This is a genomic window from Aquisalimonas lutea (assembly GCF_030409225.1).
Classification (GTDB): Bacteria; Pseudomonadota; Gammaproteobacteria; order Nitrococcales; family Aquisalimonadaceae; genus Aquisalimonas; species Aquisalimonas lutea.
This window is the reverse complement of record NZ_JAUFPK010000001.1, coordinates 2,251,005-2,306,398: the sequence shown is the minus strand read 5'-3', so window position 1 is coordinate 2,306,398 and position 55,394 is coordinate 2,251,005. Positions and strand designations below refer to the sequence as shown.

Genomic DNA, 55,394 nt, shown 5'->3' with positions numbered 1-55,394 from the left:
GCGCCATGAGTCATGCACTGAGGAGATTGCGCGAGTATTTCAACGACCCCCTGTTCGTGAAGGTTGGCGACGCCATGAAGCCGACACCTAAAGCGGAGCATCTGTCGGCTACGGTTCTCCAGGTCGTGGCGCTGATTCGGGATGATGTCGTATCACAGGCAGCTTTCGATGCCGCCAAGGCCAAGCGGCGATTCAGGCTGAGCATGACTGACATGGGGGAACTGGTCTTCCTCCCGAAGATTATCGATCACCTGAGGCAATCAGCACCCAACTGCTCCGTACGTACGATTCAACCTCCTACAGAGCAGGTTGCATGGATTCTCGAGTCCGGTGAGGCGGATCTTGCTCTGGGATCACTACACTCAGTTCCTGAAGGCCTATATCAGCAAAAACTGTTCTTACATCCATTCGTAACAATCGTGAGCGCGCAAAATACGGAAATAGGCGACCGTATATCTTTGGAAAAGTTTTGCCAAATGCAACACATCGTCGTAACGCTTTCTGGTAAAACTGACCCTTACGACCGTGTATACGAGGATAACGGCATACAGCGTGACATCTACTTAGTGACTCCTCATTTTCTCACTGTACCTCATATCCTAGAGCAAAACCCTAATATGGTGGCAACGGTACCGTTCGAATTAGGCAGGGTTTTCCAGAAAAATAACGTAATAAGAATGATTCATCCTCCAATCGAGCTTCCGCCGATCCCTATTCGGCAATACTGGCATCCCCGTTACCACCACGATGAAGCAAATGTTTGGCTACGTAAGTTCATCAAATCTTCTTTCGACGACTACGAGAAATTTACCCCCGCATATCTTTCACGGCTTAATACCCTCGGCGAAGAAAACTGACCCCCTACAACTCGCTAATCTTGGCCTGGAGATTCTCTGGCGCGAGTTCTCGCCGCAAGCTTTGGTGGTTCATGATCCGCGTACCGGGAACGTGGACTTGAGCCGGCGTTGTGACTACCGTGCGGTTACCGCGTGCGTGCGTGTTTTGCACCGCCGCTTGCGGGCGAGAATAGACCCGTTTGCGGTTCTAGGGAGACGCTGAACAATTCCCGCGCGCTTCCGGCCGAGCATCGCAGCCGCAGACAAGGCGCGTTGCGCAGCGCTGTACTGGTGGTACAGTCAGGCAACGCAACGCCGGCTGCAGCTCGCGCTGCTCGGCCCCGAAGGGCGCCCCACAGCGGCGTTGTGGGGCGCAGAGGCACGCGGGAGTTTTTCAGCGTTTCCTTAACCTGACGGCAAGGCGTATCGCGGGCATGCCGACAGGGAGGCCGCGCGCCCCGGGCGCCCCACGCGAACGGGAGGCCGACCGATGGGTGATCCCAGCAGCAGTGCCCCGGGTAACCACGACTCCCTGCTCTTCCGGGCCATCCGCGTGCAGCAGGGCGAGCTGCCCGGGCTCGTCGGCGGGTTCCTGTACTACTTCTTCCTGCTGTGCAGCTACTACATCCTGCGCCCGGTGCGCGACGAGATGGGCGTGCGCGGCGGCGTCGAGAACATGCAGTGGCTGTTCACCGCCACGTTCGTGGCCATGCTGGTGGCGGCGCCGCTGTTCGCCGCGCTGGCGACGCGCTTCCGCCGCACCCGGCTCATCCCCACGGCCTACGGCATCTTCATCCTCTGCATCCTCGGCTTCTGGCTGTGGCTGCGCAGCGACGTGGCCATGGCCTGGGGCGCGCGCACGTTCTTCGTCTGGCTGTCGGTGTTCAACCTGTTCGTCGTCTCGGTATTCTGGAGCTTCATGGCCGATCTCTTCGACGACGCCCAGGCGGCGCGGCTGTTCGGCGCCATCGCCGCCGGCGGCAGCGCGGGCGCCATTCTCGGCCCGGGCCTCACCGGGGTGCTGGCGCAGCAGCTCGCCCCGGAGACGCTGCTGCCGCTGGCCGCCGGCATTCTCGCCCTGACCCTGCCGTGCATGGGGCTGCTCAACCGCTGGTCCTACCGGCGGGCCGACGGCGGCAGGCAGGCGCGGGGCGAAGAGGGACCCCTGGGCGGGACCGTCCTCGAGGGGATTCAGGCCATCGCCACGTCGCGCTACCTGCTGGGCATCTGCGCGTTCATCTGGCTGTACACCACGCTGGCCACCTTCCTGTACTTCACCCAGGCCGATATCGTGGAGCAGGCCTTCGCCGACAGCGGCGACCGCACGTCGGTGTTCGCCGCCATCGACTTCACCACGAACGCCCTGACCGTCGGCCTGCAGCTGTTCGTCACGGCGCGGCTGGTGCAGCGGCTGGGGCTGGGGCGGGCGCTGGCGCTGGTGCCCCTGCTGGTGGCGGCCGGCTTCCTGATGCTGGCGATGCTGCCGGGCCTACTGGTGCTGGCCGCGTTCCAGGTGATCCGGCGGGCCGGGAACTACGCGATCGCCCGCCCGGGGCGCGAAATGCTGTTCACGGTGGTGCCGCGGATGCAGAAGTACAAGAGCAAGAACGCCATCGACACCGTGGTCTACCGCGGCGGCGATGCCATTGCCGGCTGGGTCTACGCCGGCCTGGCCGCGATGGGGCTCGGGATCACGGGGATCTCGCTGGTGGCGGTACCCCTCGCCCTGGTATGGGCGGCCATCGGCTACGGACTCGGTCTTTCCCGCAATGCGCGGGCACAGCAGCGGCGTGAGGAGGTGGACCATGAGCAGGCGGCCTACGCGCACCCCCCGTAGCATGACCCGGCGGACGTTCCTCCAGGCCTCCGCGGCCGCGGGCGCTGCCGGGGTGTTCGGCACCCCCGGACTGCGGGCCATGGCGGACGACCTGAACCGGCGCGCCATCCCGGCATCCGGCGAGCGGATCCCGGTCATCGGCCTGGGCACCGCCCGGACCTTCAACACCAACCCCAACGACGCCGCCGCCATGGAGTCCCTGCGCGGCGTGCTGGACGCCTTCTACCAGGGCGGCGGGCGCGTGGTGGACTCGTCCCCCATGTACGGCCACGCGGAGACCGTGGTCGGGCGGCTGGCGGACGAGCTGGGCATCGCCGACGAGCTGTTCATGGCGACCAAGGTCTGGACCCGCGGACGCGACGACGGCATCGCCCAGATGGAGCGCTCCCGGGAGCGCATGGGGGGCGGCCGGCTGGATCTCATCCAGGTCCACAACCTGGTGGACCTGCAAACGCACCTGGCGACGCTGCGCGCGTGGCGCGACGAGGGGCGGGTCCGCTACATCGGCGTCACCCACTCGCGGACCTCGCAGCACGACGAGCTGACGCGCATCGTCCAGCGCGAGCCCATCGACTTCGTCCAGCTCAACTACAACATCGCCGCGCGCAACGCCGAGGCACGGCTCCTGCCCGCGGCCGCCGACAACGGCGTGGCGGTGCTGGTGAACGAGCCGTTCGAGCGCGGTACGCTGTTCCGGCGGGTCGGCGACCGTGCCCTGCCCGGCTGGGCCGGCGACATCGGCGCGGCCACCTGGGCGCAGTTCTTCCTCAAGTTCATCACCGGACACCCGGCGGTGACCTGCGCCATACCGGCCACCAGCGACCCGGAGCACTCCGCGGACAACATCGGCGCCTGCCGCGGCCCCCTGCCCGACGACAACCAGCGGGAGCGCATGGCACGGTATTTCGACCAGCTGTAAGAGGCGATCATCATGAACGTATGTGACGGGTTCGCGGACGCGGTGGGCAATACGCCGCTGATCCGCCTCCAGGCCGTCTCCCGGGAGACCGGCTGCGACATCCTCGGCAAGGCCGAGTTCATGAACCCCGGCGGCTCGGTGAAGGACCGCGCGGCGCTCTACATCATCCGCGACGCCGAGCAGCGCGGGGCGCTGCGTGCCGGCGGCACGGTGGTCGAGGGCACCGCGGGCAACACCGGCATCGGCCTCGCCCACATCTGCAACGCCCGCGGCTATCGCTGCGTGATCGTGATCCCGGAAACCCAGACGCAGGAGAAGATAGACCTCCTGCGCACCCTGGGCGCCGAGGTGCACACGGTGCCGGCGAAGCCCTACCGGGACCCCAACAACTACCAGAAGGTGGCCGGGCGCATGGCCGAGGAGATGGACAACGCCATCTGGGCCAACCAGTTCGACAACACCGCCAACCGCGTGGGCCACTACGAGACCACGGGCCCGGAGCTCTGGCGGCAGACCGACGGCCGGCTGGACGCCTTCGTCGCCGCCACCGGCACCGGCGGCACCCTGGCCGGGGTCGCGCGCTACCTCAAGGAGCAGTCACCCGCGGTGCGCAGCGTGCTCGCCGACCCGAAGGGCAGCGCCCTGTACCGCTACGTCAAGACCGGCAGTCCCGAGGTCGAGGGCGAAGGCTCCATCACCGAGGGCATCGGCAGCACGCGCGTGACGGCCAACCTGGAGGGCACGCCCATCGACGATGCCTACTCCATCCCCGACCAGGAGGCGGTCACCCTGGTCTACCGCATGCTCCACGAGGAGGGGCTGTTCCTGGGCAGCTCATCGGGGATCAACGTCGCGGCGGCCGTGCGCCTGGCCCGGGACCTGGGCCCCGGGCACACCATCGCGACCCTGCTGTGCGACGGCGGCGCCCGCTACTACTCGCGGCTGTTCAACCCGGAATGGCTGCGGGACAAGGGCCTCGATCCGGACCTTCGCTGACCGCCCCGCCGGAGGCGCGCCGTCGCGGCCCCGGCATCCGGCTACCAGAGCCAGGCGACCAGCACCGCGCCCAGGACCAGGCGGTAGATGACGAAGGGCATCATGCCCCACTGGTTGATCCACTTCAGGAAGTAGTGGATGCAGACGAAGGCGACGCCGGCGGACAGCACGCCGCCGAGGAGAAAGTTGCCCCAGGGGACGGCGGCCCCGGCCCGGGCGAGGTCCAGCAGGGTCAGGCCGGCCGCCAGCACGGTCACCGGGATCGCCAGCAGGAACGAGAACCGGGCCGCGGCATCCCGGCGCAGCCCGAGCATCCGGCCGGCGGTCATGGTGATGCCCGAGCGCGACGTCCCCGGGATGAGCGCGATGGCCTGGGCGCAGCCGACGAACAGTGCATCGCGGATGCGGATGGTGCCGTCGCCCCGCCGCTGGGGTGCGAACCAGTCGGCCGCGCCGAGCAGCACGCCGAAGCCGATGGTGGTGGCGGTAATGGTCATGACCGCCACCCGGGGCTCGCGCAGCGCGGTCTCGATGAGCTCCTTGAACGCCAGGCCGGCGAGGCCCACCGGGATGGTGCCGATGAGTACCGCCCAGGCCAGCCGGCTGTCCCCGCGCGGCGCCCGCGCCACCAGCGAGGCCAGCCAGTCCCGGGCGAGGCGGACCAGGTCGCGGCGGAAATAGGCGACCACCGCGGCGAGCGTGCCCAGGTGCACGGCCAGATCGAAGCCCAGGCCCTGGTCCTCCCAGCTGGTTACCTGGGGCAGGAGCAGGAGATGCCCGGAGCTGGAGATGGGCAGGAACTCGGTAATCCCCTGGAGCACGGCCAGGAGCACCACGTGGAGCAACGTCATGTACGCGATCCCGTCCTGTCGCGGCGGCCCGGAAGGCGCAACCATACCCGCTCGGCCCGGTCCCGCGCCAGTGCCCGCGCCTGCGGCCAACGGCCCGGGCTGATACCATGACCGTCCCCAACCGGACGCCCACGACCTCGCCGCCGACCATGCGTACGCCCGACAGGAAACCGCAACCGCCCGATCCCCTCGCCTGCTGCCAGGGCAACTGCGTGCCCTGCGTGTTCGATGTCTACGAGCGGGCGCTGGAGCGCTGGGAGAAGGCCTGCATGGACGACGGCACCGCCGGCGCGGGCCGAGAGCGATCCCCCCTCGCCGTGCTCCGGGCGCGCATGGCCGACGACGGCGAATAGGCGCATGCGGCCCGGGGGATCACCTCAGGGCGTGAGATTCATGTGGCGGTTGACGTCCTTGTACAGGAGGTAGCGGAACGGCCCCGGCCCGCCGGCATAGCACGCCTGCGGGCAGAATGCGCGCAGCCACATGAAATCGCCGGCCTGGACTTCCACCCAGTCCTGGTTCAGGTGGTAGACGCCCTTGCCCTCCAGCACGTACAGGCCGTGCTCCATGACGTGCATCTCGTCGAAGGGGATTACGCCCCCCGGCTGGAACGTGACGATGGTCACGTGCATGTCGTGGCGCATGTCCGCAGGGTCGACGAACCGCGTCGTGGCCCAGCGGCCGTCGGTATCCGGCATGGGCTCCGGCGTGATGCGGCGCTCATTGGTCACGAAGCCCTCGGGCTCGTCCAGGCCGTCGACGTACTCGTAGGCCTTGCGGATCCAGTGGAACCGGGCTATATCCGGCCCCGGGTTGTGTACCCGCCAGGCGGCATCCGGCGGCAGGAACGCGTAGCCGCCCGGCTCCATGGTGTGCGTCTCGCCCTCCAGATCCAGCTCCAGCTGCCCTTCCATGAGGAACAGCACCGCCTCGATGCCGCCCTCCAGCTCCGGCCGGTCACTGCCGCCGCCGGGCTGCACCTCCATGACGTACTGGGAGAACGTCTCGGCGAACCCCGACATCGGCCGGGCCAGGACCCATAGCCGGGTCTTGTCCCAGAACGGCAGGTAGCTGGCCACGATGTCCCGCAGCACCCCCCGCGGGATCACGGCGTAGGACTCCGTGAACACGGCGCGGTCCGTCAGCATCTGGGTCTGCGGGGGCAGCCCGCCCCGCGGGGCGTGGTAGCTCGGCTCGGACATGGCAGGTCTCCTGACTGTATCGCTTACATGGTGCTTGGGCGCTCATTGTATACACAAGCCCCGGAAGCGATGCCCCCCACGGAGCGCGTCACCGGCGATCAGGTGCGGAACCGCTGCATGAGCCCGTCCAGCTCCTCGGCGAGCTGGCGCATGCGCTCGCACTCCTGCCGCGACTGATCGCTCACGCTCCGGGTCTCCTGGCCCAGCTCGTTGATCTGGGTGATCGTCCGGTTGATCTCCTCCGCGGCGGTGCTCTGCTCTTCGGTGGCCGAGGCGACCTGGTGCGTCATGTCGGTAATGCTGCGCACCCAGTCGCCGATCACCCGCAGGGCCTCGCCGGCGCTCTGGCTCTGGGTCACGCACTCCTCGGTGACCGTGCGCCCCTCGTCCATGGTCCGCGACACCTGGCCGGCGCTGGTCTCCAGGCGCTCCACCGTGGCGCGGATCTCCTGGGTGGACTCCTGGGTACGGGCGGCCAGCGTGCGGACCTCCTCGGCCACCACGGAGAAGCCGCGTCCCTGCTCGCCGGCCCGCGCCGCCTCGATGGCGGCGTTCAGGGCCAGCAGGTTGGTGCGCTCGGAGATCTCGTTGATGGTGTCCAGCACCCCGGTGACCTGGCGGACCTCCCCGGAGAGCTGGTCCATGGCCTCGCCGGCGTGCTCCATGGTGGTATTCAGCCGCTGGATGGAGTCGGCATTGGCCTGCACCGTCTCGCGGCCCGCCTCCGCCTGCTGTGACGCCTCGTTGGCCTTGTCGGCGACCTCGCTGGTGTTGCGCGCGATCTCCTGGACGGTGCTGCCCATCTCGTTGACCGCCGTGGCCACCTCGCCGGTACGCTCGGCCTGCTCGCCCGCCCGCCGGGAGGCGTCCTGGACCTGCCCGGTGACCGTGGCCACCGCCTCGCGCAGAGTCTCGCTCCGCCGGGCCACCTCGTCCACCAGCTGCTGGATCTCGCCGACGAAGGCGTTGAAGCCGCGGCCCAGGGCGCCGATCTCGTCGCCGCGGCTGTCGTCCAGGCGCTGCGACAGATCGCCGCCGCCCCCGCCGAGGGCTTCCAGGCGCCGCGCCAGGCGTTGCAGCGGCAGCACGATGCGCCGGGCCAGAAAGGCCATGACCAGCAGGCCCGCCGCGCTGATGCCCACCGCCACGGCGATCACCCAGGACACCGCCTGGTTGAGCGCGCCGTACAGCTCGGCGGTGGGAATGCGCGCCACGGCCAGCCAGTCCAGGCCGGCCAGGGGCTGCGCCGCGACGATGGACTCCTCGCCGGCGGCGTCGGTGACGCGGACCCAGCGGAACCCGTCCCCCCGGATCAGCTCCTCCGCGGATGCGGCGTCCATGCCGCCCAGCTCCTCCAGGGAGGAACCGCTCATCTGCTTGCCGCCCGGGTGCACCGTCACCACGCCGGAACCGTCCACCAGGAACGCTTCACCGGACTCGCCCACCGGCGTCTCGGCGATGATCTCGGCCATGGCGTCCAGCCGGTAGCCGATGGCCACGGAGCCCACGGGCTCGCCGTCCACCCGGATCTGCTGGTTGGCGTACAGCGTGTGCACGCCGGTGTTGAGATCGGTATCGATGCTCAGGCGCGCCCGCTGGTCCTGGCCCATGTAATCGTAGAACCAGGCGTCGTCGGGATCATCCGGCTCCAGCTCGCGGGTAATGCCGGCGGGCTCGTAGTAGTGCCCGGTCTCCCGCGATGCCAGGTTGACCGTGGTCGCGCCCAGCCGCTCCTCCAGGCGGCCGAGATACTGCGTCACGGCCGCCTGCCGCTCCTCGGGCTCGCCGGCGGCCAGCCAGTCGCGCAGGTAGGTGTTCTCGGCCATGCCGTAGGCGAGGTTCAGCGGCCGGTCCATCTGCCGGCCCACCTCGTTGCTGACCCCGTCCAGGATGGCCGGGAGCTCCGTATCCGTCACCCGCTCCTCGATAATGCTGCCGAACAGGCGGTACTGCAGCGTCATTGCAACAGCGACGGTGGTAATGACGACGACACCAGTCGCCACCAGGACTTTCCAGGTCAGGGACCAGTCGCTAACACGCATCAACACGGTCTCGCTCCTAGTGGAATGCCAAGCATTGTACTTTTCGTTGTATACAATATCGGCACACGATGCCGGGAGCTTGAGCCCGCTGGTGTGATCCAGTTATCAGCGCCGGCATCGCGCTGCCCGGCGCAAGGACCCGGGAAAACGCATCGGCAGTCGCGGGAGCCGTTGGCGGTAGTCGCGGCGGGAAAGCGGGAAAAAGGTCCCGGAGCCGCCGGTAGTACGGCGGCTCCGGGGCAGACAAGGAGAAGAAGCTCCATGCGGCCGCTTCAGCGACCCGGGCAATCATGCCAGGAAACCGGGGCGCCGGCTTCCGGGCGGGCGGAAATACAGTTGTTCCGGCTGCGACAGGCAGGAAAGCCCGCCGCACGCATCGCCGGCGCCCACGGTTCAGTACTCCAGGCAGATCTTGCCAAAGTGCTGCCCGGAGGCCTCGTGGCGGAACGCATCGGCGATACCGTCCAGCGGAAAGCTCCGGTCGATAACGGGGCGCAGGGTGCCGCCATCCAGCGCGCGCACCATGTCCAGCTGATGCTGGCGGCTACCCACGATGAGCCCCTGGAGCCGGGCCTGCTTGGCCATGAGCTTGGCCGTGGGGATCTCCCCGGCGCGGCCCGTGAGCACGCCGATCAGGGTGATCCGCCCGCCCAGGCGCACCGCCTCGATGGACTGCGGCAGCGTGCCGGGGCCGCCGACCTCGACCACGTGGTCCACGCCCGCACCCCCGGTCAGCTCGCGGACGCGGCTTCCCCACTCCGGCTCGTCGCGGTAATTGATGGTGTGCTCCGCGCCCAGGGCCCGCAGACGCTCCAGCTTGTCCGCGGACGATGACGTCGCGATGACCCGGGCGCCCATGTGCCGTGCCAGCTGTACGGAGAAGATGGACACGCCCCCGGTACCCAGGGTAAGCACGGTATCCCCGGGCTTCAGCCCGCCCTCCACCACCAGCGCCCGCCAGGCGGTGAGTCCCGCCGTGGTCAGCGTGGCCGCCTCCGCGTGGCTGTACCCGGCCGGGGCCCGGGTGAACCAGCCCGCCGGGCGCACCACGGCCTCGCGGGCGTAGCCGTCGACGCCGTCCCCCGGCGTCGTGCAGAAATCCCCCACGGGAGGCGGCCCGCAGTGCCAGGTGGGGAAGAAGCAGGAAACCACGGCATCCCCGGTGCTGAACGCCTCGACGCCGGCGCCCACCGCCTCCACCGTGCCGGCACCATCGGCCATGGGAACCAGGCCGTCGGCCACCGGCTTCATGCCGGCGACGACGCTGTAGTCGTGGAAGTTCAGGGAGCTGGCCCGGATGCGCACGCGCACCGCACCGGGGCCGGGCTCGCCGGGGTCGTCCGCGTCGCCGATCACCAACCGGTCCAGGCCGCCGGGCTGCTGCAGGGATACCTGTCTCATATCAACTCCCGTGTCGTCTCCGGTGTCGTTCGTCTGTCGGCCGCGTTCACGCGGGCCGGCCACGTTCCGCCGGCCGCGGCCCGAAATAGTCGCCAAGCATCCACGGCAGTGCAAGAACGATCTCCAGCGGTCCGCGCCGGAAGAGCCAACGCCATGCCGTCGCGATCGCCATGCCCCCGAGCGCGAAGACCAGCACCACGGGAACGGCCTCCTCCGGCGACGCCGCGCCCCGCAGCTCCGGCCGCCACGCCAGGATCAGCAGATGGCCGACGTAGAACGTCAGGGCCAGCTGCCCCATGGCTACCGGGGGCCACAGCCATCGCCCCGCAAGGTCCGCGGCGAGCAGGCACAGGCCGGTCACGGCCACGGCGGTCCCGGTCGCACTCCACAACCACAGGGGCATCTGGCTGTGCGGCGCGGCGAGGAGCAGATGATCCCAGGCCACGAGGTAGCCCGGCTCACCGAGCCCTGCCTGCAATGCGGCCGCCAGGCCCAGCGCAGCACCGGCGACGCCGGCGCCCCCGAGCACGCACCACCAGCGCAGCGCAGTGCGGCGGAGGTCGCGGCGCCCGAGCCAGACCCCGAACAGGAACGGCGCCGCCCAGGTAATCAGGGGGTAGGGCCCTTCCAGGGCCAGGCCCAGCAGGATCTCACCCGCGGGATCGCCCAGCACCAGCCGCCGCCCGCCGACGATGGCCGGTGTGTGCATCTCCAGGGCCAGGGCGGTGAACGGTCCCATGACCGCCAGTACCAGGGCGAGCCCCAGCAACGGCCGGTCCGGAAGGCGCACGACGGCGATTGCGGCAAGGAACAGCGCCGCGTAGACGGGCAGGATCACCAGGGCGCTGATCCCCAGGGTCTGCAGCCACAGCCCGAGCGGCAGCAGCCAGGCGCTGCGCCAGGCGAGCCGGGCCGGCGCGCCGTTCAGCCAGCCGCTGCGGGCGCCGGCCAGCAGCGAGACCCCGATACCAGCGAGGAGCATGAACAAAATGGCGGCGCGCCCGTGCGGCAGCGCGTACAGCCATCCGCCGAGGTCGTCTTCATGGGTCGGGCCGACATGCACCATGAGCATGCCGATGATGGCCAGCGCCCGCGCGAGGTCGATTCCCGCGAGCCTCGCCATCGTGCCTGGGTAGGACGCCATGCTGGCCCGCTCCGATTCGCCGCCAAGGGAATGGTTTGGACCATAGCATCACGAGAATGACTTCACGGCACCGCCGTCACGGCAGCGGGCGACCTCACGCAGGGGCAACCGGTCAGGAGCCCCCGGCCTCGCCTTCCAGCGCGTTCAGCAGCCGCTGCCAGGCCGCCTTCTCGGCACGGGAGGCGCCTTCCGGCTCGGCAACGCTGAGAACCGTCTCGCCCGCTGCATCGCGGCAGTCCAGGGACCGATCGAACCCGGTCCGCGCGGGTCGATGGACCATTTCCACGGCGCGGATGGCCGATGGCGTGACCGTCAGGGCGAAGCCGGCATCGTGGACGCGGTAGGCATTGTCATTGAGGCGCAGCCACCGCACCAGGCCGGTGAAGCGCTGCGCCACGCCGGCGTTGCCGGCGAGCACGCTGACGGGAAGCTCGGCATCCGCAAGCGACTGCAGCAACCGCTCCAGGGCATCCGGTGCCAGGGGCCGGACCTGCTGGCCCGGCCGATACAGCATGGTGCCGAGGCGGCCGCCGTCCGCGTGCAGGCGCCGCCGCGACCAATCGAGCACGGCGGCCGGCTCGGCCGCGGCAGAAAAATCCGGGTCCGTGACGCCGCCGAACGGTCGCCTCGCCACATCCAGGAACGGCCGCTGCTCGTCCGCGGCGTAGCGGACCACCAGCTCGTACCAGGCATCCATGTTCGTCTCCGGGGTCGGATAGACCGCGTGCAGAAAGCGGCCGTGCTCGTCGAAGAAGCGCAGGCTGCATTCCGATACCGGCTCGACAACGGCGCAGCCGTGCGCCCAGGCATTGAAGAACATGCGCAGATCGAGGGCGCCGCTGCATGCGCCGGTCTGCGACTGGGCCTGGAACCGCAGCGCCCCGGCCGCCCCGCGGATGCGGTGCATGGCCACCGGGTTGGTGGTCAGGGTCTCCACGGGCCCCACTCCGGCCAGATGCGCGTACAGGGCGGGAAACTCCGGGACCAGCCGCCGCACTCGGGACGGCGGCTCGGCAAGCAGGGCCGTGAGCTCGCAGGTCGCCTCCGGCTGCCGACGCGCCTCCCGCGTCGCCGCCGGCCCGTGCACCAGGATCTGTCGCCAGGCGCGGTGCATGCCCCGCGCCGTCTCCTGTGTCAATCGTAACGATCTGCCCATGACGGCCCTCCGCTGGTCGTGCCGAACACCGATCCCGCTTTCGCGTGCCGTGACTCAACGAGCCAGCGAAGAGCCATCTGCACACTAATGCGAATCATTCTCATTTTTAGACGAGAACAGGACGGATTGCAAGAGCGGCCCCGGATTCAAGCCGCCGCGCGGGACGAGGGGTAGAAAATTCGGTCTGTCGGCACCACGTCCCTCATCGGTCCCATCAACACGCCATCAGCAACGGGAGGCAGCCAATGAAGGTGGTTCACGCTAACGGGGCGGACATTCCCGCCATCGGCTTCGGCACGTTCCAGCTGGAGCCGGACACGGCCCGGGCTCGCGTGCACGACGCTCTCGCAGCGGGCTACCGGCACATCGACACCGCGCAGATGTACAACAACGAGGAGGCCGTCGGCGCCGGCATCCGCGACAGCGGTCTGGCACGCGACGAGATCTTCGTTACCACCAAGGTCTGGGTGGACCGCTTCCGCGACGGCGATCTCCAGCGCTCGGCGGAGGAGAGCCTGCAGCGGCTCGGCCTGGACGCCGTCGACCTGCTGCTGCTCCACTGGCCCAACCCGGAGGTGCCGCTGGAGGAGACCATCGGCGCGCTCAACGACGTCCGGCAGCGCGGCATGGCACGGCATATCGGGGTGAGCAACTTCACCGTGGCGCTGACCCGGGAAGCGATCGCGGCCTCCGACGCACCCCTGGTCACCAACCAGGTGGAATACCACCCCTATCTGTCCCAGGATCCGGTGCGCCGGGAGCTGGCCCGCCAGGGCATGGCGCTCACCGCGTACTGCCCGCTGGGCCAGGGGCGTGTCCTCCAGGACCCGGTCATCGCCCGGATCGCCTCGGACCACGGCAAGGACCCGGGCCAGGTCATTCTCCGCTGGCACTATCAGCAGCCGGACGTGGTGGCCATTCCCCGCAGCTCCCGGGAGGAGCGGGTGCGCTCGAACCTGGAGATCTTCGATTTCGAGCTCAGCGAGGCGGAGATGAACGCGATCTCGGGCCTCGCCCGCGAGGACGGCCGAATCATCAGCCCGGCCAGCCTGGCGCCCGCCTGGGACAACGCCGGCTAGTGCCGCAGGTCAGCAACGGCGCTCCCGGACGGCCCCTGCCCGTCCGGGCGCATCCCCTCGCCCCCGACGACCGGGTCGTTGCGGCGGGCGTCGCGGCGATGCAGCGGGCACAACCGCAGCCGGGTGCCTGCCGGCGCGGCGACGGCGTCATCCCGCACCCCGCAGACCTGGCAGGTCCGGCGGGCCGCTTGCCGGTACTCCTGCAGCGTGCGGCAGAGCATGGCCCGGCGCGCCGGGGACACCCCGCTCATGTCGCAGCGGATGCGCAGGCCGCCGCGCTCCTCGCGGACCACCACCCGCAGACCCGATAGTTGCGCGACCAGCCGTTGCGCCAGGGCGACCCATCCGGGGCTGTGCACCTGCACGGGGTCGAAGGCGATTTCCTGCACCATGGCTGCACCTGCCGATAACTGTATTTTTATACAGTATCAACAAGCAGCCGGCCAGAAAAGCACCCGCTCCCGAGAACGGATCACCGTGCCGGGGCCGGACCTACCGGTCCGCGTGCCCCAGGGACTTCTCCGGCGCCACCACGTCGCGCACCAGGCGCTTGAGCTGCGTGATCTCGGGAAAGCCGCCCTGCTCCTTGCGGGACCACAGGAGCTCGCCATTGGCGTGCACCTCGAAGACCCCGCCGGTGCCCGGGCGCAGCACCAGCTCCCTGATCTCACCGTCGAAGGTGGTCAGCAGCTCCTGGGCCATCCAGCTCGCCCGCAGCAGCCAGCCGCACCGGGTGCAATAGTGGAGCTCGACGACGTTGCCCTTCCGCGCCGTGTCCTGCATCGCTCGATTGTCCTCCACATCCGCCGTGAACCAATCCCGTCCCTGATACGATAGCGGGTTTTCCGCCAGGGAAACGCTGAACCATGCCCGCGCCGACCGAACCGCGATCCCATCCGCCCCTGCGCCTGGCCTGGTGCATCTGGGGTCTCGGAGCCGCCCTGTATCTCGTGGGATTCTTCCACCGGGTGGCCCCGGCGGTCATCACCGACGAGCTGATGCGGGACTTCCAGCTGGGCAGCGCCGCCCTCGGCCACCTGTCGGCGTTCTACTTCTATACCTACGTGGCCATGCAGGTCCCCACCGGGATTCTCGCGGACCGCCTGGGGCCCCGCCCCCTGCTCGCCTGGGGGACGTTCATCGCGGCCCTGGGGGCGTTCCTGTTCGCCTTCGCGCCCGGCTTCGCCGTGGCCGCCGTCGGCCGCGCCCTGATCGGCGGCTCCGTCGCCGTGGCGTTCGTGTGCATGCTCAAGCTCGCCGCGCACTGGATGGACGCGCGGCGCTTCGCCCTGGCCAGCGGGCTGGGGCTGTGCGTGGGCATGGTCGGCGCCGTCTCCGCCGGCGTCCCCCTGCGGCTGGGCATCGATGCCTTCGGCTGGCGCCCGGTGATGGCGGTCATCGGCGCCGTCACCCTGGTGCTCGCCGGGCTCATCGCCTGGCTGGTCCGCGACGACCCGCAGGGCTACGGCTACCGCAGCCACGCCCACCCGGACGCCGCACCCGCCCAGCGCCAGGGCATCCTGGCCGGGCTCGGGGAGGTGCTCAGCCATCGCAACGGCTGGCTGCTGGTACTCATCCCCGGCGGCGTGGTCGGGCCGCTGCTGACCTTCGCCGGGCTCTGGGGCGTGCCCTACCTCAGCACCCACTACGGCCTGTCCACCAGCGAGGCGGCGACCTACACCTCGGCCCTGCTGCTGGCCTGGGCGGTGGGCGGTCCCGCCTTCGGCGCCCTGTCGGATCGACTGCACCGGCGCAAGGCGCCCTATCTCGCGGGCGTGGTCACGGTGCTCGCCGGCTGGCTGCTGGTCATCCTGGTGCCGGGGCTCCCCCACGGGGCCCTGCTGGCGGCACTCATCGCCATCGGCCTGGCCTCCGGGGCCATGATCCTGTCGTTTCCGCTGGGCAAGGAGTCGGTACCGCCCCACCTGGCGGCCACGGTGGCCGGCCTGATCAACATGGGCGTCATGATCGGCCCCATGGCCCTGCAGCCGGCGGTGGGCTGGCTGCTGGAGCGCTTCTGGGACGGCACCACCCAGGGCGGCACCCCGGTGTACCAGCTGGCCACGTACCAGTGGGCGTTCTCCGGCATGCTGGTGTGGACGGCCGCCGCGGCGGCGCTGCTGTGCTTCACCCGGGAGACCGCGGGCCGGCAGCAGCAGCGCCGGGCGGACTAGGTGTGGAGCCTCACGAGCCGCGCCCGGCGAACGCGTCCGCCAGCCCGGACGCCCTCCGCGTCCGGCGGCCGAGGCCGGCGGCCAGCACCTCGTCCCGCGGCACCGCCAGGGTGAACCGCTGGCTGGCCCGGGTCACCGCCGTGTACAGCAGCTCCCGGGTGAGCACCGGGGCGTCCGCCTCCGGCAGCACCAGGGCTGCGTGGGCGAACTCGGAGCCCTGGGACTTGTGTACGGTCATGGCGTAGGCCGTGTCGACATCGGCCAGCCGGCTCGGCAGCACGAAGCGGATGCCGCCGTCGGGGGCCGGGAACGCCACGCGCAGCTGCTGCTCGCCCTGCCCCTCGCCCGTGGCCAGGGTCATGCCCACGTCGCCGTTCATGAGACCGAGCTGGTAGTCGTTGCGGGTGACGATCACCGGGCGGCCCGGGTACCAGCCCTCGTCCCGGGGGATCAGCCCCTGCCGGTACAGCGCCCGCGCGATCCGCCGGTTGAGGCCGGCCACCCCGGCGGGGCCGTCGCGCAGGGCGCACAGGAGCTGGAATTCCCCGAACGCCTCCAGCGCGGCGCGGGCCCGCGCCTCGAGACCGCCGGGCGGCTCCGCCCCCGCGAGCACGTCCAGGTAGCCCCGGTAGCCATCCGCGCACAGGGTCTCCAGCCGGCCGTCCTGCACGTCCGCCAGCGGCAGCCGCGCGATATCATCGTAGCCCTGCTGCCAGACCCTGCCGAAGCCCTCGGCATCGCCGTCGTTGATGACCCGGGCCAGTGCGCCGATGCCGCTGTCGGCGCCGAAACGATGACTGGTGCGCAGCATGACGGTGCAGTCGGCCAGCGCCGCGCCGCTGCCCGCCCAGGGGCTGATGTCCTCGCCGCAGGCCGTGCCCACCCAGTCCACCGTGGCCGCGCTGTAGTCGCCGGCCTCCGCACCGCGGCACAGATCCCCCAGGACGGCGCCCGCCTCCACCGAGGCGAGCTGGTTCTTGTCCCCCAGCAGGACCAGCCGCGTGTGGGGCGCAAGCGCCTCCAGCAGCCCGGCCATCATCTCCAGATCGATCATGGAGGCCTCGTCCACCACCACCACATCCGCGTGCACCGGATTGCGGCGGTCGTGGCGGAAATGGCGGCTGCCGGGGCGCCGGCCCAGCAGGCGGTGCAGCGTGGTGACCTCCGTGGGCACACGGGCCCGCGTGGCCGCCGACACCGGCAGCTCCGCCACGCGCGGGCCGATGGACTCGGTGAGCCGCGCGGCGGCCTTGCCGGTGGGCGCGGCCAGCCGGATGCGCAACGGCCGCTCACCCTCGTCGACCAGCGACTGCAGCAGGCCGAGCAGGCGCACCACGGTGGTGGTCTTGCCGGTGCCCGGCCCCCCGGTCAGCACGGTGAGCTGACCCCGGGCGGCCAGGGCGCCGGCGATCTTCTGCCAGTCGGGCCCCGCGTCCGTCGCCGGGCCGAAGACCGCGTCCAGCCGCCCGCCCAGGTCGTCCGGCACCGGATGGCGCCCGCGGGCCAGACGACGGACCTCGGCCGCCACGGTCTGCTCGTACTGCCAGTAGCGGCGCAGGTACAGGCGTCCCCGGTCCACCACCAGCGGCGCGCTTCCGGGACCGGTATCCACCACCGGCGAGCGCTGCAGGCGATCCACCAGCTCCGCCACGGTGGTGTCCGCGCCCAGCCCGTCGGGGGCGCGCGGGACATCGGTGCCGTCCGGCAGGGCGTCCGCCGGCGCCAGCACGTCCGGGCGGCGCAGCGCGTCGTCCAGGTCCAGGCAGATGTGCCCCTGCCCCAGCTGCTGGCTGGCGAGCGCGGCCAGCAGGAGCACGGTCTCGTCGGTTTCGCCCCCCGGATCCCGGAGGAACGCCGCCAGGGCGGCGTCGATGGCGCGCAGCCAGCCGCCGGCGCGCCAGGCCTGTACCGTGGTCTGCCGATCATGCGACATGGCTTGCCCGCCCCGCGAACAGCGCATCCAGTCCTTCCACCAGTTCCGGGTCCGCGCCCTGGAAGTGAACCCCGCGGCCGTCCGCGCCGATGCCGCGCAGGAACAGCAGCGCCGCGCCGCCCAGGTGCGCGTCGATGCGGTAGTCCGCCCGCCGCCGGGCCCGCAGGAGACGGTGCAGGGCCAGCAGATAGAGGCTGTACTGCACGTCCTGGCGCTTGTCCAGCACCGTCGCCGCCATGGCCTCCGGCGAATAGGCCGCGTCGCGGTCGCCCAGCCAGTTGGACTTGTAGTCGATCACGTAGTACCGGCCCCGCCAGGCGAACACCAGGTCCACGAAGCCCTTGAGCATGCCGTTGAGCTGGTCGCGGCGCAGGGCCGGCCGGGCCTGCCCCGGCAGCACGTGCCGGTGCACCAGCCGGTCCAGGGCCTCCGTGGTCACGCCGTCGGCCTGGAGCATGAACTCCATCTCCGCCCGGCAGTCCCCGGCGGTCAGCGCGGCGAGACGGACCTCCGCTGCGCCCAGGGGCAGGTCCGCGGTAAGCACATCCGCCAGCCAGCCCGTCAGCACCGGCGCCCAGCCATCCCATCCGCGCACGCGGCAGCGCTCGGCCACCGTCTCCCGCAGCCAGCGCCCGCCGTCCGCCAGCACCCGGTCGAACCCGGTGCCGGCGGCCTCTTCCAGCACGCCGTGGAGAAACGTCCCCGCCAGCGGGCCGCGCAGGAAACCGTGCGCCCCGGCCTGCGGCGAGGGCCGGAACGTGGCCGGGGCCGGGCTTTCCAGCTCCTCGGCGGTGATTTCCTCGCCGGCATCCCGCGGATCCTCCCCGGCATCCGGCCCGGCCTCGGGCCGCAGGGCGCTGTAGCTCGCAATCCACCAGCGTTCCGGGACCGGCCCGCGGTAGACCCGGGCACCCGCCAGGGCCGCGGGTTCCCGCCCGGTGCGCGGCGCGCTCCGGTGGTGAACCTCCGGCGCGCCGGCCAGCCGGATATCCCCGCCCGCGGCTAGCGCCCGCAGGTATTCCCCCAGGGAATCGGGGGCGATGGCCTCGCCCCCGGCCAGCAGGTAGCCCAGGGCGGTGCGGTGCAGGTCCGTGCGCTGGCCGCTGCCGCCGGAGCGCATGGGCGCCGCCCCCAGCCAGCAGGCATGCCGGGCACGGGTGACCGCGACGTACAGCAGCCGCAGGTCCTCCGCCAGCCGCTCCCGGTCCATGCGGGCGACCACCTCGTCCCGGGCCTCCAGGGTTACCTGCAGGCGGCCGTCATCGTCGTGGTAGCGCAGCGGCGGGCGCGTGCCGTCCGCCGCCCGGAAGGTGCAGATGAACGGCAGGAACACCAGCGGGTATTCCAGGCCCTTGGACTTGTGGATGGTGACCACCCGGATGAGCCCGGCATCGCTCTCCAGGCGCAGGATGCTCTCGTCTCCGGCGGCGTCGCCGCTGTCCACCTGCTCCTGCAGCCAGCGCACCAGGGCCGTCTCGCCGTCGCGCTGCGTCGCGGCGGTCTGCAGCAGCTCCGCCAGGTGCAGCAGGTTGGTCAGGCGCCGCTCGTCGTCCCTGGCCAGCAGGCGCTGGGGCAGCCCGTAGTCGTGCAGGAGCCGGCGCAGCATCGGCAGCACGCCCCGGCGGCGCCACAGCCGGTGGTAGCCGAGAAACTGCTGCACGGTGGCCTCCCAGCGCTGCTCGTCGGCGCCCAGGGCGTCCAGCTCCTGCCATGACAGGTCCAGGGTGCCGGTGGCCAGGGCGGCGCGCACGGCGCTCTCCGAGCCCGGCTCCGCACAGGCCTTCAGCCAGCGCAGCACGTCCGCCGCCTCGTCGGTGCGGAACACGCTCTCCTTGTCGGAGAGATAGACGCTGTTCAGCCCGCGGCGGCGCAGGGCGCCGCGGATGGCGTCGGCCTCGGTGCGGTCCCGCACCAGGATGGCCATGTCGGACGGCTGCAGCGGCCGCCAGGCGTCGCCGTCGGCGAAGCCCGCCGCGCCCGCGTCGGCGCGCTGCAGCAGGTCGACGATGGCGCTGGCGGTGCGCGCGGCCATCTCGGCGACGTACTCGCCCTTGGCGAAGCTGGGATCCCCACCGTCCGCGCCGCGTTCCAGGTGCCACACGGTCATGCCCGGCTGCACCGCGCCGTCCACCTGCAGGGCCTGCTCCCGCCCCCGGGCCTCGACGCGCTCGAACGGAATGCGGGCGTCCAGCAGGAAGGCATCCCCCGGGGCCTGCTCGCGCATGCCGAACAGGCGGTTGACCGCCTGCACCAGGCCGCCGGCGGAGCGGTAGTTGGTGGCCAGGGTGTAGGTGCCGCCGGCGGCCCGGCTCTTGGCCGTGAGGTAGGTGTAGATGTCCGCGCCCCGGAAGGCGTAGATGGCCTGCTTGGGGTCGCCGATCATGAACCAGCCGGTCTCCGGCCGGTCGCGGTAGATCGCCTCGAAAATGGCGTACTGGACGGGATCGGTATCCTGGAACTCGTCGATCAGGGCCACCGGGTACTGGCGGCGGATGGTCGCCGTCAGGCGGTCGCCGTTGGCGCCGGACAGGGCCTCGTCCAGGCGGGTGAGCATGTCCTGGAACCCGATCACGCCCTGGCCGCGCTTGGCGCCGTCCAGCCGCGCCGCGATCCAGCACGCGGCATGGTGCAGCACCGGCGGCCGCTCGTCCGGCAGCGCGGGGGCCCGGACCTCCGGCAGTGCCGCGAGCGCCGGGTGATCCGCCAGGGCGTCGACGTCGGTGCCGCCGGCGCGGATGGCCGCCGGCGTCAGCCGCTGGAACGCCGTATCGGTCAGCCCGGAAGCGACGGCTTCCGGGTCCGCCGCCCAGGCCTCGATGCGGTCCAGCCAGCCCAGCACCGTTTTCGATGCGCTCGGCCTGCTCCGGGGCAGGCGCCCGTCCCCCCAGGCCGCCTCGAAGGCGGCTCGCAGCTGCGGCACCCAGTCCCGCCAGGGCCGCTTGCAGGCCTCCAGCGCCGCCGTGCGCGCTTCGGCGAGTTCGCGCAGCAACGGCGCGAGCGCCTCGTGCCCCGGGGCGCCCAGGCGACCGGCATCGGCGAGCACCGGCCGGACCGCGGACAGCAGGTCGTCCGGGGTCGGGGCGACACGGCTGCCGTCCGGTGCCAGGGCGCGGCGCAGCACCTCGGCCTCGGCGGGCCCCAGGTGGTAGCAGAAGGTCCGCCAGTAGTCGCGCGCGGCCTCCTCCAGCAGCAGCGCCTCGTCGCGCATGAGTTCCAGGTCGAACAGGCTGCCGGAATCGAAGGCGTGCTGGCGCAGCATGCGGTTGGCGAAACCGTGGATGGTGTACACGGCCGCCTCGTCCATCCACTGGGCGGCGGCATCCAGGCGATCCGCCTGGGCCGGCCGCTCAGCTTCCGGGTAGGCCGCCAGCAGCTGTTGCAGGAAGGCATCGCCGCCGTCCGGGGCCGCACGCCCGGCGAAGCACCGCGCCGCCTCCGCCAGGCGGTTGCGGATGCGCTCGCGCAGCTCCCGGGTCGCCGCCTCGGTGAAGGTCACCACCAGGATCTCCGGGGGCAGCAGGGGGCGCTCGAACGCGGCCTCGTCGCCGTGGCCCAGAACCAGGCGCACGTACAGCGCGGTGAGCGTGTACGTCTTGCCGGTGCCGGCGCTGGCCTCGATCAGGCGCGTGCCGTGCAGCGGGAAGCGCAGCGTGTCCATGGCCGTGGTGCTCACGGGTGCTCCTCCTCGATCAGGTGCGCCACCAGCGGGCCGTACACGCGCTCGGCCCAGTCCGCGAAGCCGGGCTCGTCGCCGGGCGGCGGCGCCTGCAGGTGATCGAAGTCCGGATACACGCGCCGCAGGGCGGCATTGCCCGCGTAGTCCACCTCCCCGGTACGGCGGTACGCGCTCTCGTAGGCGCGCCGGGCGCGGCCCAGCGCCTGGTCGGCATCCTTGCCCCGGTCCCGATCCTGGACGTAGGCCATGCCGGCACGCAGGGCCAGCGGCAGCGGCCGGCACAGGCCCTCCATCCAGGCGTCCAGCAGGACCTCCAGCCGCTCCCGGGCCTCCTCCGGCGGCAGTGGTGCCAAGCGGTGCCAGCGGTCGCTGCCGATCAGGCGGCTTTCCAGGCTCTGCCCGCCGGCGCAGGCCAGCAGGTGATCCAGCCACAGCGCCAGGCTCTTGTCCGGGCGCCCCTGGATCGTACCCGGGGTGACCCGCAGGCGCAGCCGGGCGCCCTGGCCATCGGCATGGACGGCGTCCAGCCAGTCCTCCAGGCGCACCGCCTGGCCGCGAACGACACCGGACCAGCCCGCCTCGACCAGCGGCTGCGCCTCCGGGAAGCCGGCGCGGGCGGCCCGCCACGCGGCCACGGCCTGCCCCGCCGCCTGAGCCACGGGCTCCAGCCAGCGATCGCCCAGCTCCCCGGGCGGCAGGGCCCCGGACCGCCGCAAGGCGGCGACGCTGCGCTCCAGGGCCGCCGGCTCGTCCTCCGGGGCGCTCTCGCTCAGGGCCGTCACCAGCTCGGTACCGATGCGGTGATCCTCCAGCCCGCCCAGCGCGAACGGCTCGCTGTCCGCCTCGGCGCCCTCGGGCTCGTCCAGCCGGACCTTGAGGCGGTCGCGGAAGAAATGGCCCACCGGATCGCGGAGGAACCGGGCCACCTCGCCGGGGGCCATGACGCGCTCCGCTTCCGCCGGCGGCATGGGCAGCGGCAGCTCCGCCGCCCCGTCGCCGGCGTCGCGGTGGTGGGCTTGCCGCCACTCCCGCGCGTAGGTGAACAGGCCCGCCCCGGCCTCCTGCTCCGGCAGGAAGTACGCGGGGCTGAACGGCTGCAGCGGATGCACCCGGGTCAACGCCTCTGCCAGGGAGGCGCCCTCGGGGGTCTGCCAGGCGGCGTCCAGGTAGTCGCGCAGCTGGGCCACCAGCACCGAGGGCGGCCGCGAGTCGTTGTCCCGGATGTCCCGCCCCACCCAGCTGATGTAGAGCTGTTCCCGCGCCGCCAGCAGGGCTTCCAGGAAGAGATAGCGGTCATCGTCCCGGCGCGAGCGGTCGCCGGGCCGGTACTGGCCCGGGCGCGCCATGAGATCGAAGTCGTGGGGCGCCTGGGTGCGCGGGTAGTCGCCGTCGTTCATGCCCAGCAGGCAGACCCGGCGGAACGGGATGCTGCGCATGGGCATGAGCGTGCAGAAGTTCACCCGCCCGGCCAGGAAGCGCTGGGACAGGCCGGAGTCGTCCAGGGCGCCGAGCCAGACCTCCCGCGCCACCGCCAGCGGCAGCGCCTCGTCGAACCCGGCGGCGTCGCAGGCCTCCTGCCAGGCGTCCAGGGCCTGGATGAGCCGCGTATAGAGGCCGAAGTCCTCCTCCGTGGCCGGGGCGAAGAAGTCCTCGCCGAGGGTGCGCAGCCGTTCCACCCAGGCCCGGGGCGGGGCCGGCGTGCGCAGGATGCGCCAGTGGCGCTCCAGGGTGTCGATGAGCTCGATCAGGCGACCGGCCAGCGCCCCCTGGAGGCCGCCCACCTCGTCATAGGGCTCGATGTCGCACCAGGCGCCGCCATCACCCGCCGCGTAGCCCAGCAGCATGCGCCGGAGGCCGAAGTACCAGCTGTTCTGCTCGAAGCCCGCGGGCAGCTCCAGCGCGGCCCGCTGGCCGGCGTGCAGGCCCCAGCGGATGCCCGCGCCCTCGATCCAGGTGCGCAGCTCCGGCAGATCCGCCTCGGCGATGCCGAAGCGCTCGCGCAGCGCCGGCGTCTCCAGCAGCCCCAGGAGCTCGCCGGGGGTGAACCGCAGGTTGGGCAGGTCCAGGAGCTGCTCCAGGGCGGCGGCCAGGGGCTCGCTGTGGCGCTGGCTGCGGTCCGAGATGGTATAGGGGATCGCCCGCGGGTCGCCGTCGTCGAAGTTGCCGAACACGGCCTCGATGTGGGGCGTGTACGCCTCGATGTCCGGCACCATGACCAGCACGTCCCGCGGGCGCAGCGGCGCGCCCTCGACGGCGCTGGCCTCGAAGGCGGCGAGCAGCTGGTCGTGGAGGATCTCCACCTCGCGCTGGGGGCCGTGGCTGACGTGAAAGACCACCGAGGCGTCCGGCGCGCGCGGCTCGGGCTCGGGCTGCGGCGGCTCCAGCTCCAGGATGGCGTGCTGGATGGCCGGCAGCAGCGCATCCGGCGCCCGCTGGCGCTCGCCCGGCGGCGTGAACAGGTCGATCTCCCGGAACCACTGCTGATAGGCCTCGGGCACGTCGAAATCGTACAGCATGCCGATGTAGTCGCGCCCCTGCTTGCCCCAGGCGGCCAGCAGCGGGTTGGCGTGGCGGTGCTGCTCCTCCTCGGGGACATCGGCCAGCTTGTGCCCGTGACGCCACTGCTGCCGCCGCAGCAGCTCGCGGTCCTCGATGATGTCCGCCCAGTAGTGGCGGCAGGGGTTCTGCACCATCATCAGGATCTGGCAGTGCGGCGCCAGGGCGGACAGCGCCTCCAGCATCTGCCGCGGCAGGGAGCTGAGGCCGAAGACGACCACCCGGGCCGGCAGCGCGCCGGCCGGCACCTCCCCGGCCTCCAGCGTCTGCAGGAACCGGCGGTGGATGCGCGCGCGGCTGCGCTCCCGGTCCGCCGCCGGCATGGCGCCGACCAGGGCCCGCCACAGCAAGGCCTGCCAGCGATTGTCGGCCAACGCCTCGCCGGCATCCGCCGTGGTGCGGAAGATGCGGTCGTCGCCCGCCTCCCAGGCCGCCAGCCATTCCGCGCGGTAGACCTGATACTGGTCGTACAGGTCCGCCAGGCGCTCGGCGAGCTGGTAGCGCTTGCGCTGATCGGCGTCGTCCCGGAGAAACCGGTGCAGCGGCGCGAACGCCTCGTCCTGCAGGAGATCCGGCAGCAGCCGCATGATGCGCCAGACCAGGCGGGATTTCTCGAACGGCGAGGTGGCGGGCACCGCGTCCTCGCCCAGCACGTCCCGGTAGGCCTGCCACAGGAACCGCGCCGGCATCTGGAACTGCTGGGCCGCACTGATCCCGCAGGCGTCATCGGCGGCCAGGGCCAGCTTGAGCCACTGGGCCATGCCGTTGGACTGCACCAGGACGATCTCGTCCTCCAGCGGCGACAGCGGGTTGTCCCGCACCCACTCCACCAGCACCTCGGTGAGGTCCTCCAGCTGGTTGCCGTGGAGCACGCAGAAGCCGGGCTGCAGCGGTGTGCGAAAAGGCGCGTTCACTTGGGCCGTCCTGCCTGAACCGGGTTGCGCGACCTATGGTGACAGCCGCTCAGCCGGACGCAAGCGGCGGACGTGCACGCCGTTGCAGCCGCCCCGGAAGTCGCGCATCATTCCGGGCCCGAGGGCGGACGCAACGTACAAGACGAAAGGGGAACGACCATGCACCGGTTCCTGCCGCCACCCGTGGTGATGCTCGTGACGGCCGCCCTGATGTGGCTGGTGGCTTACGTGACGCCGGGTCTGTCCGTTCGCTTGCCCGGGCAAGGATGGCTGGGCCTGGCCGTCGCCGCGGGCGGACTCGCGCTCCTGCTGCTCGCCGCCGTCGAGCTGCGACGGCACCGCACCACCATCAACCCCATGCACCCGGAATCCAGCGAAACGCTGGTGGCCAGCGGCATCTACCGGCTCAGCCGCAATCCCATCTATCTCGCGGATGCTCTCATGCTCACCGGGTGGCTGATCTACCTGGGCAACGTGCCGGCGGCGCTTCTTCTGCCGGCGTTCATGCTCGTCATCCAGCGCTTCCAGATCCTGCCGGAAGAGCGCGCGCTCACGGCCCGCTTCGGTGACGCGTTCCGCACCTACATGCAGCAGGTGCGGCGCTGGATCTGATCGAGTGTGCTGCGGGGGTCAAGAAAGGTGCGGGGAGCGGCACAAGCACCGCTCCCCGCCAATCGAGAGGAGAAACAAACCGGCTTCTCAGTAAGCGTAGTCCCGGCCCTCGGACTTGGCGCGCTCGCGGGAGCTCATGTTCACCGACGGCCGGAACGGCATCTGCACCACCTCGGCGTGCTCGGGATGACCGGGGTAGTTCAGGTACTCCTCCGGCAGCCAGGCCTGCAGCCGGGTGCCCAGCTCGGATTTCTCCACCGGCACGTAGGCCATGGCGATGTTGGTCTCCAGCTCCGGCGAATACCACGGCGAGGTGATCCAGCCGATGGGCTCGTCGCTGCTCTCGTCGCTGACCAGCCAGAAGTCGGGGGCATAGTCCTCGATGGGCTTGCCGCCGATCTTCAGCCCCACCAGGGTATGCCGGAACGGGTGCTTGCCCGCGTTGACCAGCTCCCGCGTCTGCTCCAGCGCCTGCTTGCCGATGTAGTCCGCCTCCTTGGACTTGGGCACCATGTGCCCCAGGTAGCACTGGAACGGGTTGGTCTCGTGGTCCAGGTCCTGGCCGTAGGACAGGATGCCGGCGGCGATGCGGCGATGATGGGCCGGCGCGATCACCATCAGGTTGTGCTTCTCGCCCACCTCGCGGATGGTGTTCCAGACCTTCTCGGCGTTCAGCGTCGAGTCGTAGGCGTAGACCTCGTAGCCCTTCTCGCCGGTGAAGCCCGTCTGCGACACCAGGCAGTCGACGCCGTCGATCTGCGCGTGCATCAGGCCGTAGTACGGCACCTCGCGGACTTCCTCGCCCACCAGGTCGACCATCAGCGCCTCGGACTTCGGTCCCTGGATCTGCAGCGGGCAGACGTCGATCTCCTCGATGGTGACGTCGTACTTCGCCATGACGTTGACGCCCTGGAACCACAGCATGAGATCGGAGTCGCTGATGGTGAACCAGAACTCGTCGTCGGCCAGGCGCAGCATGACCGGGTCGTTGAGCACCTTGCCCTGCTCGTTGCAGAGGATCACGTAGCGCCCCTTCATGGGCGGCACGCGGGTCATGTCCCGGGTGCAGACGAAGTTGCAGAACGCCTCGGCGTCCGGGCCCTTGACGCGGATGGGCCGCTCCACGGCGACGTTCCACAGGGTGACGTCGTTGACCAGGGCGCGGTACTCCACCATGGCGCCGCCGTCCTCGGGGCGCACGTACCCGCGCGGGTGATACATGCGGTTGTACACCGTCGCCCGCCAGCAGCCCGCCTCGCAGGACAGGTGCCAGTAGGCGGACTTGCGCACGCGGTTGGAGATGAGGAGCTGGATCCCCGGATCGCCCGTCTGGCGTAGATTGAACGGCACCTTGCGGTCGCTCTGATCCACCGTGTCCTGATAGTTCAAGTTGCTGCTGGCCATCACTGAAACCTCTCGCCGTGACTCGTTGTACCCGTTGTTGCCCATGGGCTCGGCTGCCGTGACTGCGGCCCTCGACGCCGTCACTGGGAGAGATGCTATGCGCGCTGACGGGGCGCCGGGCGCTCATGTGCGACGCGCCCTTTGGTGCCCGCGACAGATTCCGGAAGGGCCGTTTCGGCGGCGCGTGCGCCTGTTCCGCGAGCGCCGCTGACTTGTCCGTGGACGCACATCCGTCGCGGCCGGACGCGCGGCGGTGGCGGTCGCTACGGCCGCCCAGGGGGGCTACCATGGGAGGCGCAACGGGAGGCGGACATGAAGATCGGCATCATCGGCACGGGCCGGGTGGGATCGGCGCTGGCCTATACTCTGGTCCACCGCGGCATCGGCGACGAGCTGGTGCTCTACAACCGCCAGCAGGCGGTGGCCGAGGGCGAGGCCCTGGACCTGGAGCACGCCCTGGCGTTCACCCAGCGGCGCATGGAGGTCACCGCCGGCCCGCCGGAGGCGTTCGCCGGCGCTGACGTGATCGCCCTCTGCGCCTCACGCCCGCTGCCGCCGGGGGAGTCCGACCGGCGGCTGCTGGGGCCGGAGAACGTCGACCTGTGCCGCGAGCTGCTGCCGCGCTTCGCCCGGGCGGCACCGCATGCCTGCCTGGTGATTCTCTCCAACCCGGTGGACGTGCTGAGCTACTACGCGGTGGAGCAAACCGGCTTTCCGCCGGAGCGGGTGCTGGGCTGCGGCACGCTGGTGGATTCCGCGCGTTTCCGCGCCATGCTGTCGCGGGAGGTGGGCATCAACCCGTTCGACCTGCGCGCCTACGTCATGGGCGAGCACGGCCCGGCGCAGTTCCCGGTGATGAGCTCGGCCCAGGCCGGCGGCGAGCACCTGGAGAACACGCCGGCGCGCCAGGCGATGTTCCGGGAGGTGGTCCACGCCGGCTACGCCATCCTGCGGAACAAGGGCTATACCAGCCACGCCGTGGCCATGGCCGGCTCGCTGCTCATCGAGGCCATGGCCTTCGACACCCGCCAGACCTTCCCGGTGAGCCAGCGCCTGGACGGCTACCTGGGCGAGCGCGACGTGGCCCTGAGCGTGCCCGCCGTGGTGGGGCGCGGCGGCGTGCGCAAGCTCCTGCAGCCGGGGATGAACGACACCGAGCGCCGGCTGTTCCGCGAGGCCGCGGAGTCCGTGCGCGATGCCATCCGCCTGGCCGCGGGCGGCCCCGCCTGAGACCGCCCGCCGGAGTCAGCCCTGTTGCAGCCCGGAGAAGAACTGCCGGGTATTCTCGGTGAGGCTCTCCAGGTGGTAGCCGCCCTCCTGCACCACCAGCAAGGGACCCGGCACTGCACCCACTGCCCGGCCGAGACGGTTGAATCCCTCATGGGAGACGGCGACCTTCGCCTGCGGGTCGTTCTCGTAGATATCGAAGCCCAGGGTCACCACCAGGGCATCCGGCTCGAACACCTTGATGGCGTGCAGCGCCGTCTCCAGGCGGTCGAAGAAGGTCTCTTCCGGGGAACCGTGCGCAATGGGCAGGTTGATGGTGTGCCCGTAGCCGGCGCCGGTACCGCGCTCGTCCTCGTGGCCGCTGACCACCGGGTAGAAGTTGGTGGTATCGCCATGGATGGAGATGTAGAGCACGTCGTCGCGGTCGTAGAAGATCTCCTGGATGCCCTGGCCGTGGTGCATGTCCGGGTCCAGGATGGCGATGCGCGGGAAGCGCTCCTTCAGCGCCTCGGTGGCGATGGCGGCGTTGTTCAGGTAGCAGAAACCGCCGGCGGCATCCTTGCGCGCGTGGTGGCCCGGCGGCCGGCAGACAGCGTAGGCGGACTGGGCACCGGCGAGCAGCTCGTCGGCCGCGCTCAGCGCCGTCTGGGCGGACCAGTAGGCGGCCTCCCAGGTCTTCTCGCCGATGGGGCAGCTGCCGTCGGCCTGGTAGCAGGCCGACTCCGCCAGGATCCCCCGCAGCGGGTTCGGCGAGCGCACGAAGACGTTGGACATGACCTCGTCGCCCCAGTCATCGGGTCCGGCCGTCCAGCGGCGATGGGCGTTCTCCAGGAAGCGCAGGTAGCCCAGGTCGTGCACGCGGTTGATGCCCCGCATGCCGTGATCCGCGGGCTGCTCCACGGGGATACCGACGCTTTCCAGGCCCTGGAGGATATACCCGGTGCGCTCGGGGATCTCCAGCGGCGTGCGCATCTGGCCGCGGGACAGGTAGCTGCGCGGGATATGGCCGTCCTGCTTCGAGTCGAAAAACGCTTTCACTTCGCTACTCCCCCAGGTGGTCTGCGTTCGAAAGGCCCTCAATACCACACCCGGGCGCACCAAAGGAACCACTGCCGTTGACTTCGCGCGTCCAGCCTCTATCCTGCCCGCCTTCACCGCCGCTGGAGCCGCCCCGTGAGCGTCCGCGACCTGCTTCTCAACCACCCTCGCCTGCTCGCCTTCGGCGTTGTGCTCACCGGTCTGTCCAGCTTCGGGCAGACGTTTCTCATCTCGCTTTTCGGCGGCCACGTGCGCGAGGCCCTGGAGCTCGGCAACACCGGCTACGGGCTGATCTACTCCCTGGCCACCCTGGCCAGCGCGGCCACTCTGGTCCGCGCCGGGCGGGTCGTGGACACCCGCGACCTGCGCCTGGTCACCGCCGGGGTGCTGGCCACCGCGGCGGCGGGCTGCGCCCTGCTCGCCGGCGCCCACGGGGTGCTGGTGCTGCTGGTGGCCTTCTACCTGCTGCGCCTCAGCGGCCAGGGCATGATGGTCCACGTGGCGCAGACCACCATGGGCCGGTACTTCCGGGCCGAGCGCGGGCGCGCCGTGAGCATCGCCATGCTGGGCCTGCCCCTGGCCGAAGCGGTGATGCCCATGACCCTGGTGGCCGCCACCGGCCTGCTGGGCTGGCGCACCACCTGGCTGGCCGCCGCCGTGGTCCTGGCCGTGGCCATGGTGCCCCTGGCGCTGTGGCTGCTGCGCGGTCACAGCGAGCGCGTGTCCGCCTGGCAGGCGGAGGTGGCGTCCGACGCCGACAACGCAACGCCGGACGGGACCGACTGGCGCCGGCGGGACGTCCTCCGCCACCCGGTGTTCTACGCCCTGATGCCAGCCATCATGGGGCCGCCGCTGATCGTCACGGCCTTGTTCTTCCACCAGGTGCCGGTGGCCGAGGCCAAGGGATGGGGGCTGGACTGGCTGGCGTCGAGCTTCCTCGCCTTCGGCACCGCCCACGTGCTCGGATTGATGCTGGCGGGGCCGCTGGTGGACCGGCTGGGCGCGCGCCGGCTGGTGCCCCTGCTGCTGGTGCCGATGCTGCTGGCGCTGCTTACCCTGGCGCTGGTGCCGGGCGCCTGGGCGGCGCCGGTGTACCTGTTCCTCATGGGCATGAGCGCGGGCACGGCGGGGACGCTCATGGGCGCCCTCTGGGCGGAGCTGTACGGGACGCGCCACCTGGGCGCCATCCGCGCGCTGGCCCAGGCCGTCATGATCATGACCACGGCGGTCTCCCCCGTGCTGGCGGGCGCCCTGCTGGACGCGGGCATGGCGCCGACCACCCTGGCCCTGGTGCTCGCCGCCTACGCGCTGGCGGCGGCACTGCTGGCCGCCACCGCCGGGCAGCGCTGACCGCCTCAGGCGGAGCTGGCTCCCACGTCCGGCCGCTCCAGGGCGTACTGCTCGAGGCGACGGATCTCGTCGCGCAGCCGCCCGGCGTCCTCGAACTCCAGGTTGCGGGCGTGGGCGTACATCTCCTTCTCCAGCTCCTTGATGCGCTTGACCGCCTGGGCCGGCGTGTAATCGGCGTAGCGGGCAGCCTCCTCGGCCACCTGCGCCGTGCGCTCGGAGCGCTCGGGCACGCCGGCGCCGCCGCTTTCCATGACATCCGCCACCGCCTTGCGGATGGTCTGCGGCGTGATGCCGTGAGCCTCGTTGTGGGCGATCTGCCGGCCCCGGCGGCGCTCGGTCTCGTCGATGGCGGCGCGCATGGAGTCGGTCACCTGGTCGGCATAGAGAATGGCGGTGCCGTCGACATTGCGCGCCGCGCGGCCGATGGTCTGGATCAGCGACCGGGCCGAGCGCAGGAACCCCTCCTTGTCGGCATCGAGAATGGCCACCAGGGTCACCTCGGGCAGGTCCAGGCCCTCGCGCAGCAGGTTGATCCCCACCAGGACGTCGAAGGTGCCCAGGCGCAGGTCGCGGATGATCTCCATGCGCTCCACGGTGTCGATGTCCGAGTGCAGGTAGCGGACCTTGACCCCGTTCTCGGTCATGTACTCGGTGAGGTCCTCGGCCATACGCTTGGTCAGCGTGGTCACCAGCACTCGCTCGTTACGGGCGGTGCGCTCGCTGACTTCGCTCAGCAGGTCGTCCACCTGGCTGCTCGCCGGGCGCACCTCCACGGCCGGATCCACCAGCCCCGTGGGGCGCACCACCTGGTCCACCACCTTACCGGAGTTCCGCTCCTCGTACGGCCCGGGCGTGGCCGAGACGAACACCATCTGCGGCGCCAGACGCTCCCACTCGTCGAAACGCAGGGGGCGGTTGTCCAGCGCCGACGGCAGGCGGAAGCCGTACTCCACCAGCGTGGTCTTGCGCGCCCGGTCGCCCCGGTACATGCCGCCGATCTGCGGGATGGTCACGTGGGACTCGTCGATGAACAGCAGCGCGTCCGGCGGCAGGTAGTCGAACAACGTCGGCGGCGGCTCGCCGGGCTTGCGCCCCGAGAGATAGCGGGAGTAGTTCTCGATACCGTTGCAGTAGCCCAGCTCCTGCATCATCTCGATGTCGAACCGGGTGCGCTGCTCCAGCCGCTGGGCCTCCAGCAGCTTGTCGTTGGCGCGCAGCTCCGCCAGGCGCTCCCGCAGCTCCTCCTTGATCTCGTCGATGGCATCGACAATGGTCTTGCGCGGGGTGACGTAGTGCGTCTTGGGGTAGACGGTCACCCGGCTGACCTTGCGCAGGGACTCGCCGGTGAGCGGGTCGAACCAGCTCAGCGCCTCCACCTCGTCGTCGAACAGCTCCACCCGCACCGCTTCGGACTCGGACTCGGCCGGGAAGATGTCGATCACCTCGCCGCGCACCCGGTAGGTGCCGCGGCGCAGCTCGGTGTCGTTGCGGGTGTACTGCAGCTCGGCCAGCCGCCGCAGAATCTGGCGCTGGTCCACCACGTCGCCGCGGACCAGGTGCAGCACCATGCTCAGGTACGCCTGGGGATCACCCAGGCCGTAGATGGACGACACAGAGGCCACGATGATGGTGTCGCGCCGCTCCATGATGGCCTTGGTGGCCGACAGCCGCATCTGCTCGATGTGCTCGTTCACCGAGGCGTCCTTCTCGATGAAGGTGTCCGACGACGGCACGTAGGCCTCGGGCTGGTAGTAGTCGTAGTAGGAGACGAAGTACTCCACGGCGTTCTCCGGGAAGAACTCCCGCATCTCGCCGTAGAGCTGCGCCGCCAGGGTCTTGTTCGGAGCCAGCACCAGGGCCGGGCGCTGCAGCTCCTGGACGATGTTGGCCATGGTGAAGGTCTTGCCCGAGCCGGTGACGCCCAGCAGCGTCTGATGATAGAGGCCGTCGTTGATGCCGTCGACGAGCTCGCTGATGGCCCGGGGCTGATCGCCGGCGGGCTCGTAGTCGGAATGCATGCGGAACGGCTTGCTCATTCGGTCTCTCTCGGCGGGGCATTCGTGCCCGAGGGGAACAACGCAGTTGCCTTCATGTTGCCGGCGAATTCAACTATGATTGGCGGTTGGAAATTGCCCGGCAGAGTCCGTGGGAAGCGGACCGGGCATTCGCATGCAGCCAGTCCCAGTACCAGTCGGAGGTCGCCTTGGACAACTCCCTCGCCAACCGGGTTCAGCGCGTCAAGCCCTCGCCCACCCTGGCCGTTACGGCCCGGGCGGCAGAGCTTCGCGCAGCGGGTCAGGACATCATCGGCCTGGGCGCCGGGGAACCTGATTTCGACACGCCGGAGCATATCAAAGAAGCGGCCATCGAGGCGATTCGCGCCGGCAAGACCAAGTACACCGCCGTGGACGGCACCCCGGAGCTCAAGCAGGCGGTGCAGCAGAAGCTCTCGCGGGAGAACGGCCTGGACTACGAGGGCAACCAGATCCTGGTCTCCGCCGGCGCCAAGCACAGCATCTACAACGTCATGCAGGCCGTACTGAACCCGGACGACGAGGTCGTGGTGCCGATCCCGTACTGGGTGTCGTACCCGGACATGGCCCTGCTCGCCGACGCCGTGCCGCGCGAGATCGAGGCCACCAAGGAGCAGCGCTTCAAGATCACCCCCGAGCAGCTGGACGCCACGCTGACCAGCAAGACCCGGCTGGTGATCCTCAACAGCCCGTCCAACCCCACGGGGGTGGCCTACAGCCGCGCCGAGCTGGAGGCCCTGGGCGCCGTGCTCGAGAACTACCCGCGGGCGCTGGTGCTTACCGACGACATCTACGAGCACATCCTGTGGGCCGAGGAGCCGTTCACCAACATCGTCAACGCCTGCCCCGGCCTCAAGGAGCGCACCATCGTCATCAACGGCGTCTCCAAGGGGTACTCCATGACGGGCTGGCGCATCGGCTACGCCGCCGGGCCGGCGGATGTCATCGGCGCCATGAAGAAGATCCAGTCCCAGAGCACGTCCAACCCGTGCTCCATCGCCCAGGCCGCCTCCGTGGCGGCGCTCACCGGCGACCAGGGCTGCATCGCGCCCATGCTCAAGGCGTTCAAGGAACGCCACGACTTCGTGGTCACCGCGCTCAACAACATCCGCGGCATCGAGGCCGTGGAGGGCGACGGCACGTTCTACACGTTCCCGCGGGTGCAGGGCGCCATCGAGAACCTGGGCCTGAAGAACGACATGGCCCTGGCCGAGCACCTGATCAACGAGGCCAACGTCGCCCTGGTGCCCGGCTCCGCCTTCGGCCTGGAGGGCTACGCCCGGATCTCCTTCGCCACCAGCATGGAGAACCTGGAGAAGGCCATGGAGCGCCTCGCCAAGGCTCTCGGATAGGGGCGCAAGCCCCGGTTGACGCCGTTTCGGCGTTCTGTAGAATACCGGGCTGAACGGATCCCCGGTAGCTCAGCTGGTAGAGCAAGTGACTGTTAATCACTGGGTCGGCGGTTCGAGCCCGTCCCGGGGAGCCAACAAAATCAAGGGGTTAGGTCAATCGGCCTAGCCCTTTTTTTATGCCTATCCGGGCTGTAGTGCACATTGTAGTGCACGTTGGACCTTGCTACCGCCTCCCCGTCGAGACACAGTAGCGTGCTAACGCACTACAGCGTGTCTCTCCTGCACTCCCACCTGAGCTACCGCAACGTGATACCGCACTACCGACGCACAGAGAAGCCGCACAGCCGACGAACGAACCCCAAGCAGGGCCAATACCTAGCCTCCGTCTTTTGATGACTCACAGGCCCCATTACTTGTATTGACAATACAATCCGACTATGCTATTGACCCCGGGAACCCCCAGACAGACCGGTCTAGACGCTCTTACCCATCTCGAATATATAGCGAAGAAAATCCGGCTGCGTTACCTTCTCGGGATATGCTGGGCGGTAATATATTGACCTAAACCGAGGAGTCGCTGATGGGTCTCACTACCAATATTCTAATTACAATACTTACTAGCCTTCCCGCTATCATCATCAGCGTTGCAACGCCTATTGTGACAGCAGGGGCACAGTCCCCAGAGGACGCTATTGACCGCCTAGGTAAGGTCGTCAAACCCTGGATTCACTGGACCCTTCTCACGCTGGCGGTAGTCCTGCCCACGTTAGGTATATGGCGAACCCTGGCGACTCACGACACCGTAACCCACAGCACCGTCCTTCTTATTTCTATCCAAACGGGCTTGCTTGTCTTCGCCTTGATGCTATTTGTTCTCCTTTGGTTCTTCAAACGTTTTCGTAACGTACTTTTCGACGTCCTGAACCTCGTCGAAGAGCAACAAAAAGTCAATAAAATCCTTGACCAGAGGCTAGACCAACTTGAAAAGAATGGCCAATAGAAACTTTTCAGGGTTTGTGGGGTGGATTTCGGCCGATTCACCCCGACCCGGTAGGGTACCCCATCTTCTGTGCCATTCGTTGAATTTCCTCCTGTGAACTCCTAATCTTTCCGCTTTCCGAGCCACGTACAGGTATCTTTCCCCGGAAGTGTTTGACGATTTCCGCCACAATACTCCTGTCTAACATTCCACCTCCCCTTTGTTTGCACTCACCCTAAGACAACGCTTGACTTGTGTTGTCGTCTGTGGTTCATTACGGAACTTTTTCCGCGCCTAATTATCCAAGTTTATAAGCAGTTCGGACACCCTCCACCGGGCTGCGAATATCATCCGGGGGTGCGTGACGCGCCCCCATATTTTTCAAAAAAAGGAGGGGTCATGCGATATGATATTTGGAGGGTAAAAAATGCCAGAAAACAATACTTTAAGTCCTCTCGCCGAAATTAGCGGCCAGACCGGTTCTTCCCCGCCTCGATTCCCGGCTACCTGCACCACATTCTATCCGGATATATCAGATTATTTATATAACAATCTAGATTGATTTGGTGAAGAGACAAAGGGAACTCAGAGGCTAATTATTAAACTTCTGACTCATCCTAAAACACATTACCAAGACCCAACGGCCTGTTGTGTTTCCACATCCTACCTCCATTCGATTGGGCATTGTGACAAGTCCTTTAAGCGGGTGAATGATAAGTACCGGTTCTTCACCGTTGACCCACACTTTGAACGGGACCGCTACGCTCGCCGGGTCTACCCGAATCCAATCGTGTTTGACCTCCTGAGCGGGCTAACCTCCGCCGGGCTTATCCGTGAGATTGCCGAGGTACGGGGGCAATTACGCGACCGTCAGGCACGATTCATCCCCCAGCGGGTTCACGTTGGTGACCTTGTGGTGTCCGGGCAGGTTCACGTAGACCTGAGTGCTCTGGATGATTATATCCATACCACCGCTGATAACGAGCGTTGGATTACTCGTGTTCGGCTTATCAAAGCCATGGCGGCAAAGAATCAACTCCCTGTTGGTGTTATCCCGCAGTCGTACCATCAAATCCCCAACGGGCGCATTGTTGGCTCTGGTGGGTTTGCCATCCAGAACGCGCACGAGAACTTACGCACCGCCGCGATGAACGGGTATTGGGATTATGATTTCACCGCCTGTCACCAAGCCATACTGGCGCACTTTGGTGACTACCCCCGGACCCAGGCGCTTGTAGACAATCCACGCGCCGTGCGGGAGATGGTGGCCGCTGATATTGGATGCGAATACAAGCCGGTTAAGACGAGCATTATTGCGGTGCTGTTTGGTGCCGATGATGGGCTGTATGAGAAGAAGTGCGCGGTTGCCAAAAATCTAGGCCGCAATAAGGTTCGTGCCTTTTGGGACCATCCATGGGTGTCAGAATATTACAACGAAACCGTTGACGCGGGCCGTAAATTGGTCGGTGACGTTGATAATTTCCACGTTGCACTAAGCAACAAATTACAGAACATCGAGAGTCAATTGCTCGCTGTTGTATCCCGGGACAAAAGGGTAGACGTACCCATGTATGACGGCTTCATGTCCACCGAAAGCTATGACACTGCGGAAATGGAACGCCTAGTAGAACAAGAGACCGGATACAGAATAACAATAACAAAGGAGAAAATTCGCCATGGATTTTCAAACTTCGAAGGAAACCGGGCAACAGGGTGAACAACTCATCATTTCGTGGCTAACACATCGGGGCTGGACAATCATAGACACGTCTGACCATGAGTTCTTTCAGGAAAATGACATTGATATTGTGGCCCGAAAGCGTGAAGACGTATTCACGATTGATGTGAAGACAGACACCCATCCGGCTAACAATCTGTTTATTGAGATAATCAGCAACGACGAAAAGGCAACCCCGGGGTGTATCTACACCAGCCGCGCCGATTACTGGTTTTATTATTATCTTGATTCGGATGTTACGTATGTGTTCCGTCCCCGTGATATCAAGACACAGCTTGAGGTACGGGACTATCCAGCTATCCCAACAAAAACAACAGGATACAGTGGTACGTTATACCATTCTGTAGGCGCATTGGTGCCGATTGATGAAGCGCCAATTATACAAGTAATTCCGAATGTGAGCGAAATTATTACGGAACTCCAAGGTTAATTAAAGGTCAATAATAGCAACGAAATAAGACATTGGAGGGAACATGACTGAGTCTATCACGAAAGAAGAATTAGCGACACGTTGGGAATGCACACTGGAAGGTGTCGATTTCGCTGTACGCAGTGGCTTTATTCCCGCACCGCTAAAGTGTGGTAACAAGGAATATTTTAATCTGAAAGACGTATTACGACACGAACTTAAAACCCAAGTTGACGTGCCGGAAAGGCTTGTAACTATCGCCGGCTTAATTCGTAATGAAATGACCAGCCCAGAAATTGAACAATTCAAAGCGGAAACAGAGGCATTGATTCTGGAGAACTATTCAGAAAGCTCAAACTTTCAAGATATTATGAAACTCTATCGTGAGGTAACGCAATGACTGAAGAAGAGAAGACGGACGAGCAGATTCGCGCCGAACTCGAAGAACGCTTAGCCGAAACCGAGGCAAAGCTAGAAGAAGCCGAAAAGGAAAAGGAACGAGAAGCCGAGATTGAGAAAATGCGAGAGAAACGCGACGCCGTTCCCAAGCTCGCCAATCTCAAACGCTCAAAAATGGACGACCAAACAAAGCGCCGCGTTATTGCCGAATTTGGAATTGATGTTTATGAGGAGCTACCCCTATGACCGAGATGGCCGAAGAATTTAACGACGATGTGGAAAACAACAATCAGCCAACAATTGAAGAGCTACAGGCACAGCTTGCCCAGATGGAGGAACAACTTACCGGCGCACGCGAGCGCATTCACGAGTTGAACACCGAAGGCAAGAACCGCCGCCTCAAACTGAAAGAGATTGAGCAAGAAAAAGCCGACTCAGACGCGGCAGCTAAGGAATACCAACAGCGCCTCCAGGGTACGGAAGAGACCCTAGAGCAACTGAAGGCCCGTGTTGAGGGGACAGAGAAGCAGGCCGCTGTAGAACGCGCTATCGCCGACCATGGGGGCATCCCGGACCTACTGCGGCCCGTACTGGAGAAGTCAGCCGAAGTGACGGATGACGGCGTGGTGGTTGGTGATAAGCCGGTTTCTGATTATGTGGCGGAGTTGAAGAAGGACGAGAGGTTCCAGGGTGCTTTCCGAGGCCGAGGTCAGCAAGGCGGCGGCACTCGCGGTGCTGCAACTGGTGGACAGAAACCCGTACCCCGAATGAAGCGCGGAGAAATGAACGACAACCAGAAACGGGAGTTCATCTCTTCCTACGGGTTCGACGAGTATCAGAAACTGCCGCTGTCATGAGCCAAAAACTGAGAGTCACACTACTTTTGCGGGAATCCGGGCTGTCTTATTTGGAAATTGCGAATTATCTAAAGGTGCCTATTGGTACAGTCCGTTCCCGCCTTCATCGGGCACGAAATCATGACGGATAAACCAATACAATCCCGCGCCAGACTCACCGAGGACAAGAAGGACAAGCTCGTTGAGCTACTGGCCCAGACCGCCAACCTGTCCGCTTGTTGTGCCGAGGTAGGGGTCAACCGTCGCACTGTTTACTTCGCCATGGAGCGCGAACCCGAGTTCCGGGAGCGTATCAACCAAGCCCGGGACCGTGCCTGTCTTGAAATAGAACGAGAGATGCACCGTCGGGGAATCCAGGGGATTGGTAAGGGTGTCTATTACAAGGGCGAGAAAGTAGGCGAAGAGCGGGAATACAGCGACAAACTGTTGATGGCTCTGGCTAAAGCCAACATGCCGGAGAGATTCACCGAACGTCAGCACGTGGTGTCAGAGAGTTATGTGCACGTAGAAGACGGGGCGAAGCGGAAACTCGCTAACCTGCTGGGGGTAGATGTCATAGAAGGCGAGGCATTAGACGACACAAATGATTGATTTTGAAGCAATTTATAACGACAACAAAAGCTATATTCACAGTGTTGTATCCCGCTACGTGCGCAACCCCGCCGAGGCCGAAGAAGTCACACAGGAGGCTTTCTTGAAGGCGTGGCGTGCCCGGGAATCCTTCAGGGGAGAGAGTGCAGTACGGACCTGGTTGCACCGTATCGCTGTAAACACAGCCAAAAACTACCTAGTGGCCCAAAGTCGCCGCCCGCGCTACCAAGACACCGAGGAAGACGGGGAAATTATCATTAGTGACTTTGATAGCCCCGACAGCGAGCTAGAACGCGACCAGAGACTAGACGCCATCAGCGACGCCGTGGACAACATGCCCGAAGAGTTGGGGCTTAGTATTCTATACCGCCACGTCGACGGACTGACCTACGAAGAAATCAGCGAAGCCATGAACGCGAACATTGGTACGGTACGCTCCCGCCTGCACCGCGCCCGTCAACTACTCTCTGATAAGACTTCAATCGTAACTATCTGATATTTAACAATATATATGGTATCTACTACCACGTACTCTCGGCTTAAAATGGAATCTGGTGTATAGGGGGAAGAAAACCGGAACTGCCGCCCGTCGCTAGTGGTTATAAGTAGTTCCTTCATAACGTATTTTTCTCACTAAAAGGGTTATCTGGCCAACATACCAGAGCCCCGGAGCGACTACCTACTTTCCCACGCTTCCAACTCTTGCAGTTTCCATCGCTTCAGGTTGCCGCAAATAATATGAGGCTCGGGCAACCTCCCCTCTTTCACCGCACGCCAAATCGTTGTGCGGCTGATACTATAACGCTCTTGCACCTCTTTGTTTGATAAGTACATCAACCCTCCTGTTTTCCATAGGCATTCCCCTGTTTCGGTTACTATTCGCTCGCATCAGAGCCGGACCACACTACCAAATTGCCCCCGGAAAAGCAAGGTTAAAAAACATAAAAACCCCCAAAGACAGGGGGTTAGCGGGGGAATTGTTGATTAAATCAGTGCAGCGACACAACGTTGTCCTTTGTGGCTTCCTCGCCTACCGCCAGACGCAGCAACCGGCGCTCCCACGCCTCCAGAGCTTCCCGCTTGCGGTTAACGTACTTGTTCTGGTTATACACCCCGACCATACCTAGCTTGACGTGCCCTATGACCGCCTCGCCTATCTCGTCGGGTATGTCCATCTCACTAAGCCCCGTGCGGCACGTCCGCCGCAAATCGTGGGGTGTCCAATGCCCCCATTTGGTATCGTCCTGATTCCCCAGCGCCTCAGCGTAGCGCGTCACCGCCTTACTGAGTGCCCCCACAGTCAGCGCACTGCCGGGGTACGCCTCGAAGATATACCCGGTTGCCTTGTCGCTGCGCCGTGCCTGGAGCCTCTGCACCTCCTGTTGTGCCTGCTCAATGAGTTCTAGCGCCAGCGGTGCCAGCGGCACAACGTGTTCGCTTTCCGTCTTCAACCGCCGCTCTGCCGGAATCGTCCACACATCACCATCAATCTCATCCTTGTGTATCCCGGCCACCTCGCCCGGGCGTTGCCCCGTCACGAGAACCAGTTTCAGCGCCAGAGCGGTCAGGCGACGGACTCCGCAGCCTTCTACCTCATTCCAGAACGTGCGGGTTTCCCCAGCATCCAGCACCCTCGCCCGCTTGCCGGGCCTCAGAGCGTTTTTCTTGCCCTCAGCCTTGACCGACTTCGGCTTGATGCCAGCGGCGGGGCTCGCGTCGATATACTCCCGGTCCACACACCAATCAAAAAAACCCTTGGTGTACGCCAGCAAGTGCCGTGCAGCGGTGGGAGTCTGGGCGGCCTTCTTCTCCACCATGTTCAGAACATCACGGCGGCGCACGTCCTTTACCTTCAACTCGCCTAGCTCCGGCACCAAGTCCCGCTCGAAATAGCGAGTGATAGGCTTTTCACTGGCCAGCCCGGACACGTGCTTACGGATGTAGGTCGCCACAGCATCAGACACCAACGGTTCAGCATCCCGGCGGCGCTTCTCGGCCTTCTCTGCCTCTCTGTCGGCTTCTCGCTTGTCCTGTGGGTCTACCCCCTGCTGAACAAGGTTACGGGCCTCTGCGGCCTCTTCTCGTGCGTCACGCAAGCTCTTGTCAGGATAGCGGCCAAGGTTCATAAACCGGCGCTTGCCTTCCATCCGGTAGAACTGGAAGAAGGTGACAACACCAGCCTTGCTCACCTGTGCACCGAAGCCTGAGCGGTCAGAGTCCCAAACACGATACGGGCTGCCCTTGGGCTTGAGGTTGTCGAGTTGCTTCACCGTAAGCATGTTACCCCCTGCTCTGTAGTGCACACTGTAGTGCACATTCACTTAGGCAAAGTATGCACTACGACGAAACAGAGCGCAACACAAGATACGATTAAGGTGCTGTCATGACGGTATTTATCTACGACTGTCGGAATGGATGGAAAGACGGTGAAACACTACGGAACGTGACTGTTAATCACTGGGTCGGCGGTTCGAGCCCGTCCCGGGGAGCCAACAAGAGTGAGGCCCTAGTCGACTTCGGCTAGGGCCTTTTTCGTGGATTGGCACATAACTGTCACTGGTCAAGCGTCCACGTCTCCACGTCAACGCGAACTCGCTAGCCACGCTTGATCCTCGAGCGTCCGATCTGATTCCCGGTAACGTCTGGCACACGTGCCGGTTTGGGTTTGGAGCCGCAACGCGGCAGAAACGCGGCCACCGTGCTGCCACTGGTTATGTAGCTTCGAGGTCTAAGCAAAAATCCAAGATCTCCTGCACCACCTCACAAGGCTTCTCTTCGATGACGAGGTGGCCTGCATCATCAATCACGCGAAAAGCCGATCCCGGAATCAAGCTGTGGAGCTCTTCCCCGCGCTCCAGCGGTATCCAGCTATCCTCTCGCCCCCAGAGAATCAAGGTAGGTGTAGTAATCGTAGGATAAAGCGACTGGACCTCGTCGGTATATTTAGAGTCCGCTTGAGCCATCTGACGATAGAAAGCTGTCTTGCCATGCTCGCCAGTCCACGGCGAAACGATTCCCTCCAGTGTTGCCTCATCAATTGGCTTGAAAGCAGCCGTTTGGACGTAGGACCGGACCACAGCTTCGTGAATATAGTCTGGGAGCCCTGAAAAAGCGGCTTCATACCTGTTTACATGGCGGAAAAACGGTGAGCCCCAAGGAGAGACTGCGACCGGATCAATCAAAATAATCTTCTTGAAAGACCGTTCATTTAGAAGATGGGCTCTGAGCGCGGTAGCGCCACCAAAGTCATGACCGACAATAATCGGATTGTCCAGCCCCCAGTGAGTAAGCAAGCTATCCAAAACCTTATTCTGTACTCCCAACGATACGTCGCCTTCCGCTGTACAAGATTGGCCATAGCCCAGCAAGTCAAAAAAATAGACCGCGTACTTATTGGACAGCTGTTGTATCAGATGTCGCAGATTGAATGATGACCAGGGAGTCCCATGAACAAGGACCATTGGTGGGCCTTCGCCCAACCGGCCATAACGAACTTTTCGCCCGTCGTAGTCGTAAGACTGTGAAAGTTTCCAACTGCTCATTGCTCGAACTCCTTTTCTACATAACGCCCGCAGAATGCGCGGCTTTGGAATGGAGGCGAAGCTGCAATGGAAAAGACGTCGCCGTGCCTGCGATGGTTAGGCCTCACCGTCCTCCCCGACTTCTCGTTTTAGCTTCAGAAGGTTCAGTCTTGCAATTTCATCTTGCACGGGCTGGACTTCGGTATGCCATTTCTTAAATCCATACCAGACCATGAGGCTTCCGGCCGCGATGATCACCGAAAGAAATATCATGAAGGTTTTCTTATTTTTCCCTGCAATTTCGAGCTTCCTTTCCAGTACTGTAAATCGAGCCTCATCTGCCACCGAGCGCATCGGGTCAGCCTTCAACGTTTCGTATTCGACCGCCACATCGAAAGCCAAATCGTTGGTTGATTTGTTCACGTAAAGCATCGCACCGATAGAGAAAATAATCAGCAAAAGCCCGAACAGGGCATAGAACTTGTAAATGTTGTCCGTCGGCAGTGGAACACGATTTTCCATTCAGATTCCCGAGGTTTATTTCTTGCCTAACGTAGAGCGCACCGGTGGCCGTTTTGGAGCAAAGCGGAGAAAAGGCCATCCGCGTGGCGCAACTTGTTATGACTAAGGTTCATCTATACCGCCGTTGGGCTGCCTACACCTTGAGATACGATTTAGGGCTAGAGACCAACCTTTGATAAACCCGTGCTTTCTTAGTGCCAACACGGAATATTCCGAGCATGTTGGCTCGAACAAGCATGCATTTCTCAATTTCTTCGGCGACACCATCCGGTAAAACTGAATCAGTCTTATCGAGAGCCAAACCATAGCTATCGTGGCTTCCGAAAGGTGATCACATGGTACTGACTATTTTCTTCTTTTTTGCCACTCAGGGCATCAAAGCACCCAGGCTGCAAACTGACGCCGATGCTATCCACCCGGAAAAATTCCCAACCCTGGGCGGCGTATTCATTAACAACCTGCTCAAGGTATGCAGCGGCCTCATTGCCCTTATGGGCTTTCATTTTGACAGCAATATTTGGTGGTATTTGAACCATCTTATACTGATACATCCATTATTCTCCTTTATTGCGTGCCCTCATGGTCATAACAGTGATTCAACCGCCTTCACGATGATTCGATCACGGTGACGGCGAGATATCTACCTTCACTGGCCTTGACCCCAACGATTTTTCCCCTTCTTCCGGAAGGTTACCGCGGCAGGGCCACGCGGGGCCAGCAATCACCTGACGGTGCGTTTTCGTACCGCAATGATACTGAATAAAAGACCAGTAACCGTTGGCACGGAGGCCATCGAACAATGAACACACCGGAGCGCCCGCGTCGACCGCGGTATGTTGTCAGGGATGTCATACGTACTCGACGTTGCAGCCCGAGAACCGAGAAGACCTACTGGTACCGAATGCGGTATTTCGTCCGCTTTCACAACATGTCCCACCCGCGGGGGCTCGCCGGTCTGAAGGTCTCCGAAGTGCTGCAGTCCATCGTCATGATCCGTCTCCGACGTGACGAAGAAACGACTCCCCTGCACCACGAAAGAGCTCTGCCCCCCTTTCGACCGACTCGATACGTCCTTCAAGATCATCGGCGGCCGCCCCCCTCCCGGTGGTTACCCCGTAGCGCTCGGAGTCCACACCGAGCGCCGCCGATCGGCTGCACGTCGACGCGCGCGCTTCGCCCGTGCCTCTTTCCCGAAGGACGTGCTCGCACATTGAAAACCCTCGGCGCACAACAGTACCAGGAAGCACCGGGCGCATATTTGCGCCGCGCGGGCCCGAGGCCGGATCCGTGGCCGCCTGTCCCACGCCGGCCTGCTCGGCCTGATTCCCCTGAGCATCGCCTACGGGCGTGTCATCGCGCCGTGGATCTCGCCGGCGTCATCGCCGCGGTGGCCATGTGCCTGTACCTGTTCGCATGAGCCACGAGCGTGCTCACTGCTGCCGGGCGAGCGATCCAGCGCCCGGTGTTGCCGCTACACGAACCCCATCCCCTTCTCGTTCGCCGTGCTGGAGGTAGCGACGAACTTGATGAAGTGGGTCGGAATCCACACCGTTGTCTCTTCATCGACGGGCCCGTGCATCTGCGCGGGAGTGAACGTCAATTCGACGAAGGGACCGACGACCTCGAATTTCCGGCAATACAGGTATTTCCCGATCGGGCCTTCGCGGGCATAGGGCTCCAGCGCGCCACCGAGTTCGCTCCAGCCTTCATCGAAAAGCAGGACGCCGAACCTGTTGTCATTACCTGTCATCGTCCATCTCCGCTACTCCGCATGGCAGTGCCCTCATCGGGGATGCCGCTGACCCCGTGATGAGCTAGCCAAAGGCGCCGTCCTGGACGCGCCAGGCGACGGAGGACATTCGCTCTGCGGCGTGACTGGCATCATGCGTATCGCTCTTGACTGCCACCTGAGCCGCGAGGGCTCACAGCCCGCCCTTTCACCGCGGGGTGCCATGACGACGCATCGGAGCCACTTACGTCGTGTTTATCCCATTGTTCGCGTTTGGGACCAGAGGAGATCAGCGGCCATGCTTACTTAAGAAAGGGTCGGGACTCGTCGTGCCCTATCTAACGGTCACTTGTTTCGTTTCCTGCGCGAAGGGGCTCAGCCCGAGCCAATGCTCCATGCGAGATGCAAGCTCGGGTGTTCCCGTCAAGCGCAACCTGCCGGCGTCGCTTGCTTCCCGGACTGTCGTGATGCCCATCCATATGGCGGTCATGGTGCGCAGTTCCGTTACCACGTAGAGATCGACGTCATGGCCGGGATCGGTCATGCACAGATCCACTACGCCATGTTGTGCCGCCTTATCCACAATGAGCCACCACTCGCGCTGGCCTCGCGTGAGCCCCTGATACAGAAACTGAATCGTCACCCGCCGTGACGGCAGCGGTGTCGGATTCAGGTTGCGGCGCATATCCCACATCAGCAGCGACGGATCCAGGTTCTTCAGGGACAGTTGCGTCTCGAGCCAGCGCTGGCCCCAGGAGCCCATGGACATGATCACCGGTCGCAGTTCCTCGCCGGCCTCTGTGAGGTAGTAGGTGGGACTACCGCGCTCGCCGTCGCACCGACGCTCAACAACGCCCAGCTCTTCGAGCTCGTTCAGCCTTTTCGAAAGCAGAGCGGGTGATATCCGGGGCAGCCCCCGGCGCAGCTCGTTGAAGCGGCTGCTGCCACACAGCAGCTCGCGGACCACCAGCATCGTCCACCGCGTCCCGAGCACCTCGGATGCCATGGCGACGGGGCAGAACTGTCCGTATCCGCGATCGGCCATGATCCGGCCTCCCCGATGCATCCCCGCCGCCGTGCGGGCGCCCCACGGCCGCATCGCCGGCGCCAGGGGCAACAGTACAGTTCATGAACTAGAAAAAGAGTAGCAGCCGGTGAAATGGTCAACCATCCACTGGAGGGCAGTGGGTGACCTGATGATCGTTGACGGAAAGGAGGAGTGGTCATGAGTTCGGAAACGGTGCCCGCGGAGGCGGGCGAGATGGAAGCGCTCAAGACCCGGCTCAAGGCGACGTGGGAGTCCGGCGAATACGGGCACTTCGCCGAGTACCTGGAGCGGGGTGCACTGGCGTTCCTGGAGCGCATGCGCGTTGTCCCGGGCACGCACATGCTGGACGTGGCGTGCGGTGCTGGGCAGGTCAGCATTCCGGCTGCGCGTGCCGGGGCGGGAGTGGTCGGCGTCGACATCGCCGCGAACCTGGTCGAGCGGGCCCGGGAGCGCGCCCGGAAGGAAGGCCTGAATGCCCGCTTCGATGAGGGTGATGCCGAAGCGCTCCCCTATCCGGAGGAGTCGTTCGACCTCGTCGCCAGTCTGTTCGGCGCGATGTTCGCGCCGCAACCCGACAAGGTGGCCGCGGAGCTGGTCCGTGTCTGCCGTCCGGGCGGCCGGATCGTCATGGGGAACTGGACGCCCGAGGGCTTCGTGGGGCAGATGTTCAAGACCATCGGCAAGCACGTCCCGCCACCGCCCATCATGGCGTCGCCGGTGAAGTGGGGCGACGAAGCCACAGTGCGCGAGCGCTTCGCCACGGGGATCGCGGAGCTGGAGATGACCCGGCGCCTGTATCCGTTCGAGTACCCGTTCCCGCCGGCGGAGGTCGTGGCGTTCTTCCGCACCTATTACGGGCCCGCCAACCGCGCTTTCGCCGCACTGGATGAGTCCGGGCAGGCAGCGCTGCACGAGGATCTGGAACGGCTGTGGACCCGGCACAACCAGGGAGCGGACGGTACCACCTACTGCGAAGGGGAGTACCTTGAAGTGGTCGCGACCCGGGCGTAGGGAGCAGCAAGGATCGGCGGGGCGGTACATGCCCCGCTGATCCCGAATTCCCGCCAACGCATCGAGGTGGATCAGCATGCGTGCAGGGGTGATCGGTGGCGGAATCGCGGGCCTATCCGGGGCGGTTTGTGAGGTCATTCACATCGCCCGGGGGCCTCTCCTACGCGAGGAGCTCAGGCGTCAAGCCTCGCCTTCACGGCTTGCGCCGTAAACTCCATGAGGGCCCGGATTCGCGCGACGCGCCGCAGATCGGGGTGCGTCAGCAACCAGAGCTCCCTCGCCAGCTCGGCGACGGGTTCGGTGAGCCGCGCCAGCAGAGGGTCTCCATCACCCAGGTAGCAGGGCAGTACGGCAATACCCGTTCCGGTCCGCACTGCCGCAAGCAGGCCCATGAGGGTGTCGACGCGATAGGGACAGCACGCATCGACGCCGACGGCCGTCATCCAGGATTGCAGAGGGCGGTCATAGAGCCCCGAGCTGGGTCCGATCCAGGAGAATGCCCGGAGCGCCGCATGCGTGGTGATCGGATCATATGCATCGGCACGGCCATAGACAGCTTGCTCGAGCACGGCGATCCGGCGCCCGACCAGCGTCTCGGGCGGCATGTTCGACGGGCGGATGGCCACGTCCGCTTCCCGCTTGGACAGGTTGAACAGCTGATTCGAAATCGCGACATCCAGCGAGATTTCGGGATGTGAGGCCCGGAAGTCGCGGAAGACCGGCGACAGTAAACCGAACAGCAACGAATCGGTCGTCGTGACCGCCACGTTCCCGGACGGTTGCAGGTCCTGCCCGACGACCCGTCGCTCCGCCGCCAGCACCTCGGCTTCAAGATGCTCCGCCGTCCGCGCCAGGTCCTCCCCCGCCGGCGTCGGCGTATATCCCGTGCGACTGCGTTCGAACAACCTCACGCCTAGCCGCTTCTCGATGGCTCCCAGGCGGCGATAGACCGTTGCATGGCTCACGCCCAGACGACGGGCCGCGCCGGACAGGGAGCCCGTGGCGGCAATCGCCAGGATCGTGCCCAGGTCATCCCAGTGCGCCTTCTGTTCATTCATGCAAAGTTCATTTTCTCGTATAGCGAATTTATTTGCATTACTGAAGATCCTACAGTTCCCACCAGAAGCAGCCAAGAGGCCTTGCCCCACAGGATGAACGCAACGGGGCGGAGGCGACCGCGACCCCGGACAGGGAGAGAGACGTCATGCGACACACAACCGAACAGGCAGCGACGACACGACCGAATGTGTATCTCCGCGCCAACGGCTCCATCGATACGGAGGCGGTGCGCGAGCATGCGCGGCAGGAGCGTGCCCGGGTCGTCGAGGCCTTCATCGGCAGAGTGGTTCTGCCCCTTCCGCGCAGGCTCACCCATTGCTGGTACACGCTCCGGCGGGGGATCGCCGCGCGCGGACGGCGGAGGCAAGGCGCTGCTGCAAGGGCGACTGAGGCTGGAACGCACTGAGAGAAAACTGCGTGCGTGCGTTCGGGCGCCGGCGCGCCGCCGGAGCTCGGCGACGGGCACGCCGTGGCACAGGGCACGGAGTGAAACGGGTGCGACAGCGTGCGGCGGCAATCCCCTGGTGACCTGGCCGCCGCTGTAACCACCGCTGCTTGTTTCCACGCCCCGGCTATGGCCCTACATGCTGCAGGATGTTGACGAGCCTGCCGAACGGATCGCGGACGTAGAATCTCCGCACGCCCCAGGGTTCGCTTACGGGTCCGTACTCGATGGGCACGTTCGCCTCTGCGAATCGCGCGAACGCGGCCTCGATATCATCGACTTCAATGGACAAATCGGGTACCGGCGTCCCGGAGCCGCCCTCGGAGCCGAAACTGACCTGAACCGTCATCCTTTCGTCCGACCCGTACGTCTGAAACCACCCGTGATCCATGAGCACGTCGAGGCCCAGCAGCTCCCCGTAGAAGCTCTTCGCCTTGTCGAGATCGGACGTCGCCGTGTTGGATACGATACGTTTCACTTTCATGGTTCCCTCCTGTTCTTCCCATCGCGCCCTGCCGGCGCTTACCCGGGCGGTCAGCCATCGGCTTCCGCGATACCGTCCGCCTCGATCTCCACGAGCCACTCCGGATCGATGAAGGCCTTGACCTCCACGAAGGTGCACGCCGGCCTCACGGTCGCGAAAAACTCGCCATGGGCACGCGCGGCCTCTTCCCACTGCGAGATGTCGGTGAGCATCACCCGCGTTCGAATGACATCCGACAGAGACAATCCCGCATCGGCCACTGCTTCAGCGATGATCTCGAGACATCGTCTTGTCTGTCCGTAGACATCGCCGGCGGCGGCGACTCCGCCTCCAGGCGCGATCGGGGCGGTGCCGGAAACGGCGATGAACGGCCCGACACGTACCGCCCGCGAGAAGCCGATACGGGGCTCGAGGGGCGAACCGGAGGAGACATGCTTGGGCATAATATGATCCCCGGACGATGGATACCTGACGGTCTAAGCTCGGATGACATTCTGCCACGTCAGCGACAATGGAACGCGACGGCGTCGACGAGAAATCAGGCTCTGCCGGGTGATCAGAGCACATGAATCGGCGCCCGCAAACGGTGACGACTGCGAGCTTGATTGCACCGGTTGGGCCCGTTTTCCGCCCAATGTTCGACGCACACCATAATCGCCGATGCCTGCGCCCACGGCGCCAACGCGCGGCACTCGACAATCCTCACGACATCCTCATGGCTTCCTCATTCCGGCGGCCGGGGCCGGCTCTACACTGAATCCTGCCCGGGGCAGCAAACCATTTTCGTTCCCGGGAGCGGAGCAACGCAGGAAAGCCCACGTCGTACAGGAGGCAGAGCCATGAGCACAGATCTTTACGAGCGGCTCGGGTCCGGGCCCGGTATTTCGTCGCTGGTCGACCGCATCGTCGACGCGCATCTGGTCAACCCGGAAATCAATCCGCGCTACCAGGCGTTGAAGGAGGACCCGGACCGCATGGCTACAGCCAAGCGGCATCTGCGCGACTTCCTGGGCGAAGGCAGCGGCGGACCGGAGAAGTACGAGGGCCGCAGCATGCTCGAGATCCATCGCGGCATGAACATCGGCGAGAGCGAGTACATGGCCGTGCTGGACGACATCCTGCGGTCGCTGGACGCCCAGGGCGTCGATGAGGCGACCCGCCGGGACGTGCTCGCCATTGCCTATTCCCTCAAGGACGAGATCGTTCGGGTCTGAGCAACAATGCCGGGGGCCGTATCCGCTGCCCTGTCTACGCAGAGCAGCCGATGCGGCCCCCCGGCGAGCCCGATACAACCGCTCCCGCGCACCTTCTCCAGATTGGCCGGTCCGGCCCGACGCCATGGAACTCCGAGAGCTCGGGTTGCGTATCTATAAGGTGCGTTGAGGTCTTCCAAGGAGCGCCTTGTGCCACTCAACACGGGCGCTCGCTACATCTGCATTGCGACATGACCGTCGCGTCCGAGGTGGACCGTCCAAGCGATGGAAGAGGATAACGGGATCACCGCGTGGATAAGGGATCTTGCGGTTCTTGCGAGGGAATCCGTCAATGCCCAGCGACGAGTGGCGGAAGTGATGCAGGATCAGCCGGCCGCCGACAGCCTGAACCGGCTCGCCGGAGAGCACGAGGCGTTGGTCGATGAGCTGGACTCGGCGATCTGGAACAGGGGCGCTCTCACCAGCATGCCGGACGCCGACCTTGAAACGTTGCGCGATCTGAGGGCGCATTTCGAGACCTTCGTGCACTTGAGCGAACCCGAGGACTTGCTGCGCCGCTGCCGGGAAACGGAGGCGAAGCTTTCGGCCGCCGCCGCCGAGGTTACCCGGATCACGCACGCGCCGGCGGACCTCGTCGATATCGCCGCACGCCTGGAGCAGGAAGCTGAAGAGGCGTCCCTGGAAATCGACCGTCTCCTGCAGCGCATGTGACGGAGGGGCCCGATGGCGGCGTCAAGTGATCGCAAAGTCCAGCGCGTGCTGTTGCTGCTATCCGCGGCAAAGGCGGAAGAGCTCACGCAAGCCAGGCTGGACGAGATCGTCGAGGCCATGCGCCCTGCCGAGGTAACACTGATCGACTTCGACACCATCGAGGATGGCCGCAGGATACTGCAGGAGCGCGGGCAGGGTTTCGACTGCATCGCGGTCGGTGGCGGCGACGGTACGCTCAATAGCCTTGCGCAAGCGCTCTGCGACGCCGCACGCCCGCTGCTGGTGATACCGCTTGGAACCGCCAACGATCTTGCCCGAACGCTGGCTCTGCCCCGTGACGCTCCGCAAGCCGCGGCCGTGCTTCACACAGGGCGTGTGCACCGCATCGACCTGGGTGAAGTGAACGGACACCTCTTCTTCAATGTCGCCAGCGTAGGGCTGAGCGTGGAAATCGCCGCACGCCTTGCCGGCGTGCGCAAGCGCTGGGGCATCGTCCACTATGTCGGCGCTTTCATTCTCGGCTGGCGTGCAAGAAAATCGTTCCGCATCCATATCTCCTGCGACCAGACATCGCTATCCCTGCGATCGATCCAGGTGTCGGTCGGGAACGGGCGCTTTCACGGCGGCGGGCTAGCCGTAACCCAGGACGCCAGGATCGACGACGGCCTGCTGGGTGTCTACGCCCTCTTGCCGCAGCCGTTGTGGCACCTGCTCTTGATCCTGCCGGCGCTACGCGCCGGCGCGCACAGGTCCACGCGCTGGATCACGATACTACGAGGACGCCAGGTGACTCTGTCGACACGCCGTCAGCGCCAGATCAACGCCGACGGTGAAATCGTCACCGTTACACCCGCAACCTTCAAGGTGCGCCGGGGCGCTCTGCAGGTCATCATCCCGGGTGAATGATACAGCCTGGTCGCTGACGCTATAGACGGTCAGGCAAGCGCAATGGAGAACGCCACCATGTTGCAGGATCAACTGACCATCGACGTCGAAATGGTCGGCACGGTCGTGCTGTCGGCCTTTGTCATGTACGCGACCGTCATGGCCTTCGCGCGTCTGGCCGGAGTGCGGAGTTTTGCGGAGATGTCGACCTTCGACATCGCGATCACGATCGCTATCGGCTCGACCGTCGGGGCGACGATGGTCGTGGACAAGCCGATGCTGCTCCAGGGCGTCCTTGCGGTCGCAACGCTCTATGCCCTCCACCTCGGGGTATCCAAACTGCGCCACCGCTACCGCGGGGTCGAGCGGAGCGTGGATAATCGGCCCATCCTGCTGATGGGCGCGGGCGGGCGGATGTTGCCACGCAATATGCAGGTTGCTCGTGTCACAACGGAGGATCTGCGGAGCAAGCTGCGCAAAGCCAACGTCCAGCAGCTATCCACCGTGCGTGCGGTCGTGATGGACGGCACCGGGGAAGTGCACGTGCTGCACGGAGACGGTCCCGATCAATTGCCGGACCCTTGGCTCATGGAGGGTGTTCGCAACTACGAGGATGAGCCTTTGAACGGTTAGGCATGCGCCGAACTGCCGCTACACGAATCCCATCCCCTTCTCGTTCGCCATGCTGGAGGTCGCGACGAACTTGATGAAGTGGGTCGGGATCCAAACCGTTGTCTCCTCATCGATGCGGCCGCGAACCTGGCCGGGAGTGAATGTCAACTCGACGAAAGACCCGATGACCTCGAATTTCCGGCAGTACAGGTATTTGCCGATGGGGCCCTCGCGGGCATAGGGCTCCAGAGCGCCGCCCAGCTCGTCCCAGCCCTCATCGAAAAGAAGGACGCCGAACCTGTTGTCATTGCCTGTCATGATCCACCTCCGCTGACGCGCGCCGCCCTGGCCTCCCCCGGGATGCCGCTAACCCTGCGACCGGCGAGCCGGGAGGTCCACAGCGCTCCCCTATCCTTCCAGCGTGACACCCATACGGCCGGTTTGCCCGCCAGGGCCGAAGGCACATCCCCGGGCCGGGGAAACTGTGATCCAGCTCTCCTTCCCGCCGTGTCGATTCTGCGTAGGATGTGACTGCACACGCAGCGCGCATCCGCAATGCCAACGTCGTCTCCTGCGCGGGCACCGGATGCGGCAAGCCTCTATTTCGTGCGAGATCTCCTTTGGCCCGTTTTAGGCGAAAGCGCATGCACGCATCCTTGCACCGTCTGCTGAACTGGCTCCGGGCTGTCCACGAGCCGGAACACCTCGCATCGAAGGCGGCGTACCTGGGTCGGTTCTCGGTGGTGGCCACGGTGATCACCGCCGGGTTCGTCGCGTGCACGTGGATCTGGGATTACGCCCTCGATCCTGCAAGCATCGGGGAGACGGTGTGGCTGCGCGCCGCGCAGTCCGCCGCCGTGCTGCTCCTCGCGGCCGTCATGTGGATGAATCCCACGGGCTGGATGGCCCGGACGGGGCTTTTCCTTGTTCCGGCCTTCGTCCAGATCACCTTCATCGAGGTGCTCGACCGGCTCGACGGCGGTGCGTCCTACGGCTTGGGCGGGTTCCTGTACTTCTTCGTCTTCGTGCCGTTCATCGCCCAGGCGCAGAGTCTGCGCTTCAACGCCGTCCTGCTGGCATTCCTGGCCGTATTCCCGAGCATTCTCGTCACCCTGGAGCTCGGGGCGCGCCTCGATCTCACGGTCTACAACGCCTATGTCTGGATGGTGTACGGGCCCGTCGTACTGATTCTCGCGCTCCTGGAGCATCTCATCGACCAGGTGCACACCCAGCACAACCTGTTGAAGGACCAAGCCGATACCGACGCGCTCACGGGCATCCCCAACCGGCGCTACCTGTTCGAGCACGCGGAGCAGCTCATTGCGCATTCGTTCGCCTCCGGCAAGCCCGTCGCCCTGCTGCTGCTCGACATCGACCATTTCAAGGACATCAATGACCGCTACGGCCATGCCTGCGGTGACAGCGTCCTGAAGCAGGTCGCGGAACAACTCCAGCGCTGCAGCCGCGGCTCCGACCTTGTCGCCCGGCTCGGCGGCGAGGAATTCGTCATCGTGCTCCCAGGCGTGGACACCGATTGTGCCCGTGCGAGGGCCAAGCGCATCGGCCGCACCATCGCCGAGCACCGCTTCGAAGCGGGATCAAGCGGCATGCCGCCCGTCAGCATAACCATCAGCACGGGTTACGCGTCAGCGACACCCGACGAGAACCCGCGCCGTCTCCTCGAGCTGGTGGAACAGGCCGACACCGGTCTCTACCTGGCGAAGCAGCGGGGACGAAACCGTGTGGAGGCGGTGGACTCCCCCAGGGCCCAGCCGGTCTGAGCCTTCGACCGATTCCGCCACCCGCGGGCGGAAACGCGCGTACAGGAACTGCCGCGTCCTGCCGCCGGGAGACGGTCCTCGAAGGCGTGCTCCATCACCGCGACACCTCAGAGTCTGTCGTCGCAACAATCTGTGCACATCCCGGCACACCCTCATTCTCCTCCTGAACACCCCTCCCCGCCGCATCCATCGGCCCGGGCGTTTCCCGGGCGGGCTGGCACGCGGCGTGCAGTAGCGAGGCCGGCAACGGTCCTGAACCGTTCCCGCAACGCCATAACAATCCTGGATGGAGAAGACGCAATGAGCTATGCAAAGCCCGGTCAGCCCGGTTCGGTGATCAGCTTCAAGTCCCGCTACGCCAACTTCATCAACGGCGAGTGGGTCGCGCCCGTGGAGGGACGCTATTTCGACAACGTCAGCCCCGTGGACGGTGCGGCCTTCTGCGGGATCCCGCGCTCCACGGCGGCCGACGTGGACAATGCCCTGGACGCCGCCCACTGACGCCGGGCCGGTCCCGGCTACATACCCGGCTCGTCGGTCTGCCAGTTCGGCGGCACCAGTCCGTGGCGGCGCATGCGCCGGTAGATCGTGGGCCGGGACAGGCCCAGCTCCCGGGCGACGGCACTGACGTTCCAGTGCGTGCGCTTCAGGGCCTCCTCGAGAGCGACAGCGTCGCCGGACAGCGGTAAGCGCCCTGCAGGCGGCGGCGCTCGACGGTCCTCTGCCGCCGGCTTCCCCGACGCTTCCGCGGGCAGGTCGCTGGCCTTGATCTCGCTCCCGGTGGCCGTCGCCAGGGCGAAGGCCAGGGCATTGATCAGCTCGCGGATGTTGCCCGGCCACGGGCGTGCCAGCAGCGCGCTCACGGCATCGGCCCGCAGCCGGGGGGCTCCGGGACGGTCCCGGGTCAGGCCGGCGTAGACGCAATCGATGACGTATTGCTGATCGGCCCGCTCCCGCAACGGCGGCAGCCATAGCGTGGCGCCGTTGAGCCGGTAGTAGAGGTCCTGCCGGAAGGTACCGGCGGCGTTCAGCCGGCCGAGATCCTGGTGCGTCGCCGCCACCACGCGCAGATCCACCGGCACGGGGCGATCCGCCCCCAGCGGCTGAATCTCCTGCTCGGCAAGCACCCGCAGCAGCCGCGTCTGCAGGTGTAGCGGCATGTCGCCGATCTCGTCCAGGAACAGGGTGCCGCCGTCGGCCTGCTGCACCAGACCGTGGCGCCCCTTCTGGCGCCCGCCGGTGAAGGCGCCGGCCTGGTAACCGAAGAGCTCGCTCTCAATCAGCGACTCGGGGATCGCCGCGCAGTTCATGGCCACGAACGCCCCCTTCGCGCGACGGCTGGACTCGTGCAGGGCCCGCGCCAGCCGTTCCTTGCCGGTGCCCGTCTCACCGGTGATCAGCACGTTGATGGGCTCGTTGCGAAGGCGCTTGGCCATGGCCAGGGTCTTGCGCATGACGGGGTCATCCGCCGCCAGGCGATCCAGCACCGGCACCTCCTCTTCGGCATCGATGACGCCGCTGGAGCGATGGCGCGGCAACAAGCGGCTCGGCTGGATCAGCGTGGCAAAGATGATCTCGCCCTGCTGCCGCATCCGGAAGGCGCGGATCTGGTCCTCGCTGCGGTACGGAAGGTCCCAGAGGTCCGGGAGCTCGCAGTCCAGGGCGTC

Annotated in this window: 55 protein-coding genes and 1 tRNA gene (2 of these 56 cut by a window edge); 29 read left to right on the top strand and 27 right to left on the bottom strand. The window is 66.1% G+C overall.

Annotated elements, in window-relative coordinates; genetic code table 11:
• The 4 genes from QWY84_RS10830 to QWY84_RS10815 form a co-directional block, all read left to right on the top strand.
• Positions 1-857 carry the 3' portion of a LysR family transcriptional regulator gene (locus QWY84_RS10830; RefSeq protein WP_290202601.1) on the top strand. Its footprint begins 112 nt before the window's first position, so only the last 857 of its 969 coding nucleotides appear in the window; the start codon falls outside the window, past its left edge; it ends in the stop codon at positions 855-857.
• Positions 858-1,326: 469 nt separating this feature from the next.
• A complete protein-coding gene (locus QWY84_RS10825; protein ID WP_290202600.1) occupies positions 1,327-2,673 on the top strand; it encodes an NTP/NDP exchange transporter in 1,347 nt (448 codons plus the stop codon).
• Complete coding sequence (locus QWY84_RS10820; RefSeq protein WP_290202599.1) at positions 2,642-3,592, top strand: aldo/keto reductase; 951 nt, start codon at positions 2,642-2,644, stop codon at positions 3,590-3,592. Before QWY84_RS10825 ends, QWY84_RS10820 begins: the two co-directional genes overlap by 32 nt.
• A 12-nt stretch (positions 3,593-3,604) precedes the next feature.
• Positions 3,605-4,588, top strand: a complete 984-nt coding sequence (locus QWY84_RS10815) for a cysteine synthase A (RefSeq protein WP_290202598.1) — start codon at positions 3,605-3,607, stop codon at positions 4,586-4,588.
• A gap of 41 nt (positions 4,589-4,629) precedes the next feature.
• On the opposite strand, the gene QWY84_RS10810 is transcribed toward QWY84_RS10815, so the two are convergent.
• Positions 4,630-5,439: an undecaprenyl-diphosphate phosphatase gene (locus tag QWY84_RS10810; RefSeq protein WP_290202597.1), complete on the bottom strand. Its 810-nt coding sequence runs from the start codon at positions 5,437-5,439 to the stop codon at positions 4,630-4,632.
• A 107-nt stretch (positions 5,440-5,546) separates the two neighbouring features.
• Between QWY84_RS10810 and QWY84_RS10805 the strand changes: the two genes are divergently transcribed.
• Positions 5,547-5,792 carry an oxidoreductase-like domain-containing protein gene (locus QWY84_RS10805; RefSeq protein WP_290202596.1) on the top strand — a complete coding sequence of 82 codons (246 nt, stop codon included), beginning with the start codon at positions 5,547-5,549 and terminating at the stop codon, positions 5,790-5,792.
• Between the two features lie 24 nt (positions 5,793-5,816).
• On the opposite strand, the gene QWY84_RS10800 is transcribed toward QWY84_RS10805, so the two are convergent.
• From QWY84_RS10800 to QWY84_RS10780, 5 genes are all read right to left on the bottom strand, one after another.
• Positions 5,817-6,641, bottom strand: coding sequence for a bifunctional allantoicase/(S)-ureidoglycine aminohydrolase (locus tag QWY84_RS10800; RefSeq protein WP_290202595.1), 825 nt, complete (start codon positions 6,639-6,641; stop codon positions 5,817-5,819).
• 98 nt (positions 6,642-6,739) lie between these two features.
• Positions 6,740-8,683: a methyl-accepting chemotaxis protein gene (locus QWY84_RS10795; RefSeq protein ID WP_290202712.1), complete on the bottom strand. Its 1,944-nt coding sequence runs from the start codon at positions 8,681-8,683 to the stop codon at positions 6,740-6,742.
• A gap of 393 nt (positions 8,684-9,076) precedes the next feature.
• Complete coding sequence (locus QWY84_RS10790; RefSeq protein WP_290202594.1) at positions 9,077-10,084, bottom strand: zinc-dependent alcohol dehydrogenase family protein; 1,008 nt, start codon at positions 10,082-10,084, stop codon at positions 9,077-9,079.
• Between the two features lie 46 nt (positions 10,085-10,130).
• Entirely contained in the window at positions 10,131-11,228 is a 1,098-nt protein-coding gene (locus QWY84_RS10785; protein ID WP_290202593.1) for a DUF418 domain-containing protein, read from the bottom strand.
• A 112-nt stretch (positions 11,229-11,340) separates the two neighbouring features.
• Positions 11,341-12,384: a ChuX/HutX family heme-like substrate-binding protein gene (locus QWY84_RS10780; protein ID WP_290202592.1), complete on the bottom strand. Its 1,044-nt coding sequence runs from the start codon at positions 12,382-12,384 to the stop codon at positions 11,341-11,343.
• Between the two features lie 245 nt (positions 12,385-12,629).
• Between QWY84_RS10780 and QWY84_RS10775 the strand changes: the two genes are divergently transcribed.
• On the top strand, positions 12,630-13,463 hold the full coding sequence (locus QWY84_RS10775) for an aldo/keto reductase (protein WP_290202591.1): 834 nt from the start codon (positions 12,630-12,632) through the stop codon (positions 13,461-13,463).
• On the opposite strand, the gene QWY84_RS10770 is transcribed toward QWY84_RS10775, so the two are convergent.
• On the bottom strand, positions 13,460-13,855 hold the full coding sequence (locus QWY84_RS10770) for a hypothetical protein (protein WP_290202590.1): 396 nt from the start codon (positions 13,853-13,855) through the stop codon (positions 13,460-13,462). The genes QWY84_RS10775 and QWY84_RS10770 overlap by 4 nt on opposite strands.
• Before the next feature lie 100 nt (positions 13,856-13,955).
• Positions 13,956-14,246: an Rdx family protein gene (locus QWY84_RS10765; protein ID WP_290202589.1), complete on the bottom strand. Its 291-nt coding sequence runs from the start codon at positions 14,244-14,246 to the stop codon at positions 13,956-13,958.
• Positions 14,247-14,329: 83 nt separating this feature from the next.
• Between QWY84_RS10765 and QWY84_RS10760 the strand changes: the two genes are divergently transcribed.
• Positions 14,330-15,637 carry an MFS transporter gene (locus QWY84_RS10760; RefSeq protein WP_290202588.1) on the top strand — a complete coding sequence of 436 codons (1,308 nt, stop codon included), beginning with the start codon at positions 14,330-14,332 and terminating at the stop codon, positions 15,635-15,637.
• A 10-nt stretch (positions 15,638-15,647) separates the two neighbouring features.
• Here the strand turns inward: QWY84_RS10760 and recD are convergent, their stop codons facing one another.
• From recD to recC, 3 genes are read right to left on the bottom strand one after another with little or no spacing between them, the layout of a single operon-like run.
• The gene (gene recD / locus QWY84_RS10755; RefSeq protein WP_290202587.1) at positions 15,648-17,570 is read right to left on the bottom strand and encodes an exodeoxyribonuclease V subunit alpha; all 1,923 of its coding nucleotides are present in this window, start codon (positions 17,568-17,570) and stop codon (positions 15,648-15,650) included.
• On the bottom strand, positions 17,560-21,243 hold the full coding sequence (recB, locus tag QWY84_RS10750) for an exodeoxyribonuclease V subunit beta (protein ID WP_290202586.1): 3,684 nt from the start codon (positions 21,241-21,243) through the stop codon (positions 17,560-17,562). The genes recD and recB overlap by 11 nt, the downstream gene beginning before the upstream one ends.
• Positions 21,240-24,716 carry an exodeoxyribonuclease V subunit gamma gene (gene recC / locus QWY84_RS10745; RefSeq protein WP_290202585.1) on the bottom strand — a complete coding sequence of 1,159 codons (3,477 nt, stop codon included), beginning with the start codon at positions 24,714-24,716 and terminating at the stop codon, positions 21,240-21,242. Before recC ends, recB begins: the two co-directional genes overlap by 4 nt.
• Before the next feature lie 159 nt (positions 24,717-24,875).
• Here recC and QWY84_RS10740 point away from each other — a divergent pair, with 159 nt between their 5' ends.
• Complete coding sequence (locus QWY84_RS10740) at positions 24,876-25,328, top strand: methyltransferase family protein (RefSeq protein WP_290202584.1); 453 nt, start codon at positions 24,876-24,878, stop codon at positions 25,326-25,328.
• An 87-nt stretch (positions 25,329-25,415) separates the two neighbouring features.
• Here QWY84_RS10740 and QWY84_RS10735 read toward each other — a convergent pair whose 3' ends face one another.
• Complete coding sequence (locus QWY84_RS10735) at positions 25,416-26,732, bottom strand: glycine cleavage T C-terminal barrel domain-containing protein (RefSeq protein WP_290202583.1); 1,317 nt, start codon at positions 26,730-26,732, stop codon at positions 25,416-25,418.
• Positions 26,733-27,044: 312 nt separating this feature from the next.
• On the opposite strand from QWY84_RS10735, the gene QWY84_RS10730 reads away from it, so the two are divergent.
• On the top strand, positions 27,045-27,962 hold the full coding sequence (locus QWY84_RS10730; protein WP_290202582.1) for a malate dehydrogenase: 918 nt from the start codon (positions 27,045-27,047) through the stop codon (positions 27,960-27,962).
• Between the two features lie 15 nt (positions 27,963-27,977).
• On the opposite strand, the gene QWY84_RS10725 is transcribed toward QWY84_RS10730, so the two are convergent.
• Positions 27,978-28,997: a histone deacetylase family protein gene (locus QWY84_RS10725; RefSeq protein WP_290202581.1), complete on the bottom strand. Its 1,020-nt coding sequence runs from the start codon at positions 28,995-28,997 to the stop codon at positions 27,978-27,980.
• 135 nt (positions 28,998-29,132) lie between these two features.
• On the opposite strand from QWY84_RS10725, the gene QWY84_RS10720 reads away from it, so the two are divergent.
• A complete protein-coding gene (locus QWY84_RS10720) occupies positions 29,133-30,347 on the top strand; it encodes an MFS transporter (protein WP_290202580.1) in 1,215 nt (404 codons plus the stop codon).
• A gap of 5 nt (positions 30,348-30,352) precedes the next feature.
• Here QWY84_RS10720 and uvrB read toward each other — a convergent pair whose 3' ends face one another.
• Complete coding sequence (gene uvrB / locus QWY84_RS10715) at positions 30,353-32,383, bottom strand: excinuclease ABC subunit UvrB (protein ID WP_290202579.1); 2,031 nt, start codon at positions 32,381-32,383, stop codon at positions 30,353-30,355.
• 167 nt (positions 32,384-32,550) lie between these two features.
• On the opposite strand from uvrB, the gene QWY84_RS10710 reads away from it, so the two are divergent.
• The 11 genes from QWY84_RS10710 (at position 32,551) to QWY84_RS10660 (ending at position 39,201) form a co-directional block, all read left to right on the top strand.
• Entirely contained in the window at positions 32,551-33,732 is a 1,182-nt protein-coding gene (locus tag QWY84_RS10710) for a pyridoxal phosphate-dependent aminotransferase (protein ID WP_290202578.1), read from the top strand.
• 58 nt (positions 33,733-33,790) lie between these two features.
• A tRNA-Asn gene (locus QWY84_RS10705) sits at positions 33,791-33,866 on the top strand.
• Positions 33,867-34,312: 446 nt separating this feature from the next.
• Positions 34,313-34,732, top strand: coding sequence for a hypothetical protein (locus QWY84_RS10700; protein WP_290202577.1), 420 nt, complete (start codon positions 34,313-34,315; stop codon positions 34,730-34,732).
• Positions 34,733-35,501: 769 nt separating this feature from the next.
• Positions 35,502-36,428, top strand: coding sequence for a hypothetical protein (locus tag QWY84_RS10695; RefSeq protein ID WP_290202576.1), 927 nt, complete (start codon positions 35,502-35,504; stop codon positions 36,426-36,428).
• The gene (locus QWY84_RS10690) at positions 36,388-36,879 is read left to right on the top strand and encodes a YraN family protein (RefSeq protein WP_290202575.1); all 492 of its coding nucleotides are present in this window, start codon (positions 36,388-36,390) and stop codon (positions 36,877-36,879) included. Before QWY84_RS10695 ends, QWY84_RS10690 begins: the two co-directional genes overlap by 41 nt.
• A gap of 43 nt (positions 36,880-36,922) precedes the next feature.
• Complete coding sequence (locus QWY84_RS10685) at positions 36,923-37,258, top strand: hypothetical protein (protein WP_290202574.1); 336 nt, start codon at positions 36,923-36,925, stop codon at positions 37,256-37,258.
• The gene (locus QWY84_RS10680) at positions 37,255-37,503 is read left to right on the top strand and encodes a hypothetical protein (RefSeq protein ID WP_290202573.1); all 249 of its coding nucleotides are present in this window, start codon (positions 37,255-37,257) and stop codon (positions 37,501-37,503) included. The genes QWY84_RS10685 and QWY84_RS10680 overlap by 4 nt, the downstream gene beginning before the upstream one ends.
• Positions 37,500-38,114: a hypothetical protein gene (locus tag QWY84_RS10675; protein WP_290202572.1), complete on the top strand. Its 615-nt coding sequence runs from the start codon at positions 37,500-37,502 to the stop codon at positions 38,112-38,114. Before QWY84_RS10680 ends, QWY84_RS10675 begins: the two co-directional genes overlap by 4 nt.
• Positions 38,111-38,245 (top strand): sigma factor-like helix-turn-helix DNA-binding protein, encoded by a 135-nt coding sequence (locus QWY84_RS10670; RefSeq protein WP_290202571.1) that lies wholly within the window; start codon positions 38,111-38,113, stop codon positions 38,243-38,245. Before QWY84_RS10675 ends, QWY84_RS10670 begins: the two co-directional genes overlap by 4 nt.
• Complete coding sequence (locus tag QWY84_RS10665) at positions 38,235-38,705, top strand: terminase small subunit-like protein (RefSeq protein ID WP_290202570.1); 471 nt, start codon at positions 38,235-38,237, stop codon at positions 38,703-38,705. Before QWY84_RS10670 ends, QWY84_RS10665 begins: the two co-directional genes overlap by 11 nt.
• Positions 38,698-39,201 (top strand): sigma-70 family RNA polymerase sigma factor, encoded by a 504-nt coding sequence (locus QWY84_RS10660; protein WP_290202569.1) that lies wholly within the window; start codon positions 38,698-38,700, stop codon positions 39,199-39,201. Before QWY84_RS10665 ends, QWY84_RS10660 begins: the two co-directional genes overlap by 8 nt.
• 179 nt (positions 39,202-39,380) lie before the next feature.
• Here QWY84_RS10660 and QWY84_RS20100 read toward each other — a convergent pair whose 3' ends face one another.
• The 6 genes from QWY84_RS20100 to QWY84_RS10640 form a co-directional block, all read right to left on the bottom strand.
• Positions 39,381-39,539, bottom strand: a complete 159-nt coding sequence (locus tag QWY84_RS20100; RefSeq protein WP_353959877.1) for a helix-turn-helix transcriptional regulator — start codon at positions 39,537-39,539, stop codon at positions 39,381-39,383.
• Positions 39,540-39,694: 155 nt separating this feature from the next.
• The gene (locus tag QWY84_RS10655) at positions 39,695-40,984 is read right to left on the bottom strand and encodes a tyrosine-type recombinase/integrase (RefSeq protein WP_290202568.1); all 1,290 of its coding nucleotides are present in this window, start codon (positions 40,982-40,984) and stop codon (positions 39,695-39,697) included.
• A 432-nt stretch (positions 40,985-41,416) separates the two neighbouring features.
• A complete protein-coding gene (locus tag QWY84_RS10650; protein WP_290202567.1) occupies positions 41,417-42,247 on the bottom strand; it encodes an alpha/beta fold hydrolase in 831 nt (276 codons plus the stop codon).
• A 96-nt stretch (positions 42,248-42,343) separates the two neighbouring features.
• The gene (locus QWY84_RS10645) at positions 42,344-42,748 is read right to left on the bottom strand and encodes a hypothetical protein (RefSeq protein WP_290202566.1); all 405 of its coding nucleotides are present in this window, start codon (positions 42,746-42,748) and stop codon (positions 42,344-42,346) included.
• Between the two features lie 102 nt (positions 42,749-42,850).
• Complete coding sequence (yidD, locus tag QWY84_RS20095) at positions 42,851-43,054, bottom strand: membrane protein insertion efficiency factor YidD (RefSeq protein WP_353959876.1); 204 nt, start codon at positions 43,052-43,054, stop codon at positions 42,851-42,853.
• Between the two features lie 2 nt (positions 43,055-43,056).
• Positions 43,057-43,299, bottom strand: coding sequence for a DUF4177 domain-containing protein (locus QWY84_RS10640; RefSeq protein WP_290202565.1), 243 nt, complete (start codon positions 43,297-43,299; stop codon positions 43,057-43,059).
• 248 nt (positions 43,300-43,547) lie between these two features.
• Here QWY84_RS10640 and QWY84_RS20170 point away from each other — a divergent pair, with 248 nt between their 5' ends.
• Positions 43,548-44,165, top strand: coding sequence for a phage integrase N-terminal SAM-like domain-containing protein (locus QWY84_RS20170; RefSeq protein WP_435372977.1), 618 nt, complete (start codon positions 43,548-43,550; stop codon positions 44,163-44,165).
• A 54-nt stretch (positions 44,166-44,219) separates the two neighbouring features.
• On the opposite strand, the gene QWY84_RS10635 is transcribed toward QWY84_RS20170, so the two are convergent.
• Both QWY84_RS10635 and QWY84_RS10630 read right to left on the bottom strand, forming a co-directional pair.
• Entirely contained in the window at positions 44,220-44,498 is a 279-nt protein-coding gene (locus QWY84_RS10635) for a hypothetical protein (protein WP_290202564.1), read from the bottom strand.
• A 313-nt stretch (positions 44,499-44,811) separates the two neighbouring features.
• A complete protein-coding gene (locus QWY84_RS10630; RefSeq protein WP_290202563.1) occupies positions 44,812-45,522 on the bottom strand; it encodes a winged helix-turn-helix transcriptional regulator in 711 nt (236 codons plus the stop codon).
• A gap of 180 nt (positions 45,523-45,702) precedes the next feature.
• Between QWY84_RS10630 and QWY84_RS10625 the strand changes: the two genes are divergently transcribed.
• Positions 45,703-46,536 (top strand): class I SAM-dependent methyltransferase, encoded by an 834-nt coding sequence (locus QWY84_RS10625; RefSeq protein WP_290202562.1) that lies wholly within the window; start codon positions 45,703-45,705, stop codon positions 46,534-46,536.
• Positions 46,537-46,709: 173 nt separating this feature from the next.
• On the opposite strand, the gene QWY84_RS10620 is transcribed toward QWY84_RS10625, so the two are convergent.
• The 3 genes from QWY84_RS10620 to QWY84_RS10610 all read right to left on the bottom strand — a co-directional run bounded on the left by QWY84_RS10620 (position 46,710) and on the right by QWY84_RS10610 (position 48,967).
• Positions 46,710-47,594: a LysR family transcriptional regulator gene (locus QWY84_RS10620; protein ID WP_290202561.1), complete on the bottom strand. Its 885-nt coding sequence runs from the start codon at positions 47,592-47,594 to the stop codon at positions 46,710-46,712.
• Between the two features lie 573 nt (positions 47,595-48,167).
• Positions 48,168-48,524, bottom strand: a complete 357-nt coding sequence (locus QWY84_RS10615) for a VOC family protein (RefSeq protein ID WP_290202560.1) — start codon at positions 48,522-48,524, stop codon at positions 48,168-48,170.
• 50 nt (positions 48,525-48,574) lie between these two features.
• Entirely contained in the window at positions 48,575-48,967 is a 393-nt protein-coding gene (locus tag QWY84_RS10610; RefSeq protein ID WP_290202559.1) for a RidA family protein, read from the bottom strand.
• Between the two features lie 396 nt (positions 48,968-49,363).
• On the opposite strand from QWY84_RS10610, the gene QWY84_RS10605 reads away from it, so the two are divergent.
• From QWY84_RS10605 to QWY84_RS10590, 4 genes are all read left to right on the top strand, one after another.
• Positions 49,364-49,738: a group I truncated hemoglobin gene (locus QWY84_RS10605; RefSeq protein WP_290202558.1), complete on the top strand. Its 375-nt coding sequence runs from the start codon at positions 49,364-49,366 to the stop codon at positions 49,736-49,738.
• Between the two features lie 264 nt (positions 49,739-50,002).
• Positions 50,003-50,449, top strand: coding sequence for a hypothetical protein (locus QWY84_RS10600; RefSeq protein WP_290202557.1), 447 nt, complete (start codon positions 50,003-50,005; stop codon positions 50,447-50,449).
• A gap of 12 nt (positions 50,450-50,461) precedes the next feature.
• A complete protein-coding gene (locus tag QWY84_RS10595; RefSeq protein WP_290202556.1) occupies positions 50,462-51,355 on the top strand; it encodes a lipid kinase in 894 nt (297 codons plus the stop codon).
• A gap of 42 nt (positions 51,356-51,397) precedes the next feature.
• Entirely contained in the window at positions 51,398-51,967 is a 570-nt protein-coding gene (locus tag QWY84_RS10590; protein WP_290202555.1) for a DUF421 domain-containing protein, read from the top strand.
• A gap of 18 nt (positions 51,968-51,985) precedes the next feature.
• Here the strand turns inward: QWY84_RS10590 and QWY84_RS10585 are convergent, their stop codons facing one another.
• A complete protein-coding gene (locus QWY84_RS10585; RefSeq protein WP_290202554.1) occupies positions 51,986-52,264 on the bottom strand; it encodes a hypothetical protein in 279 nt (92 codons plus the stop codon).
• A gap of 326 nt (positions 52,265-52,590) precedes the next feature.
• Between QWY84_RS10585 and QWY84_RS10580 the strand changes: the two genes are divergently transcribed.
• Positions 52,591-53,727, top strand: a complete 1,137-nt coding sequence (locus QWY84_RS10580) for a GGDEF domain-containing protein (protein WP_290202553.1) — start codon at positions 52,591-52,593, stop codon at positions 53,725-53,727.
• A gap of 300 nt (positions 53,728-54,027) precedes the next feature.
• Positions 54,028-54,228, top strand: a complete 201-nt coding sequence (locus QWY84_RS10575; protein ID WP_290202552.1) for a hypothetical protein — start codon at positions 54,028-54,030, stop codon at positions 54,226-54,228.
• A 17-nt stretch (positions 54,229-54,245) separates the two neighbouring features.
• On the opposite strand, the gene QWY84_RS10570 is transcribed toward QWY84_RS10575, so the two are convergent.
• Positions 54,246-55,394, bottom strand: the 3' portion of a protein-coding gene (locus tag QWY84_RS10570) for a sigma-54-dependent Fis family transcriptional regulator (RefSeq protein ID WP_290202551.1). It continues 822 nt past the right edge of the window; the window shows 1,149 of its 1,971 coding nt (coding positions 823-1,971); the start codon falls outside the window, past its right edge; its stop codon occupies positions 54,246-54,248.

Excerpts from the sequence above, each read along its gene's own strand:
- QWY84_RS10685 (WP_290202574.1), top strand. The coding sequence starts at position 36,923 with ATGACTGAGTCTATCACGAAAGAAGAATTAGCGACACGTTGGGAATGC.
- uvrB (WP_290202579.1), bottom strand. The coding sequence starts at position 32,383 with ATGAGCAAGCCGTTCCGCATGCATTCCGACTACGAGCCCGCCGGCGAT.
- QWY84_RS10800 (WP_290202595.1), bottom strand. The coding sequence starts at position 6,641 with ATGTCCGAGCCGAGCTACCACGCCCCGCGGGGCGGGCTGCCCCCGCAG.
- QWY84_RS10795 (WP_290202712.1), bottom strand. The coding sequence starts at position 8,683 with ATGCGTGTTAGCGACTGGTCCCTGACCTGGAAAGTCCTGGTGGCGACT.
- QWY84_RS10785 (WP_290202593.1), bottom strand. The coding sequence starts at position 11,228 with ATGGCGTCCTACCCAGGCACGATGGCGAGGCTCGCGGGAATCGACCTC.
- QWY84_RS10605 (WP_290202558.1), top strand. The coding sequence starts at position 49,364 with ATGAGCACAGATCTTTACGAGCGGCTCGGGTCCGGGCCCGGTATTTCG.
- QWY84_RS10650 (WP_290202567.1), bottom strand. The coding sequence starts at position 42,247 with ATGAGCAGTTGGAAACTTTCACAGTCTTACGACTACGACGGGCGAAAA.
- QWY84_RS10815 (WP_290202598.1), top strand. The coding sequence starts at position 3,605 with ATGAACGTATGTGACGGGTTCGCGGACGCGGTGGGCAATACGCCGCTG.
- QWY84_RS10660 (WP_290202569.1), top strand. The coding sequence starts at position 38,698 with ATGATTGATTTTGAAGCAATTTATAACGACAACAAAAGCTATATTCAC.
- QWY84_RS10765 (WP_290202589.1), bottom strand. The coding sequence starts at position 14,246 with ATGCAGGACACGGCGCGGAAGGGCAACGTCGTCGAGCTCCACTATTGC.
- QWY84_RS10615 (WP_290202560.1), bottom strand. The coding sequence starts at position 48,524 with ATGAAAGTGAAACGTATCGTATCCAACACGGCGACGTCCGATCTCGAC.
- QWY84_RS10625 (WP_290202562.1), top strand. The coding sequence starts at position 45,703 with ATGAGTTCGGAAACGGTGCCCGCGGAGGCGGGCGAGATGGAAGCGCTC.
- QWY84_RS10645 (WP_290202566.1), bottom strand. The coding sequence starts at position 42,748 with ATGGAAAATCGTGTTCCACTGCCGACGGACAACATTTACAAGTTCTAT.
- QWY84_RS10665 (WP_290202570.1), top strand. The coding sequence starts at position 38,235 with ATGACGGATAAACCAATACAATCCCGCGCCAGACTCACCGAGGACAAG.
- QWY84_RS20100 (WP_353959877.1), bottom strand. The coding sequence starts at position 39,539 with ATGTACTTATCAAACAAAGAGGTGCAAGAGCGTTATAGTATCAGCCGC.
- QWY84_RS10690 (WP_290202575.1), top strand. The coding sequence starts at position 36,388 with ATGGATTTTCAAACTTCGAAGGAAACCGGGCAACAGGGTGAACAACTC.
- QWY84_RS10780 (WP_290202592.1), bottom strand. The coding sequence starts at position 12,384 with ATGGGCAGATCGTTACGATTGACACAGGAGACGGCGCGGGGCATGCAC.
- QWY84_RS10640 (WP_290202565.1), bottom strand. The coding sequence starts at position 43,299 with ATGTATCAGTATAAGATGGTTCAAATACCACCAAATATTGCTGTCAAA.
- QWY84_RS10805 (WP_290202596.1), top strand. The coding sequence starts at position 5,547 with ATGACCGTCCCCAACCGGACGCCCACGACCTCGCCGCCGACCATGCGT.
- QWY84_RS10620 (WP_290202561.1), bottom strand. The coding sequence starts at position 47,594 with ATGAATGAACAGAAGGCGCACTGGGATGACCTGGGCACGATCCTGGCG.
- QWY84_RS10600 (WP_290202557.1), top strand. The coding sequence starts at position 50,003 with ATGGAAGAGGATAACGGGATCACCGCGTGGATAAGGGATCTTGCGGTT.
- QWY84_RS10825 (WP_290202600.1), top strand. The coding sequence starts at position 1,327 with ATGGGTGATCCCAGCAGCAGTGCCCCGGGTAACCACGACTCCCTGCTC.
- QWY84_RS10770 (WP_290202590.1), bottom strand. The coding sequence starts at position 13,855 with ATGGTGCAGGAAATCGCCTTCGACCCCGTGCAGGTGCACAGCCCCGGA.
- QWY84_RS10810 (WP_290202597.1), bottom strand. The coding sequence starts at position 5,439 with ATGACGTTGCTCCACGTGGTGCTCCTGGCCGTGCTCCAGGGGATTACC.
- QWY84_RS10760 (WP_290202588.1), top strand. The coding sequence starts at position 14,330 with ATGCCCGCGCCGACCGAACCGCGATCCCATCCGCCCCTGCGCCTGGCC.
- QWY84_RS10680 (WP_290202573.1), top strand. The coding sequence starts at position 37,255 with ATGACTGAAGAAGAGAAGACGGACGAGCAGATTCGCGCCGAACTCGAA.
- QWY84_RS10670 (WP_290202571.1), top strand. The coding sequence starts at position 38,111 with ATGAGCCAAAAACTGAGAGTCACACTACTTTTGCGGGAATCCGGGCTG.
- QWY84_RS10655 (WP_290202568.1), bottom strand. The coding sequence starts at position 40,984 with ATGCTTACGGTGAAGCAACTCGACAACCTCAAGCCCAAGGGCAGCCCG.
- QWY84_RS10575 (WP_290202552.1), top strand. The coding sequence starts at position 54,028 with ATGAGCTATGCAAAGCCCGGTCAGCCCGGTTCGGTGATCAGCTTCAAG.
- QWY84_RS20170 (WP_435372977.1), top strand. The coding sequence starts at position 43,548 with ATGAACACACCGGAGCGCCCGCGTCGACCGCGGTATGTTGTCAGGGAT.
- QWY84_RS10590 (WP_290202555.1), top strand. The coding sequence starts at position 51,398 with ATGGAGAACGCCACCATGTTGCAGGATCAACTGACCATCGACGTCGAA.
- recD (WP_290202587.1), bottom strand. The coding sequence starts at position 17,570 with ATGTCGCATGATCGGCAGACCACGGTACAGGCCTGGCGCGCCGGCGGC.
- yidD (WP_353959876.1), bottom strand. The coding sequence starts at position 43,054 with ATGGTTTGGCTCTCGATAAGACTGATTCAGTTTTACCGGATGGTGTCG.
- QWY84_RS10775 (WP_290202591.1), top strand. The coding sequence starts at position 12,630 with ATGAAGGTGGTTCACGCTAACGGGGCGGACATTCCCGCCATCGGCTTC.
- QWY84_RS10730 (WP_290202582.1), top strand. The coding sequence starts at position 27,045 with ATGAAGATCGGCATCATCGGCACGGGCCGGGTGGGATCGGCGCTGGCC.
- QWY84_RS10700 (WP_290202577.1), top strand. The coding sequence starts at position 34,313 with ATGGGTCTCACTACCAATATTCTAATTACAATACTTACTAGCCTTCCC.
- QWY84_RS10735 (WP_290202583.1), bottom strand. The coding sequence starts at position 26,732 with ATGGCCAGCAGCAACTTGAACTATCAGGACACGGTGGATCAGAGCGAC.
- QWY84_RS10585 (WP_290202554.1), bottom strand. The coding sequence starts at position 52,264 with ATGACAGGCAATGACAACAGGTTCGGCGTCCTTCTTTTCGATGAGGGC.
- QWY84_RS10820 (WP_290202599.1), top strand. The coding sequence starts at position 2,642 with ATGAGCAGGCGGCCTACGCGCACCCCCCGTAGCATGACCCGGCGGACG.
- QWY84_RS10790 (WP_290202594.1), bottom strand. The coding sequence starts at position 10,084 with ATGAGACAGGTATCCCTGCAGCAGCCCGGCGGCCTGGACCGGTTGGTG.
- QWY84_RS10630 (WP_290202563.1), bottom strand. The coding sequence starts at position 45,522 with ATGGCCGATCGCGGATACGGACAGTTCTGCCCCGTCGCCATGGCATCC.
- QWY84_RS10675 (WP_290202572.1), top strand. The coding sequence starts at position 37,500 with ATGACCGAGATGGCCGAAGAATTTAACGACGATGTGGAAAACAACAAT.
- QWY84_RS10610 (WP_290202559.1), bottom strand. The coding sequence starts at position 48,967 with ATGCCCAAGCATGTCTCCTCCGGTTCGCCCCTCGAGCCCCGTATCGGC.
- QWY84_RS10740 (WP_290202584.1), top strand. The coding sequence starts at position 24,876 with ATGCACCGGTTCCTGCCGCCACCCGTGGTGATGCTCGTGACGGCCGCC.
- QWY84_RS10635 (WP_290202564.1), bottom strand. The coding sequence starts at position 44,498 with ATGACAGGTAATGACAACAGGTTCGGCGTCCTGCTTTTCGATGAAGGC.
- QWY84_RS10580 (WP_290202553.1), top strand. The coding sequence starts at position 52,591 with ATGCACGCATCCTTGCACCGTCTGCTGAACTGGCTCCGGGCTGTCCAC.
- QWY84_RS10595 (WP_290202556.1), top strand. The coding sequence starts at position 50,462 with ATGGCGGCGTCAAGTGATCGCAAAGTCCAGCGCGTGCTGTTGCTGCTA.